This is a genomic window from Nocardiopsis sp. MT53 (genome assembly GCF_019598965.1).
GTDB classification, from domain to species: Bacteria; Actinomycetota; Actinomycetes; order Streptosporangiales; family Streptosporangiaceae; genus Nocardiopsis; species Nocardiopsis changdeensis.
Window position 1 is genome coordinate 1,495,841 of the sequence record NZ_CP080599.1, and the last position, 55,457, is coordinate 1,551,297.

At 74.8% G+C, this 55,457-nt stretch carries 51 protein-coding genes (2 of these 51 running past the window's edge); 26 read left to right on the top strand and 25 right to left on the bottom strand.

Annotated features, from left to right (window positions below; all coding sequences use genetic code 11):
- The 3 genes in view from galT to galK are tightly spaced (each overlapping or abutting the next) and all read left to right on the top strand, a layout consistent with a single transcriptional unit that may run on beyond the window.
- Positions 1-1,086 carry the 3' portion of a galactose-1-phosphate uridylyltransferase gene (gene galT, locus K1J57_RS06350; protein WP_220563537.1) on the top strand. It extends 24 nt beyond the left edge of the window, so only the last 1,086 of its 1,110 coding nucleotides appear in the window; its start codon lies beyond the left edge, outside the window; its stop codon occupies positions 1,084-1,086.
- Entirely contained in the window at positions 1,083-1,205 is a 123-nt protein-coding gene (locus tag K1J57_RS33340) for a hypothetical protein (protein ID WP_255646862.1), read from the top strand. The genes galT and K1J57_RS33340 overlap by 4 nt, the downstream gene beginning before the upstream one ends.
- Positions 1,202-2,329, top strand: coding sequence for a galactokinase (galK, locus tag K1J57_RS06355; RefSeq protein WP_220563538.1), 1,128 nt, complete (start codon positions 1,202-1,204; stop codon positions 2,327-2,329). The genes K1J57_RS33340 and galK overlap by 4 nt, the downstream gene beginning before the upstream one ends.
- Positions 2,330-2,407: 78 nt before the next feature.
- Here the strand turns inward: galK and K1J57_RS06360 are convergent, their stop codons facing one another.
- Positions 2,408-4,207 (bottom strand): serine/threonine-protein kinase, encoded by a 1,800-nt coding sequence (locus K1J57_RS06360; protein ID WP_220563539.1) that lies wholly within the window; start codon positions 4,205-4,207, stop codon positions 2,408-2,410.
- Between the two features lie 140 nt (positions 4,208-4,347).
- Here K1J57_RS06360 and K1J57_RS06365 point away from each other — a divergent pair, with 140 nt between their 5' ends.
- The gene (locus K1J57_RS06365; RefSeq protein ID WP_220563540.1) at positions 4,348-5,262 is read left to right on the top strand and encodes a Gfo/Idh/MocA family protein; all 915 of its coding nucleotides are present in this window, start codon (positions 4,348-4,350) and stop codon (positions 5,260-5,262) included.
- A gap of 41 nt (positions 5,263-5,303) precedes the next feature.
- Here the strand turns inward: K1J57_RS06365 and K1J57_RS06370 are convergent, their stop codons facing one another.
- Together K1J57_RS06370 and K1J57_RS06375 are read right to left on the bottom strand one after the other, a co-directional pair.
- Positions 5,304-5,570, bottom strand: coding sequence for a GlsB/YeaQ/YmgE family stress response membrane protein (locus K1J57_RS06370; RefSeq protein ID WP_220563541.1), 267 nt, complete (start codon positions 5,568-5,570; stop codon positions 5,304-5,306).
- 124 nt (positions 5,571-5,694) lie between these two features.
- Positions 5,695-6,327 (bottom strand): hypothetical protein, encoded by a 633-nt coding sequence (locus K1J57_RS06375; protein ID WP_220563542.1) that lies wholly within the window; start codon positions 6,325-6,327, stop codon positions 5,695-5,697.
- 211 nt (positions 6,328-6,538) lie between these two features.
- Between K1J57_RS06375 and K1J57_RS06380 the strand changes: the two genes are divergently transcribed.
- Complete coding sequence (locus K1J57_RS06380; protein ID WP_220563543.1) at positions 6,539-6,934, top strand: helix-turn-helix domain-containing protein; 396 nt, start codon at positions 6,539-6,541, stop codon at positions 6,932-6,934.
- A 48-nt stretch (positions 6,935-6,982) separates the two neighbouring features.
- Here K1J57_RS06380 and K1J57_RS06385 read toward each other — a convergent pair whose 3' ends face one another.
- The 3 genes from K1J57_RS06385 to K1J57_RS06395 all read right to left on the bottom strand — a co-directional run bounded on the left by K1J57_RS06385 (position 6,983) and on the right by K1J57_RS06395 (position 8,850).
- Positions 6,983-7,588 carry an ATP-dependent Clp protease proteolytic subunit gene (locus K1J57_RS06385; RefSeq protein WP_220563544.1) on the bottom strand — a complete coding sequence of 202 codons (606 nt, stop codon included), beginning with the start codon at positions 7,586-7,588 and terminating at the stop codon, positions 6,983-6,985.
- Positions 7,585-8,247, bottom strand: coding sequence for a ClpP family protease (locus K1J57_RS06390; RefSeq protein ID WP_220565369.1), 663 nt, complete (start codon positions 8,245-8,247; stop codon positions 7,585-7,587). The genes K1J57_RS06385 and K1J57_RS06390 overlap by 4 nt, the downstream gene beginning before the upstream one ends.
- Before the next feature lie 204 nt (positions 8,248-8,451).
- A complete protein-coding gene (locus tag K1J57_RS06395) occupies positions 8,452-8,850 on the bottom strand; it encodes a MarR family transcriptional regulator (RefSeq protein ID WP_370634670.1) in 399 nt (132 codons plus the stop codon).
- Positions 8,851-9,245: 395 nt separating this feature from the next.
- Here K1J57_RS06395 and K1J57_RS06400 point away from each other — a divergent pair, with 395 nt between their 5' ends.
- Genes K1J57_RS06400 through mnhG form a run of 6 tightly spaced genes read left to right on the top strand, consistent with a single transcriptional unit; the run spans position 9,246 to position 16,017 of the window.
- Positions 9,246-12,194 carry a Na+/H+ antiporter subunit A gene (locus tag K1J57_RS06400; protein WP_220565370.1) on the top strand — a complete coding sequence of 983 codons (2,949 nt, stop codon included), beginning with the start codon at positions 9,246-9,248 and terminating at the stop codon, positions 12,192-12,194.
- Positions 12,191-13,021, top strand: a complete 831-nt coding sequence (locus K1J57_RS06405; protein WP_220563546.1) for a Na(+)/H(+) antiporter subunit C — start codon at positions 12,191-12,193, stop codon at positions 13,019-13,021. Before K1J57_RS06400 ends, K1J57_RS06405 begins: the two co-directional genes overlap by 4 nt.
- A gap of 2 nt (positions 13,022-13,023) precedes the next feature.
- A complete protein-coding gene (locus tag K1J57_RS06410; RefSeq protein ID WP_220563547.1) occupies positions 13,024-14,682 on the top strand; it encodes a Na+/H+ antiporter subunit D in 1,659 nt (552 codons plus the stop codon).
- On the top strand, positions 14,679-15,287 hold the full coding sequence (locus tag K1J57_RS06415) for a Na+/H+ antiporter subunit E (protein ID WP_370634671.1): 609 nt from the start codon (positions 14,679-14,681) through the stop codon (positions 15,285-15,287). Before K1J57_RS06410 ends, K1J57_RS06415 begins: the two co-directional genes overlap by 4 nt.
- Positions 15,284-15,622, top strand: a complete 339-nt coding sequence (locus tag K1J57_RS06420; RefSeq protein WP_220563549.1) for a monovalent cation/H+ antiporter complex subunit F — start codon at positions 15,284-15,286, stop codon at positions 15,620-15,622. Before K1J57_RS06415 ends, K1J57_RS06420 begins: the two co-directional genes overlap by 4 nt.
- Entirely contained in the window at positions 15,619-16,017 is a 399-nt protein-coding gene (gene mnhG, locus K1J57_RS06425) for a monovalent cation/H(+) antiporter subunit G (protein ID WP_220563550.1), read from the top strand. Before K1J57_RS06420 ends, mnhG begins: the two co-directional genes overlap by 4 nt.
- 105 nt (positions 16,018-16,122) lie before the next feature.
- On the opposite strand, the gene K1J57_RS06430 is transcribed toward mnhG, so the two are convergent.
- The 4 genes from K1J57_RS06430 to K1J57_RS06445 form a co-directional block, all read right to left on the bottom strand.
- Positions 16,123-16,506 carry a DUF779 domain-containing protein gene (locus tag K1J57_RS06430; protein WP_220563551.1) on the bottom strand — a complete coding sequence of 128 codons (384 nt, stop codon included), beginning with the start codon at positions 16,504-16,506 and terminating at the stop codon, positions 16,123-16,125.
- Complete coding sequence (locus K1J57_RS06435; protein ID WP_220563552.1) at positions 16,506-18,029, bottom strand: aldehyde dehydrogenase family protein; 1,524 nt, start codon at positions 18,027-18,029, stop codon at positions 16,506-16,508. Before K1J57_RS06435 ends, K1J57_RS06430 begins: the two co-directional genes overlap by 1 nt.
- A 118-nt stretch (positions 18,030-18,147) precedes the next feature.
- Complete coding sequence (locus K1J57_RS06440; protein WP_220563553.1) at positions 18,148-19,434, bottom strand: GAF domain-containing protein; 1,287 nt, start codon at positions 19,432-19,434, stop codon at positions 18,148-18,150.
- 151 nt (positions 19,435-19,585) lie between these two features.
- Entirely contained in the window at positions 19,586-21,154 is a 1,569-nt protein-coding gene (locus K1J57_RS06445; RefSeq protein WP_220563554.1) for a CdaR family transcriptional regulator, read from the bottom strand.
- 187 nt (positions 21,155-21,341) lie between these two features.
- On the opposite strand from K1J57_RS06445, the gene K1J57_RS06450 reads away from it, so the two are divergent.
- From K1J57_RS06450 to K1J57_RS06465, 4 genes are all read left to right on the top strand, one after another.
- Positions 21,342-21,833 carry a GreA/GreB family elongation factor gene (locus tag K1J57_RS06450; RefSeq protein WP_220563555.1) on the top strand — a complete coding sequence of 164 codons (492 nt, stop codon included), beginning with the start codon at positions 21,342-21,344 and terminating at the stop codon, positions 21,831-21,833.
- 251 nt (positions 21,834-22,084) lie between these two features.
- The gene (locus tag K1J57_RS06455; RefSeq protein WP_220563556.1) at positions 22,085-23,140 is read left to right on the top strand and encodes a medium chain dehydrogenase/reductase family protein; all 1,056 of its coding nucleotides are present in this window, start codon (positions 22,085-22,087) and stop codon (positions 23,138-23,140) included.
- Positions 23,141-23,168: 28 nt separating this feature from the next.
- On the top strand, positions 23,169-24,260 hold the full coding sequence (locus tag K1J57_RS06460) for a sensor histidine kinase (protein ID WP_220563557.1): 1,092 nt from the start codon (positions 23,169-23,171) through the stop codon (positions 24,258-24,260).
- On the top strand, positions 24,257-24,865 hold the full coding sequence (locus K1J57_RS06465; protein WP_220563558.1) for a response regulator transcription factor: 609 nt from the start codon (positions 24,257-24,259) through the stop codon (positions 24,863-24,865). The genes K1J57_RS06460 and K1J57_RS06465 overlap by 4 nt, the downstream gene beginning before the upstream one ends.
- A 6-nt stretch (positions 24,866-24,871) precedes the next feature.
- Here the strand turns inward: K1J57_RS06465 and K1J57_RS06470 are convergent, their stop codons facing one another.
- From K1J57_RS06470 to K1J57_RS06485, 4 genes are all read right to left on the bottom strand, one after another.
- Entirely contained in the window at positions 24,872-25,594 is a 723-nt protein-coding gene (locus K1J57_RS06470) for a DUF6882 domain-containing protein (RefSeq protein WP_220563559.1), read from the bottom strand.
- 93 nt (positions 25,595-25,687) lie between these two features.
- A complete protein-coding gene (locus tag K1J57_RS06475; protein WP_220563560.1) occupies positions 25,688-26,482 on the bottom strand; it encodes an ABC transporter in 795 nt (264 codons plus the stop codon).
- Positions 26,479-27,417: an ABC transporter ATP-binding protein gene (locus K1J57_RS06480; RefSeq protein ID WP_220563561.1), complete on the bottom strand. Its 939-nt coding sequence runs from the start codon at positions 27,415-27,417 to the stop codon at positions 26,479-26,481. Before K1J57_RS06480 ends, K1J57_RS06475 begins: the two co-directional genes overlap by 4 nt.
- 158 nt (positions 27,418-27,575) lie before the next feature.
- Positions 27,576-29,168 (bottom strand): MFS transporter, encoded by a 1,593-nt coding sequence (locus tag K1J57_RS06485; protein ID WP_220563562.1) that lies wholly within the window; start codon positions 29,166-29,168, stop codon positions 27,576-27,578.
- Positions 29,169-29,571: 403 nt separating this feature from the next.
- On the opposite strand from K1J57_RS06485, the gene K1J57_RS06490 reads away from it, so the two are divergent.
- Positions 29,572-32,802 carry a BTAD domain-containing putative transcriptional regulator gene (locus tag K1J57_RS06490; protein WP_220563563.1) on the top strand — a complete coding sequence of 1,077 codons (3,231 nt, stop codon included), beginning with the start codon at positions 29,572-29,574 and terminating at the stop codon, positions 32,800-32,802.
- A 27-nt stretch (positions 32,803-32,829) separates the two neighbouring features.
- On the opposite strand, the gene K1J57_RS06495 is transcribed toward K1J57_RS06490, so the two are convergent.
- Entirely contained in the window at positions 32,830-33,564 is a 735-nt protein-coding gene (locus K1J57_RS06495; RefSeq protein ID WP_220563564.1) for a dienelactone hydrolase family protein, read from the bottom strand.
- A gap of 263 nt (positions 33,565-33,827) precedes the next feature.
- Between K1J57_RS06495 and K1J57_RS06500 the strand changes: the two genes are divergently transcribed.
- Positions 33,828-35,009 (top strand): beta-1,3-glucanase family protein, encoded by a 1,182-nt coding sequence (locus tag K1J57_RS06500; RefSeq protein WP_220563565.1) that lies wholly within the window; start codon positions 33,828-33,830, stop codon positions 35,007-35,009.
- Positions 35,010-35,094: 85 nt separating this feature from the next.
- Here the strand turns inward: K1J57_RS06500 and K1J57_RS06505 are convergent, their stop codons facing one another.
- The gene (locus tag K1J57_RS06505) at positions 35,095-36,180 is read right to left on the bottom strand and encodes an enoyl-CoA hydratase/isomerase family protein (protein WP_220563566.1); all 1,086 of its coding nucleotides are present in this window, start codon (positions 36,178-36,180) and stop codon (positions 35,095-35,097) included.
- Positions 36,181-36,374: 194 nt separating this feature from the next.
- Here K1J57_RS06505 and K1J57_RS06510 point away from each other — a divergent pair, with 194 nt between their 5' ends.
- Positions 36,375-36,770, top strand: a complete 396-nt coding sequence (locus K1J57_RS06510) for a nuclear transport factor 2 family protein (RefSeq protein WP_220563567.1) — start codon at positions 36,375-36,377, stop codon at positions 36,768-36,770.
- 76 nt (positions 36,771-36,846) lie between these two features.
- Positions 36,847-38,184, top strand: coding sequence for an MFS transporter (locus K1J57_RS06515; RefSeq protein WP_220563568.1), 1,338 nt, complete (start codon positions 36,847-36,849; stop codon positions 38,182-38,184).
- Positions 38,185-38,196: 12 nt separating this feature from the next.
- Here the strand turns inward: K1J57_RS06515 and K1J57_RS06520 are convergent, their stop codons facing one another.
- Positions 38,197-38,799 carry a TetR/AcrR family transcriptional regulator gene (locus K1J57_RS06520; protein WP_220563569.1) on the bottom strand — a complete coding sequence of 201 codons (603 nt, stop codon included), beginning with the start codon at positions 38,797-38,799 and terminating at the stop codon, positions 38,197-38,199.
- Between the two features lie 452 nt (positions 38,800-39,251).
- On the opposite strand from K1J57_RS06520, the gene K1J57_RS06525 reads away from it, so the two are divergent.
- Both K1J57_RS06525 and K1J57_RS06530 read left to right on the top strand, forming a co-directional pair.
- On the top strand, positions 39,252-40,352 hold the full coding sequence (locus tag K1J57_RS06525) for a sialidase family protein (protein WP_220563570.1): 1,101 nt from the start codon (positions 39,252-39,254) through the stop codon (positions 40,350-40,352).
- Between the two features lies 1 nt (position 40,353).
- Positions 40,354-40,638 (top strand): ubiquitin-like small modifier protein 1, encoded by a 285-nt coding sequence (locus K1J57_RS06530; protein WP_220563571.1) that lies wholly within the window; start codon positions 40,354-40,356, stop codon positions 40,636-40,638.
- Positions 40,639-40,764: 126 nt separating this feature from the next.
- Here the strand turns inward: K1J57_RS06530 and K1J57_RS06535 are convergent, their stop codons facing one another.
- Complete coding sequence (locus tag K1J57_RS06535; RefSeq protein ID WP_220563572.1) at positions 40,765-41,973, bottom strand: DUF418 domain-containing protein; 1,209 nt, start codon at positions 41,971-41,973, stop codon at positions 40,765-40,767.
- A 610-nt stretch (positions 41,974-42,583) separates the two neighbouring features.
- Here K1J57_RS06535 and K1J57_RS06540 point away from each other — a divergent pair.
- The 3 genes from K1J57_RS06540 to K1J57_RS06550 all read left to right on the top strand — a co-directional run bounded on the left by K1J57_RS06540 (position 42,584) and on the right by K1J57_RS06550 (position 45,629).
- Positions 42,584-43,756, top strand: a complete 1,173-nt coding sequence (locus K1J57_RS06540) for a sensor histidine kinase (protein WP_220563573.1) — start codon at positions 42,584-42,586, stop codon at positions 43,754-43,756.
- Positions 43,757-43,808: 52 nt separating this feature from the next.
- Positions 43,809-44,447 (top strand): response regulator transcription factor, encoded by a 639-nt coding sequence (locus tag K1J57_RS06545; protein WP_220563574.1) that lies wholly within the window; start codon positions 43,809-43,811, stop codon positions 44,445-44,447.
- A gap of 168 nt (positions 44,448-44,615) precedes the next feature.
- Complete coding sequence (locus tag K1J57_RS06550; RefSeq protein WP_220563575.1) at positions 44,616-45,629, top strand: zinc-binding dehydrogenase; 1,014 nt, start codon at positions 44,616-44,618, stop codon at positions 45,627-45,629.
- A gap of 255 nt (positions 45,630-45,884) precedes the next feature.
- Here the strand turns inward: K1J57_RS06550 and K1J57_RS06555 are convergent, their stop codons facing one another.
- Entirely contained in the window at positions 45,885-47,342 is a 1,458-nt protein-coding gene (locus K1J57_RS06555; protein ID WP_220563576.1) for an SDR family oxidoreductase, read from the bottom strand.
- A 136-nt stretch (positions 47,343-47,478) separates the two neighbouring features.
- Between K1J57_RS06555 and idi the strand changes: the two genes are divergently transcribed.
- Complete coding sequence (idi, locus tag K1J57_RS06560; protein WP_255646863.1) at positions 47,479-48,015, top strand: isopentenyl-diphosphate Delta-isomerase; 537 nt, start codon at positions 47,479-47,481, stop codon at positions 48,013-48,015.
- Positions 48,016-48,174: 159 nt separating this feature from the next.
- A complete protein-coding gene (locus K1J57_RS06565) occupies positions 48,175-48,870 on the top strand; it encodes an HAD family hydrolase (protein ID WP_220563578.1) in 696 nt (231 codons plus the stop codon).
- Positions 48,871-48,910: 40 nt separating this feature from the next.
- Here the strand turns inward: K1J57_RS06565 and K1J57_RS06570 are convergent, their stop codons facing one another.
- From K1J57_RS06570 to K1J57_RS33345, 6 genes are all read right to left on the bottom strand, one after another.
- Positions 48,911-49,225 (bottom strand): DUF6221 family protein, encoded by a 315-nt coding sequence (locus tag K1J57_RS06570; RefSeq protein ID WP_220563579.1) that lies wholly within the window; start codon positions 49,223-49,225, stop codon positions 48,911-48,913.
- A gap of 150 nt (positions 49,226-49,375) precedes the next feature.
- Entirely contained in the window at positions 49,376-50,221 is an 846-nt protein-coding gene (locus tag K1J57_RS06575; RefSeq protein WP_220563580.1) for a glutamate ABC transporter substrate-binding protein, read from the bottom strand.
- 26 nt (positions 50,222-50,247) lie between these two features.
- On the bottom strand, positions 50,248-51,846 hold the full coding sequence (locus K1J57_RS06580) for a hypothetical protein (RefSeq protein ID WP_370634604.1): 1,599 nt from the start codon (positions 51,844-51,846) through the stop codon (positions 50,248-50,250).
- Positions 51,806-52,528: an FHA domain-containing protein gene (locus tag K1J57_RS06585; RefSeq protein ID WP_220563581.1), complete on the bottom strand. Its 723-nt coding sequence runs from the start codon at positions 52,526-52,528 to the stop codon at positions 51,806-51,808. The genes K1J57_RS06580 and K1J57_RS06585 overlap by 41 nt, the downstream gene beginning before the upstream one ends.
- 9 nt (positions 52,529-52,537) lie before the next feature.
- A complete protein-coding gene (locus K1J57_RS06590; RefSeq protein ID WP_220563582.1) occupies positions 52,538-53,884 on the bottom strand; it encodes a VWA domain-containing protein in 1,347 nt (448 codons plus the stop codon).
- Positions 53,868-55,457, bottom strand: partial view of a PP2C family serine/threonine-protein phosphatase gene (locus K1J57_RS33345; protein WP_255646864.1) — the 3' portion only. 30 nt of this gene lie beyond the right edge of the window; only the last 1,590 of its 1,620 coding nucleotides appear in the window; its start codon lies off the right edge, out of view — the gene reads right to left on this strand; it ends in the stop codon at positions 53,868-53,870. Before K1J57_RS33345 ends, K1J57_RS06590 begins: the two co-directional genes overlap by 17 nt.

The window sequence follows — 55,457 nt, forward strand, 5'->3', positions numbered from 1 at the left end:
GTCCGCGTCACCCCGGCCAGGCTGGCCGACGGGCGCGAGATCGTGTACTTCGACGAGGACGGCGCCCCGCCCCGCGTCCCCGAGCCCGACCGGCGCGACCTGCCGCCCCTCTCCACGGCCTCGGAGCTGCGCTTCGACCCGCTGCTGCGCGAGTGGGTGGTCATCGCCTCCCACCGCCAGGGCCGCACCCACATGCCGGCCGCCGACGCCTGCCCGCTGTGCCCGTCCACCGCCGACCGCGCCACCGAGGTCCCCGCCGGCGACTACGACGTGGTGGTGTTCGAGAACCGCTTCCCCTCCCTGGCCGCGGATGGCGGCCGCGTCCTCGACGACGTCGGCGAGGTGGAGCGGTCCCGGCGTCCGGGCACCGGGCGCTGCGAGGTGGTGGTGTTCGGCCCCGACCACAACGCCTCCTTCGCCGACCTCACGCCCCGCCGGGTGCGCACCGTCCTGGAGGCGTGGACGCGGCGCACCCGCGCGCTGTCCGCCCTGCCCGGCACGGAGCAGGTGTACTGCTTCGAGAACCGGGGAGCGGAGATCGGGGTGACCCTGCCCCACCCGCACGGGCAGATCTACGCGCTCCCCTTCGTCACACCGCGCACGCGGCGGATCCTGGACTCGGCACGGGCCCACCGCGAACGCACCGGCCGCGACCTGTTCGCCGACGTCCTGCGCGCCGAACAGGAGGCGGGGCTGCGGGTGGTCGCCCGCGGCGAGCACTGGACGGCGTTCGTCCCGGCGGCCGCCCGCTGGCCGGTGGAGGTCCACTTCTACCCGCACCGCCCGGTGCCCGACCTGCCCGCACTCACCGACGCCGAACGCGACGGCTTCGGACCGCTGTACCTGGACGTGCTGCGCCGGCTGGACCGCCTGTTCGGCCTGCCGTTGCCCTACATCTCGGCCTGGCACCAGGCCCCCGTGCGCACCGGCCGCGACCTGTCCCGGCTGCGCCTGGAGGTGTTCTCCGTGCGCCGCGCGCCCGACAGGCTCAAGTACCTGGCGGGGACCGAATCCGGCATGGGGGTGTTCGTCAACGACGTCGCGCCTGAGACCGTCGCCCGCCGCCTCAGGGAGGCCGCGCCGTGAGACCGACCCCCACCGCGGGCTCCGGGACCTCGGGGAACGGGGCGGCCGCCGCGCCGTCCGGCTCCGCGCCCGGCGGCCCGGTCCCCGGCCGCCGCGACACCGTCCGGGAGCCGGCGTGAGCGCCGCGGCGCGGGGGTTCCGCGCGGCGTTCGGCTACGGCCCGGCCGGGGTGTGGCGGGCGCCGGGGCGCATCAACGTCATCGGCGAGCACACCGACTACAACGACGGGTTCGTGCTGCCCGTCGCCCTCCCCCACGCGGTGACGGTCGCGGCGGCGCCCCGCGCCGACGGGCGGCTGCGGTTCCGGTCCGCGCAGGCCCCGGAGGCCTTCGAGGCCGACGCCCTCCCGGAACCGGGGACCGTGGCGGGCTGGGCCGCGTACCCGGCGGGCGCGCTGTGGGCGCTGGCGGACACGGGGCGCCCCGCGGGCGGCCTGGACCTGTACGTGGACGGGGACGTCCCCTCCGGGGCGGGCCTGTCCTCCTCCGCCGCCCTGGTGTGCGCGACCCTGCTCGCCGCCGCCGGGGACGCGCCCCCTGCCCCGGAGGAGACGGCCCTGCTGGCCCAGCGGGCCGAGAACGGCTTCGTCGGCATGCCCTGCGGGATCATGGATCAGTCGGCGTCGATGCTGGCCCGCGGGGGGCACGCCCTGTTCCTGGACACCCGCACCCTGGCCGCCGAGCACGTGCCCTTCGACCCTGCCTCGCGTGGGCTGACCCTGCTGGTGGTGGACACCCGCGCCCCGCACCGGCTGGTGGACGGCGCCTACGCCGACCGCCGCCGCAGCTGCGAGGAGGCCGCCCGGCTGCTGGGGGTCAGCGCGCTGCGCGACGTCACCGACCTGCCCGCCGCGCTGGCCGCCCTGCCCGACGACCGCACCCGGCGCCGGGTGCGCCACGTGGTCACCGAGAACGCCCGGGTGCTGGAGGCCGTGGACCTGCTGCGGGCGGGCGCGGTGGCCGCGGTCGGACCGCTGCTGACCGCCTCGCACGCCTCCCTGCGCGACGACTACGAGGTGAGCGTCCCGGAGGTGGACACCGCCGTGGACGCCGCCCTGGCCGCGGGCGCGCTGGGCGCGCGCATCACCGGCGGCGGGTTCGGCGGCTGCGTGATCGCCCTGGTCGGGGCCGGGCGCGCCGACGCCTGCGCCGAGGCGGTCCGCGGCGCCTACAAGGAGCGCGGCTTCGCCGAGCCGGCGTTCTTCGCCACCGTCCCCTCCCCCGGCGCCCGACGCCTCGCCTGAACCGGGTCCCTCCGGACCCGCCGGCGCTCACCGGTTCCGACGGCTCGGGGGGCGAGCGGGGGACGGGCCCCGGCCGGCTCAGGCGGGGAGGTCGGCCCCGGCCAGGATCTCCTCCAGCCCCTCGTGCGTGTAGTCGTCCACGATGAGGATCTCCGACTCCGGCAGCAGCCAGTAACGCTGCTCGAACCAGCGGAGGTCCTCCTCCGCCGTGCCCGCGCCCTCCGGGAAGCAGGGGACCGCCCACACCCGGTAGTGGGCCGTCCGCTCCCCCACCGGCGCCAGGCCGTCGGTCACCTCCTCGATCTCCCCCTCCCCGCGCGGCTCCGCCCCCGCCGGGCAGGTGTCGAGGCCGCCGCCCATGAAGGGCATCGTCCCGTCCACGGGGGCCTGCCCCTGCCGGTAGGTGACGGCCTCGGGCCCCAGCAGGCGGACCGACGGGCAGTGGAGCGTCTCCCCCTGCTCGTCGGCCGTGCAGTCGGCGTCGGCCTCGGGGGTCCGCAGGCTCACGTTCTCCGCTTCGATGGTCTCCCCGGTGGGGACGTACTCGAAGGAGTACGTCCGACGCTCCACCCCCCAGTCCTCGGGGAGCTCCAGGGTCATCCCCCGGTAGGCCACCTCCTGGACCGGCTCCCCGCTCGGCTCGGGCTCGGAGGCCGCGGCCTCGACCACCGGCCCCTCCTCCTCGCGGTCCGCGTACCACTGGCCCGCGACCCAGGCGCCGGCCCCGACGAGCACCGTGATGGCGGCTCCGGCCGCCACCGTCTTGCCGACGCCGGTCACCCCGCCGGCCGCGGCGCTCGCCGTGGCGGTCGCCGTCGTGGCCCCGCCGGTCGCCGTGCCCCCGGCCCCGGTGGCCGTTCCGGCCGCGGCGCCGCCGCCCGCCGCTCCGGTCGCCCCTGCCCCGGCCGCCGCCGATCCGGTGGCCGCGCCCAGCGCCCCGGCCACCGCGGCCCACCGGCCGAGCCCGCGCACGGCCTCGAACCCGGTCCAGGACGCGGCGAGCAGAACGCGCAGCCGGGTCCGCGGGTCCTGTTCCGGCGCGGTCCGGCCGAGCGCCAGCAGCTCCTCGAAGGCCTCGAACGCCGTCGGCCGCGCGTCCGGGTCGGGGGACAGCGCCCGCAGGACCAGCGGCAGCAGCTCGTCCGGCACCCCCTCCGCGTCCACCTCCCCGCGGCGGGTCCGGGCGAGCAGCGTCGCCGTGTCGCCCCGTCCGAACGGGCCGTGCCCGGTCGCCGCGTGGACCACCAGGCCGCCCCAGGCGAACACGTCCGCCTTGGGGGTGCCGACCTCCCCGGCCAGGCGCTCGGGCGCGATCCAGCCGGGACTGCCGAACACCCCCTCCTCCGGGGAGGGGTCCTCGGTGAGGCGGGCGATGCCGAAGTCGAGCAGCTTCGGCCCGTCCGGCGACAGGATGACGTTGGCGGGCTTGACGTCCCGGTGCGTGATCCCGGCGGCGTGCACCGCGGCCAGCGCCTCCGCGGTACCGGCGGCGAAGGCGAGCAGCCGTTCCCCCGATAGCGGTCCGAGCTGCGCCAGGTGGTCGGTGAGGGTGCGCCCGGTGACGAACTCGGTGGCCATCCACGGCCGCTCGGCCCCCGGGTCGGCGCCCAGGAACCGGGGCGCGCACTCGGCCGACACCCGGGCCAGTACCGCGGCCTCCCGGGCGAACTGCTCCCGGTAGACGGGGTCGGCGGCGTGGCGGTCGCGCACCACCTTCAGCGCCACGTGCTCCCCGTCCCCGCCCAGGGCCCCGTAGACGGTGCCCATGCCGCCCTCGCCGAGCAGGCCGACCAGGTGGAACGGGCCCACGACCAGGGGGTCCCCGGGCCGCAGGGGGTGGAAGCCGGTGGGCAGGGGAGGCTGCTGTCCGGGGTTCATCCGCTCGTCCTCCGGGGGTGAGGGGGTACCGGCCACCCATTATCCGCCGATCCGGCGGCCGGGACCCCGCCTCCGCACCATGGGAGCGCTTCCAGGAAGAATGGGCCGGACGGCCACGAGACGGACGAAGGAGCGAGCACATGGGTCTGAGGTTCGGGCTGCTGGGTACCGGCCACTGGGCGGCCGAGACACAGGCGGCGGCGCTGGCCGCCCACCCGGGGGCGGAGCTGGTGGGGGTCTGGGGCCGGGCCCCGGAGAAGGCGGAGAAGGTCGCCGCCCGGTACGGCGCGCGGGCCTACGCCGACCTCGACGCGCTGCTGGAGGACGTGGACGCCGTGGCCGTGGCGCTGCCGCCGGACGTGCAGGCGGACGTGGCGCTGCGGGCGGCCCGCGCCGGAAAGCACCTGCTGCTGGACAAGCCGCTGGCGCTCACCACGGAGGCCGCCGACGCGGTCGTCGCCGAGGTCGAGGCGCGCGGGCTGGCCTCAATGGTGTTCTTCACCAACCGCTTCTCCGACGGGATCGACGCCTTCGTGCGCGAATCCGCGGAGCGGGGCGGCTGGCAGGGGGTGCGGGCGACGCTGTTCGCGTCGATCTTCCGCCCGGGGAACCCCTACGGCGCCTCCCCGTGGCGCCGGGAGAAGGGGGGCCTGTGGGACGTGGGCCCGCACGTGCTGTCGGTGGTGCTGCCGGTGCTGGGGCCGGTGGAGGCCGTGGCCGCGATGGCCGGCCCCAGTGACACCGTCCACCTGCTCACCCGCCACCGGGGCGGTGCCGTGGGCACGTTCTCGGTCACCCTGGACGCCCCGGAGAAGGCGCAGGGCTTCGAGGTGGTCCTGTTCGGCGAGGCGGGCCGGGCCGGGGTGCCGAATGGCGACAGGTCCGCGGTGGAGGCCTTCCAGGTGGCGGTCGACCGGCTGGCCGCCCAAGTGGAGGGGACCCCCGGCGACCCTCTGGACGTGCGGTTCGGCCGCGAGGTGGTCGCGGTCCTGGAGGCCGCCGAGACCGCCCTGCGCGAGGGCCGGACGGTGGACGTGCCGAGGGCCGCCGGGTAGCCCCGGCGGCCCGAGCGGAAAAGATCGGGGTCGCCCTCCGGCTAGGGGGCGGCCCCCCTGGCGTTCTTGGCGTACATCCCGTCGGCGAGGTAGATGATCCCGGCCGCGACCAGGATCTGGACGATCAGGACGATGAGCCACATGGTCGTGAAGAAGCTGGCGATCCAACCGCCGATGAAGGCCGCCACGATGCCCAGGATCAGCGTCAGCCAGATGGGCAGGTGCTGCTTGCCCGGGACGATGAGTCTGCCGAGGGCTCCGATGATCAGGCCCACGACGATCGCGCTGATGATTCCGGTGATCTCCAATGTCCCTCCCAAGGGTCGGACACCCCCACCGTTCCCTCTCTCAGAGCGACGAATCCGTCACAAGCCCGAAGGAAAAGAACCTTTTATGCCTGGTTGGCGGTAATCCTTCTTCCCCGAGGGGGAATCAGCCCCAGCGCGGCGGCGGCCGGTCGGGGTCGAACCGGGCGTCCCGGAGGTTCCCGTTCCAGTCGAGGTCGGACCGCCGGTGCGTGGGCTCGATCCCGCCCCTGCCCCACAGGTCGCCCAGCCCGGTGAACGCCAGCAGGGCCGCCAGCAGCCACTTGCCCACCGGCGAGCGGCGCACCGGGCCGGCCGGGCGCAGGGCGGCGTAGACGACGGAGAACGGTGCCAGCGTGAGCGTTCCGAGCACCGCGGCCCCCACGACGGCGTCCGTCCCCCGGCCGGCGCCGATGCCCCAGGCCAGGGCGGCCGTCGCGAGCACACTCAGGAGCAGCGCCCACAGCACCCGGTGCCCGCCGACCCGCGCGGACAGCCCGCGGCCCAGCGCGCACAGCGGCTTGACCGCGGCCCACAGCAGCAGCGGCCCCAGCGCCAGGCACAGCAGTACGAAGCCCAGTACCTCGCCGGGGCCCATGTCCAGGCCGCCCGCCAGCGAGCCCGCGAGCATGAAGAGCGCGGCCGCGCCCCAGGCGAGGCCGTACACGGACAGGGCGATCCACCCCCGCAGCCGGGTGCCGAGACCGCCGGCGTACCCGGGTTCGGACGGCTCCCGCCGGCCACCGTCGTCCGCGCCCATCCGACCCCCTCTTCCCGCGCCCGCCGACCGGGCCGCACCAGGCTAACGACCCCGGCGGCGGCCGGAGAAGACCGCGTCCGTGACGGTCCGACCCCGGAGCGCCGTTCTGCCGTCCGCAGAAGGCGGGGGACGTCCCTCCCCCGCCCGCGGCGGCGGGCGTAGGCTGCGGGGAGGACCAGTGCGCATCCCGAGCACGAGACCGGAGGCCCCGATGACCGATGTCCTGCGCTCCCTGGACGAGGCCCGCAGGGGCACCGACCGGGCCCCCGGGCCCGAGCCCCTGATGCGCGACCTCATCGGCGGCCTGCTGCGCCGGACCCGTGTCGAGCAGGGCCGGACCCTGCGTGAGGTGGCCGAGGACGCCCAGGTCTCGCTCCCGTACCTGTCCGAGATCGAACGCGGCCGCAAGGAGGCGTCCTCGGAGGTCCTGGCCGCGGTCTACCGCTCCCTGGGGCTGTCCCTCACCGACGTGCTGGCCGAACTCCACCGCGAGACGGTCATGGCGATACCGCGGCCGCTCGGCGGCCGGACCGGTTCCTACGCCCCGGCCGCCGCGCCCCGGGCGACGGCCTCCGTCTCCGTACTGTCGGTGTCCCTGGCCGCCTGATCCCGCGCCGCCCGGTCGGGGCCGCGGCGCGGCCCCGACCGGCCCGGCTCACGCCGGGACCGCCTCCCGGGTGCTGATGACCGCGTCCACCAGCCCGTACTCCTTCGCCTGGTGGGCGGTGAAGATCTTGTCCCGGTCCGTGTCGGCCCGCAGCCGCTCCTGCGTCTGCCCGGTGTGCCGGGCCAGGATCTCCTCCACCTGGGAGCGGACCCGCAGGATCTCCGCCGCCTGGATCTCCAGGTCGGCGGCCACCCCCTGACCCTCCCCCGAGGGCTGGTGCAGCAGCACCCGCGCGTGCTCCAGGGCCCGGCGCTTGCCGGGCGCCCCCGCGGCGAGCAGCACCGCGGCGGCCGACGCGGCCTGCCCCATGCACACCGTGGCGACGTCGGCGCGGACGAACCGCATGGTGTCGTAGATGGCCGTGAGGGCGGTGTTGGAGCCGCCCGGCGAGTTGATGTAGAGCTGGATGTCGGTGTCCGCGGACTCGTGGTCCAGGTGCAGCATCTGCGCCATCACCACGTTGGCGACGTCGTCGTCGATGGGCGTGCCCAGGAAGATGATCCGCTCCGACAGCAGCCGGCTGAACACGTCGAAGGACCGCTCGCCCCGGGGCGTGCGCTCGACGACCATGGGGACCGTGTAGCGCCCGCTCATCGCACGGCCTCCGCTTCGCTCCGGACGAACCCGGGGGCGCCCGCGCCCAGCCGGATGCCGGTGCCGTTGATCTCCGACAGGGACGTGACCACGTGGTCGACGAACCCGTACTCCTTGGCCTCCTGCGCGGTGAACCAGGCGTCCCGGTGCTGGTCGCGGGAGATGGTCTCCTCGCTCTGCCCGGTGTGCTCGGCGATGAGCCGGATCATCGTCTGCTTGGTGTGCGCCAGGTTCTCGGCCTGGATCGCGATGTCGGCGGCGGTGCCGCCGAGCCCGCCGGAGGGCTGGTGCATCATGATGCGGGCGTGCGGCAGGCTGTACCGCTTGCCGTGGGTCCCGGTGCAGGCCAGGAACTGCCCCATGCTCGCCGCGAACCCCATGACCAGGGTGGACACGTCGTTGGGCACGAAGTTCATGGTGTCGTAGATGGCCAGTCCGGCGGAGACGACGCCGCCGGGGCTGTTGATGGCCAGGGTGATGTCCTTGTGCGGGTCCTCGTCGGCGAGCAGCAGGATCTGCGCGCAGACCCGGTTGGCGCTGGTCTCGTCGACCTGGGTGCCCAGCAGCACGATGCGGCTGCGCAGCAGGCGGGCGGACAGCTGGTCGTCGAACGCCCCGCCCTCGCCCTCGTGCGAGGCCGCGGCCCTGGTTCGGGTCATCGGCATGGAGTGGCCCCTTCCCTTCCCGGCCACTGGCGCGGATCCCTCGCCCGCACCGGCCGTGTCTCCACACTGCGCGGCGGGCCGCAACGGCCGCCACTGTTTCGGCCTGTGGCAGATCTGCCGACGGCAGACCGTAAGGGCAGGTGAATGGGAACGGAAGGAGAAGCCGGAAAGGAACGCCCGGATATCCCGGGCCGCCCCTCAGGCGTCGTCCACGGCCTCGCGCAGATCGCGCAGCAGCTCCAGGACGACGGGGCGCAGGGAGGGCCGGATCGCCTCGAACACGCGCCGCTGTTTGGCCTCCATGTTGCGGCGGCGGTGGGCGAGCACTTTCTCACCCTCCTCGGTGATGGCCACCACCGTGCTCCGTTCGTCCCGCTCCGACCTGCGGCGCGCCATCATGCCCTTGCGTTCGAGCTGTTGGATCATGCGAGTGGCGGAGGGGGAGGAGACCCCCACCACCTGGGCCACCGCACCTACGCTGGGGTTGTCCAGCCCGCGGACGGCTTCCATGAGGAGGGCCTGGGTGAGGGTGAGGTCGTCGGCCCCCCGGGGCCCGTGTCCGCTGCGGGAACGGGCGTGGATCGCCGCGTTGATCAGCTCCGTCCAGGCGCGCTGGAACTCCTCGAGCCCGACATGGCGCTCGGGACCGACACCTTCGGACTCGCGGGTGCGCTCGGCCGCGGCGCCGCTGTCGGAGGCACAGAGCCGCTCGGCGCCGGACTCAAGGGTCTCGTCGGACACGAAACGTTCCTCGCAGGCTGGACGGGCACCGCGGGGCCGGTCCGGTCCGCGCGGTGGTTTGACGTTTGTGTAGTCTAGCTATTAAATAGCCTGTGCACACAAGTTACGTAGATCCTTGCCCCCTCACACCGTAGTGACACCCCGTCCACGCATCCGGTTGTGGGCGAATCGGTCTGCTGCTGGGGGCAGCGGACGTCCGCCCGAAACACCGGGCGGGCCCGGACCAATCCGGGAGGGGCGCATTGACAACAGTGCTGATCGCGCATTTCATCGCAGCGGCGATCGCGCCCTTACTGGTCCGGCTGTGGGGCCGTAACGCGTTCCTCGCCCTGGCCGTCGTGCCCGGTGCCGCCACCGTCTGGGCCCTCTTCCAGCTCCCCACCATCCTCGGCGGCGGGGCGCTCTCCGGCTCCGTCGAATGGGCCCCCGCGTTCTCCCTGCGCCTGGGCCTGCACATGGACGTCCTCGGCCTGGTGATGACCCTCATCGCCGCCGGCGTGGGCACCCTGATCCTGGTCTACTGCGCGCGCTACTTCAGCGACTCCGAGCCCGGCCTGGGCCGGTTCGCGGGCGTGTTCGTCGCCTTCGCCGGGGCCATGCTCGGCCTCGTCCTGGCCGACGACCTCATCCAGCTGTTCGTGTACTGGGAGCTGACCACGGTCTTCTCCTACCTGCTCATCGGGCACAGCACGGAGCTGAAGGAGAGCCGCCGCTCGGCCATGACGGCCCTGACCGTCACCACCTTCGGCGGGCTCACCATGCTCGTCGGCATGATCATGCTCGGCGAGACCGCCGGGACCTACGTCATCTCCGAGATCGTCGCCGCTCCCCCCGAGGGCGTCCTCATCGAGGTGGCCCTGGGCCTGATCATGGTCGGCGCGATGTCCAAGTCCGCCCTGTTCCCCTTCAGCCTGTGGCTCCCCGCCGCCATGCGCGCGCCCACGCCGGTCTCCGGCTACCTGCACGCGGCGGCGATGGTCAAGGCGGGCGTCTACCTGGTCGCCCGCCTCACCCCGGCGTTCCCCGACTCCGCCGTGTGGACCTCGATGGCCCTGGGCTTCGGCGTGCTCACCATGGTCCTGGGCGGCTGGAAGGCGCTGCGCCAGTACGACCTCAAGCTGGTCCTGGCCTACGGCACCATCAGCCAGCTCGGCTTCCTCATCGCCCTGCTGGGCACCGGCACCCGGGCCGCGGCCCTGGCCGGCATCTCCATGCTCATCGCGCACTCGCTGTTCAAGGCCCCCCTGTTCCTCGTGGTCGGCATCATCGACCACGGCACCGGGACCCGCGACCTGCGCGAGCTCTCGGGGCTGCGCAAGTCCATGCCGGGCACCTTCTGGACGTCGGTGCTAGCCCTGGCCTCCATGGCCGGCCTGCCGCCCATGCTGGGCTTCGCCGCCAAGGAGCTGGCCTTCGGCGCCTACGAGGGCGGTGTCGCCGACACCGTCGTGCTCGTCGGCATGGTCGTCGGCTCCACCCTCACGGTCGCCTACACCCTGCGTTTCCTGTGGGGCGCGTTCTTCGACAAGCCGGACGTGGCACCCACCCCGGTGCACGGCCCCGGGCCGCTGTTCCTGGCCCCGGCGGCGCTGATGGCGGGCCTGAGCCTGCTCGGCGGACCGCTCTCGTCCTGGATCGACCCGCTGCTCGCGCTGTACGCCGACTCCGTTCCGCTCGCGCCCGGCGCCTACGAGACGCACCTGGCCCTGTGGCACGGCTTCGAGCTGCCGCTGCTGCTGTCCGCGGTCTGCCTCGCCGGCGGCTTCCTGCTGTTCCGGGTCCGCAGCACGGTCGTCTGGATCGGCACCCGCGCCTCGGTGGTCGACCCCGACCGGGTCTACCGGCGGATGCTCGCCGGGCTGGAGAACCTGGCCCTCCAGGTCACCGGTAGCACCCAGCGCGGTTCGCTGCCGGTCTACCTCGGCACCATCCTGGTCAGCCTGGTCGTCGTGGCCGGGTACTGGGTCATCTCCGAGCCCATCTGGGACGGCGACTACCCGCCGGTCCGCCTGTGGGACACGCCGATCCAGATCATCCCGGCCGTGATCATCGCCGCCACCGCCCTGCTGACCCTGTTCATGCGGCGGCGCCTGTTCGCGGTGATCCTCGTCGGCACCGGCGGCTACGGCATGGCGGCCATGTTCTACCTGCTGGGCGCCCCGGACCTCGCGCTCACCCAGTTCCTGGTCGAGACCGTCAGCCTGGTGGTCTTCGTCCTGGTGCTGCGCCGCTTCCCCAGCCACTTCTCGGCGCCCGCGCTCAAGGGCCGCCGGGTGTGGAACCTGGCCATCGGCGTCTCCACCGGCACCCTGGTCGCCGCCATGACCTGGTTCGCCCTGGCGGGCCGCCAGGAGACGTCGATCTCCGAGCTGTACCCGGAGGCCGCCAAGGAGGCCGGCGGCTACAACATCATCTCCGTGCTGCTGGTGGACGTCCGATCCTGGGACACCATGGGCGAGATCTCCGTGCTCGTCGCCGCGGCCGCCGGTGTGGCCAGCCTGATGTTCGTCCGCCGCACCCAGCCGCGCAAGGCGCCCGGCGGCGTGATGGCCGTGTCGGTCACGTCCGCGGGCCAGGAGCCCGCCGAGGGCCGGACCCGGATCGACCTGGGCGGGCTGCGGATGGCCCCGGAGAGCCTGCACGTCAAGCCCCAGTGGAACCACACCTGGCTCCCGGGCGCGGACGCGCTGCCCACCGAGCGCCGGTCGGTCATCTTCGAGGTGGTCTCGCGCTTCCTGTTCCCGGTGATCATGGTGATCTCCGTGTACCTGCTGCTGACCGGGCACGGCGCGGTCGGCGGCGGCTTCGCGGGCGGCATCGTCGCCGGCCTGGCGTTCATCGTCCGGTACCTGGCGGGCGGCCGGTACGAGCTGTACAACACCGCGTGGGTGCAGCCCGGCGTGCTGATCGGCCTGGGCCTGGCCATCTCCACGGGCGTCGCGATCGGCGGCGCGATCTTCGGCGACGAGGTCCTCGCGGGCGGGGACTTCTACGTGAACCTGTGGATCCTGGGCGAACCGCACATCACCGTGTCCCTCTTCTTCGACATCGGGGTGTACCTGCTGGTCATCGGCCTGATCCTGGACATCCTGCGCAGTCTCGGCGCCCGCATCGACGAGCAGATCGAGCGGGACGCGGCCCGGGCCCGGGCGACCGCCCGGCCCGGCGCCCCCGAGCCCGCCGAGGAGGTCACCTCGTGAACGATTCGCCCAGCCTCACCCTCGTCCTGCTGATCGGCGTGCTCGTCGCGGTCGGGGTGGTGCTCCTGCTGGAGCGCAGCCTCAGCCGGGTGCTGCTCGGCTTCATCGTGCTCAGCAACGGCGTCAACCTGATGATCCTGGCCATGGCCGGGACCATGGGCGGGCCCCCGGTGCTGTGGTTCAGCGAACCGCACGAGATGACCGACCCGCTGCCGCAGGCGATGATCCTGACGGCCATCGTCATCACCCTGGGTGTGACGGCGTTCCTGCTCGCCATGGCCTACCGGAGCTGGCAGCTGGAGGGCAACGACGAGGTCCAGGACGACGCCGAGGACCTCCGGATCGTCCAGGGCGAGGGCCGCCGCGCGCTGCGCCGGCGCTTCGTGCGCGAACGCCGCCGCCTCAAGGCCGACATCCGGCGCCAGCGGGCGGAGCTCCAGGCGACCATCGCCGCGGCCGACGCCCAGGAGCTGGCCGAGCAGGCCCGCATCAAGGCCGAGATCGCCCGCGCCCAGGCCGAGCTGGCCCGCTACGAGGTCGAGGTCGAGGAGAGCGGGATCGATGAGCAGTCCCAGGAGACCATGCGCCGTCTCAGCGACCGGGCGGAGACCATGACCGCCCAGGTGCAGGAGCTGCGCGGACGCATCCGCCTGGGCCGCAGGCGGCTGCGCGAGCACCGCCGGGCCGACCGGGCCGCCGAACGCGAGCTGTGGCGCGAGCTGCGCCGCCGCGTGCGGGCCCAGCGCCGCCAGGCCGCCCAGACCATGCGGGCCGAGCGCGAGCGCCTGGCCCGCGCCGAGGACAGCGACCTGCAGGGGAGTGACTGAGCATGAGCTGGGACTACTTCGCGGGTCTCATCCACTACCTCATCCCGCTCCCGGTGGTGGTGCCGCTGTTCGCGGCCGGCGTCAAGCTGGCCATGGGCAGCCGCTGGCCCAAGGTCCAGCAGTGGCTGAGCATCATCGCGCTGACGTTCGTGCTGTTCGTCGGGTTCGTCCTGATGCTCGGCGCGGACGCCCTGGGACCGCAGGTCGTGCAGGTGGGCGGCTGGGACGCGCCGATCGGCATCACCCTGGTGGCGGACCGGCTGTCCGCGCTCATGGTGACGGTGTCGTCGGCGATCACCCTGGCCGTGCTGGTGTACTCCATCGGTCAGGGAATGGCCAGCCGGGCCGAGGTGGCGCCGCTGTCGGTGTACCAGCCCACGTACCTGATCCTGGTCGCCGGCGTCTCCAACGCCTTCCTCGCCGGCGACCTGTTCAACCTGTACGTCGGCTTCGAGATCCTGCTGACCGCCAGCTACGTGCTGCTGACCCTGGGCGGGACGCAGTCGCGCATCCGGGCGGGCGCCATCTACGTGGTGGTGTCCCTGCTGTCGTCGGTGCTGTTCCTCATCGCGATCGCGCTGACCTTCGGCGCGACCGGCACCGTCAACATGGCCCAGCTCGCCGAGCGGCTGCCGGAGCTGGACGGGCACCTCAAGATCGTGCTCCAGGTGATGCTGCTCTTCGCGTTCGGCATCAAGGCCGCGGTGTTCCCGCTGGCCGCCTGGCTCCCCGACTCCTACCCGACGGCCCCGGCCCCGGTCACCGCGGTGTTCGCGGGCCTGCTCACCAAGGTCGGCGTGTACGCCATCATCCGCGCGCACACGCTCTTCTTCCCGGGCGAGGACCTGAACAACCTGCTCATGTGGGTGGCGCTGGCGACCATGATCATGGGCATCCTGGGCGCCGTGGCGCAGACGGACATCAAGCGTCTGCTGTCGTTCACACTGATCAGCCATATCGGGTACATGGTGTTCGGTGTGGGGCTGGGCAGCCAGCTGGGCCTGGCGGGCGCGGTGTTCTACATCGCCCACCACATCACGGTGCAGACCACGCTGTTCCTGACCACCGGTCTGATCGAGCGCCGAGGGGGGTCCACGAACCTGGACGACCTGGGCGGCCTGATCCGGATCGCGCCGCTGCTGGCCGTGCTGTTCTTCGTCCCGGCGATGAACCTGGGCGGCATCCCGCCGCTGTCGGGCTTCCTGGGCAAGATCGGCCTGCTCCAGGCCGGTGTGCAGGCGGGCACCCCGCTGGCCTACCTGCTGGTGGGCGCGTCGGTGCTGACCAGCCTGCTGACCCTGTACGTGATCGCCCGGGTGTGGAACTACGCGTTCTGGCGGGCGCCCTCCGAGGGCAAGGTCGCCGACCCCGGGACCGTGCTGGAGGACACCGAGGCGGACGACTCCTCGACCGCGGCCCTGGGCCCGGGCGAGGCCGTGGGCCCGTCCTCCCGCATCGGCGGCACGACCACGGTGTCCACCCCCCTGGTGACCTCGGTGGCCCTGCCCAAGACCATGGTCGGCGCCACGATCGGCCTGGTGGTGTTCGGCCTGGCCCTGACGGTGTTCGCGGGTCCGCTGATCACCTACTCCGCGGAGGCGGCCACGGAGCTGCTGGCCCGCACCCCCTACATCGAGGCCGTCCTGGGAGGTGACCGCTGATGGACCGGCGCACCGCGAAGAAGGTCGGGGCGATGGCGCTGCGGCGGCGCCTGGGCAAGGTCCAGGTCCCCGTGGCGCTGGGCATGACCCTGGTCTGGCTGCTGCTGTTCAACGGGTTCCAGTGGCGCTGGGAGTCGCTGGGCCTGTTCGTGCTGGGCTTCCTGGTGTCGGTGGCGATCATGCTGGTGTTCCCGCTGCCGCCGATCGTCCCGGGGTTCCGCTTCCGCCCGCTCCCCCTGGCGCACCTGGTCCTGCACGTCGTGGGGAAGATGTTCACGGCGAGCCTGCAGGTGACCCGCCAGGTGTTCGCACCCGGCGAGGTGCGCAGCTCGGTGGTGGCCGTGCCGATGCGCACGCAGTCGGACCTGATGCTGGTGTGCACCGCCATCGCGAGTTCGATCATCCCGGGCACGGTCATCGTCGAGGTCTCGCGCGACGAGTGGATCCTGTACGTCCACGTGCTGGGCGCGGCCGACGAGGAGGGCATGGAGACGGGGATCCGGGACGTCTTGGTCCTGGAACGGCTCCTCGTCCGGGCCCTCGGCACCCGTGAGGACATCCAGGCCCTGGAGGCGGCGTCGCCCTCCGGGAAGGAGAGCGCATGAACACCCTGTGGACCGTCATCGCCGTCCTGCTCGCCCTCGCGTCCCTGCTGAGCATGGTGCGCCTGCTGCTGGGCCCGAGCATCCTGGACCGGGCGCTCTCGGTGGACGTGCTGCTCGCCTCGGCGCTGGTCGGCCTGGGCGCCTACGCCGCGTTCCACCGCGACCCCACGGTCCTGCCGACCCTGATGGTGCTGTCGCTGGTGGGCTTCGTGGCGACGATCAGCATCGCGAAGTTCGTCGCCCGCCGCCCGGAGGAGCACGTGTCCACCCCGACCGACGTCGTCCACCCGGTCCCGGGTGCCCCGTCGGCCGACGAGGAAGGAGGGCGCCCGTGAGCGAGGAAATCGTCACGGTCCTCGACTGGATCGCGATCCTGTGCCTGCTGGCGGGGGCCCTGCTGTCGGTCGTGGCCGCGGTGGGCCTGATCCGCTTCCCCGACCTGCTGTCCCGGATGCACACCGCGGCCAAGCCGCAGGTGCTGGGGATGCTGCTGGTGCTGGTGGGGATCGGGCTGCGCCTGGTGCCGGTGGAGGAGACCAACGTGTTCAACGTCGGGACCCTGCTGCTGGTGGGCCTGTTCCAGATCGTCACGATCCCGGTGGCCGGGCACATCGCCGCCCGGGTGGGCTACCGTACCGGGCGCATCCGCGAGGACCTGCTGGTCCACGACGAACTCGGCGAGCGCCTGGCCCGCAAGCGCGAGGAGGACGCCGCCCGGTCGGCGGAGTGAGGGACCGCACGCGGACGGGCCCGGGGGTGGTCCCCCGGGCCCGCCGCTCCCTCCCCTCGGGGAACGGGCCGTCCCGGACGGCGGTCCGGGCGGCGCCGTGGTCGGTCACGGGAGGCGCTCGGCCTCCGCGTCGGTCATCAGCCGGGAGCGGATGAGGAACCGGTTCCCGGTCGGCGCCTCCAGCGAGAACCCCGCCCCGCGCCCGGGGACGACGTCGATGGTCAGGTGGGTGTGCCTCCACAGTTCGAACTGGGAGCGGGACATCCACACCGGCACCGGCTCGGGCGTCCCCGGGTCCAGGTCGCCCAGGTGCACGTCCGAGGCCCCGGTGCGGAACTCCCCGGCCGGGTAGCACATGGGCGAGCTGCCGTCGCAGCACCCGCCGGACTGGTGGAACATCAGCGGCCCGTGCTCGGCCCGCAGCTCGCGGAGCAGGGCGGCGGCCGCGTCGGTGACGGCCACCCGCTCCACGTCGGCCCCGGCGTCCATCAGAAGAACCCCAGCGCCTCGTCGGAGTAGCTGACCAGCAGGTTCTTGGTCTGCTGGTAGTGGTCGAGCATCATCTTGTGGTTCTCGCGCCCGATCCCGGACTGCTTGTAGCCGCCGAACGCGGCGTGCGCCGGGTAGGCGTGGTAGTTGTTCACCCACACCCGGCCCGCCTGGATGTCGCGGCCCGCCCGGTAGGCGGTGTTGCCGTCGCGGGACCACACGCCCGCGCCGAGGCCGTACAGGGTGTCGTTGGCGGTCTTGATCGCGTCGGCGTAGCCCTCGAACCGGGTCACCGACACCACCGGCCCGAAGATCTCCTCCTGGAAGATGCGCATGGTGTTGTCGCCCTCGAACACGGTCGGGGCCACGTAGTACCCGCCGGACAGGGACCCGCCCGGGTCGACGCGCTCGCCCCCGGCGAGGACCTTGGCGCCCTCCTGCCGGCCGATGTCGATGTAGGACAGGATCTTCTCCAGCTGGTCGTTGCTGGCCTGGGCGCCGACCATGGTCTCGGTGTCCAGCGGGTCGCCCTGCTTGATGCGGCCGACCCGCTCCAGGGCGTCGCCCAGGAAGGAGTCGTAGATGGACGACTGGATCAGCGCCCGGGAGGGGCAGGTGCACACCTCGCCCTGGTTGAGCGCGAAGAGCGTGAAGCCCTCCTGGGCCTTGTCGTAGTAGGAGTCGCGGGCCGCGGCCACGTCCTCGAAGAAGATGTTGGGGCTCTTGCCGCCCAGCTCCAGGGTGACCGGGATGAGGTTCTCCGAGGCGTACTGCATGATCAGGCGCCCGGTGGTGGTCTCGCCGGTGAAGGCGACCTTGCGCACCCGCGGGCTGCTCGCCAACGGCTTGCCCGCCTCCACGCCGAACCCGTTGACGATGTTGAGCACGCCGGGCGGCAGCAGGTCGCCGATGAGCTCGGCCAGGAGCAGGATCGACGCCGGGGTCTGCTCGGCGGGCTTGAGCACGACGGCGTTGCCCGCGGCCAGCGCGGGCGCCAGCTTCCAGGTGGCCATGAGCAGCGGGAAGTTCCACGGGATGATCTGGCCGACCACGCCCAGCGGCTCCTGGAAGTGGTAGGCGACGGTGTCCCCGTCGATCTGGGAGGTGTGGCCCTCCTGGGCGCGCACGGCCCCGGCGAAGTAACGGAAGTGGTCGACGGCCAGCGGCAGGTCCGCGGCCAGGCACTCGCGGACCGGCTTGCCGTTCTCCCAGGATTCGGCGACGGCGAGGCGCTCCAGGTTCTCCTCGATGCGGTCGGCGATCCGGTTGAGGACCACGGCGCGCTCGGCCGCGGAGGTGCGGCCCCAGGCGGGGGCGGCCCCGTGGGCGGCGTCGAGGGCGAGCTCGATGTCCTCGGCGGTGCCGCGCGCCACCTCGGTGAAGACCTGGCCGGTGGCGGGGGCGGGGTTCTCGAAGTAGCGGCCCTTGACGGGCTTGACCCACTCGCCGCCGATCCAGTTCTCGTAGCGGGGGGCGTACTCCACGACGCTGCCGGGCTGTCCGGGGGGAGCGTACACGACCATGGTGAGCCTCCTTCTGCGCCGGGCGTGGGCCCGGCGTCCGTCAACGGGGTTCAACGGTCGTGACGCTAGTCACACCTACGTTGCGAGCACGTTGCAGTCGTGTCGCCGCGGGGAGTGCTCAGGCGCCCAGGCGGCGCAGCCGTCCGCGCAGTGCGGCGTGGCCGGGCGATCCGGGGTCCAGGGAGCGCAGCACCGCGCCCAGCACGCGGGGGTCGTCGCGCCACTCCGGGTGTTCGGCCCAGGCCAGCAGGGCGCGGGGGTCCCTCTCCCCGTCGAGCGCGCCGATCAGCTCGGCGTCCAGGACCTCGCGGATCTCGACCACGCCCGGCGCCTCCGAGCCGGGCAGCACCGGCCCCCGGTAGGCGTGCAGGGCTCCGGTCCGGTCGCCGCGGGACAGCCGCTCGCGCACGGCGTCGGCGTCGGTGGGCAGCGGGCGCAGCAGCCGGTAGGGGCGCGAGGCCAGCAGGCCGTGGCCGATCAGGCGGCGCAGCCGGGACATCTCGGCGCGGACCGTCACCGGGGCGCCGTCGCGCTCGTGCAGCCGGGCGCCCAGGGCCGCGCCGCTCAGCCCGCGCGGGGCGGACGACAGCAGCAGGAGGATCTCGGAGTGGCGGGCGCTCAGCTCCGTGGCGCGCCCGTCCACGGTGAGCCGGGCGCCGTCGCGGCCCAGGACCTCCAGCAGGAGGTGGTCGGGCGGCCGTACCGGGGTGTCCGGGGACGGGCGCGGGCCGGGCAGCGCCCCGGAGATGCGCAGGGCCCTCAGCTCCATCTCGGCCGCGGTGGCCGCGGCCCGTACCAGGGCCAGCGCCTGGGGCGAGGCCACCTGGTCCTCGCCGGTGATGTCGAGGACGCCCAGCAGCGCCCCGGTGTCGGGGTCGTGCAGGGGCGCCGCCGAGCAGCTCCACGGCTGGACGCTGCGGGCGAAGTGCTCGCTGGCGAACACCTGGACCTCGTGGTCCAGGGCGAGCGCGACGCCGGGGGCGTTGGTGCCGGCCGACCGTTCGTGCCAGTTGGCGCCCTCGACGAAGCGCATCTCCTCCGCCCTGCTGCGCAGCCGGTGGTCGCCCTCCACCCACAGCAGCCGGCCCGCGGCGTCGCCGACGGCGACGATCTGCGGTCCCGGCGCGGTGTCCAGCAGCAGCCTTCGCAGCAGCGGCAGGGTGGCGGCCAGCGGGTGGGCCTCGCGGTAGTCGGCCAGGGCGGGTCCGGACAGCTCGATGCGCGGGGAGATGCCGTCCGGGTCGATGCCTAGGCGGGCACTGCGCCGCCAGGACTCGCCGACGACCGTGCGCACGGTGCCGTGCAGCAGGCCGGAGCCGGTGAAGTCCTCGTGGGCGCGCGCGACGTCCCTGCGCACGGCGTCGGGATCGGCGTCCCACGGCCAGGCGTTCCACGTCCGGGACATGTGCGACCTCCCCTGCGCGCGAGGCGGTGCCGGGCCACGGCGCGGCCCGGCCCGGCTCACCCCCGTTGAGGTGGGGATCCCACGATTCAAACCGGCCGCGGGGCCCGTGACAAGGGGTTCCGCGGAACGGGCGACGGATCGTCCCCCTATGTCACCCCTTGTCGCCGATGTGCGCGCGGCTGGGAACCGGTCGGGGATCGGCGGGCAGGGCGGCGAGGGCGACGGTGAGCGCGACGCGCGCTTGGGGCTCGTGCAGGCGCAGGTCGGCGACGCCGCGCAGGCGCCGCAGCCGGTAGCGGACCGTGTTGGGGTGCACGCCCAGCATCTCGGCGGCGACGGCCGGGTCGCCGTGCGCGTACAGCCAGGCCCGCAGCGTCCGTGTGTACTCGGTCCCCTGGTCCGCGTCGTGGCGGGCCAGCACCGCCACCGGGTTGCGGCCGGGCAGCCGCCCGGCCTCGGCGGACAGCCGCAGGCGGCGGAGCAGGACCTCGTCCCAGGCGTCGTCGTACACCACCGGGGCGGCGCCGTCCCCCGCCAGGATCAGGCACTCGTCGGCCTCCTGGCGGCTGGCGGGCAGGTCCCCCGCGCGGGCCGCGCCGCCCACCCCGGCGGACACGCCCGGGCGGGCGGGCAGGCCGCGCACCGTGGCGCGGACCCACTCCAGGGCCGGGGCGATCTCCCCGGCGCAGGGCAGCACCGTGTAGACGGTGGTCCCCAGCAGGGTGCTGCGCCCCGGGCGCGACCAGCCGAACCCGGTGGTGACCTGCTCGAACAGGTGCAGGACGGCGTCGTCGGGCGGTGCGGCCCGGGCGTGCAGCGCGATGACCCGCAGCCCGTCGGCGGGCAGGCCGATCCGGTCGACGGCCCGCTCGGGGTCCTCCGACCCCTCCAGCAGGTCGATGACCGACTCCGACTCCACCTGGCGCTCCAGGTCGCTGCTCACCCGGGCGCGCAGCATGTGCAGGCCCACCGTGCGGGCGCCCTCGCTGAGCGCCCGGGCCCGCTCCGCGTCCAGGGGCGTGTCCCCGGCCGCCCACAGCGAGCCGAGGAGCTCGCGGCCCACCCGGATCGGCACGGCGGTGCGACCGCCCATCCCGAACTCCGGCAGGGCGGGCACGTACAGCGGTCCGTCGGCGGCGGCCAGCCGGGCGGCCGTCCCGTCGGACTCCAGGCGGTCGCGGATCCCGGCGGGGGCGCGCCGGGCGATGACGGTGTCACGGCGGGCCCGGTCGGTGTCGGCCTGCTCGGCGGAGTAGGCGACCACCCGCCAGGCCCGGTCCTCGATGACGACGGGCGAGCCGACCTCCGCGGCGACGGTGTCGGCCAGGGCGAAGAGGTCGCTGGGACCGCGCCCGGACTCCGTCTCGCGGCCCTCCAGCACCAGCCCGTAGACGATGCCCGAGATCTGGCTCCAGGACACGGCGGGCTCGACCACGACCATGGCAATGCCGCGTTCGTGCAGCTCGGCGCGGATCTCGGCGCCGGGCCCGGTGGCGGAGCGGACGATGACGACGACGGCGCGGGCCTGCTCGGCCAGCCGCAGGGCGGTGGCGGAGGCGTCGATCCCCACCGCGAGGAAGGCGTCGCCCAGGGGCGGCGCGTCGTCCGTGGGGTCGTGCATGGCGACGCTGCGCAGCTCGCGGCGGCGCAGGCGGCCGTCGCCCACCAGGTGGGCTCCGTAGCCGCCCAGGACGTTGACGAGCCGGTCGAGGTTGATCACCGCACCGCCTCCCCCGTTGTCGGAGCACGACAAGAACCCGCACCGTGATTGTCCTCCCACGATAACGGGTCGCCCGCCGCCGCTGGACACACTCAAGTCGAGGGACAGCGCCCCCGACCCTCGCGTACTCCCATCCGCGCCACGGACAGCGTCCGTGGCGCTTGTTCGTGAAGACAAGGAACGTCCCATGCACAAGACCACCGACACCTGGATGACCCGGGAGGCGTACGAGCGGCTCAAGGAGGAGCTGCGGGTGCTGAGCACACTCCCCGAGGACGACATCGGAACGGGTTCCGGATCGGACGACGGGGGCGCGGGGGGCATCATCCCCGCGCCCCGCTACATTCACGACCCGGCCGTGCGCCTGGCCCGGGTGCAGACGATCGAGCGGCTGCTGCGCGAGGCCGTGGTCGAGGAGGCGGCGCCCGACGACGGGGTGGCCGCGCCCGGCAAGGTGCTGACGATCCGCTACGACGACGAGGAGGACACCGAGGAGTTCCTGCTCGGCGTCCGGGACGCCTCGGTGGCGGACGCGGTGACGGTGTACTCGCCGCAGTCGCCGCTGGGGGAGGCCCTGCTGGGGGCCGTGCGCGGCGAGCGGCGGACCTTCACCTCCCCGCGCGGGGCGGTGATCGGGGTGACGCTGGTGGACGCCGCCCCCTACCGCTCGGCACGCTGACCCCGCCCCGGGGCGGCCGTCCCGGCCGCCCCGCCCCCTTTTTTCCGCCTCCCTCCTTGACATCCTCCGATTGTGAGTGTGTACTCACATACATAAGCGGAACCGAAGCGGCCCGAAGTGCCGCGGACGCCTCTCCGCACTCACGGCCGAACCCGGCCGGACCGTACTGTTGCCCGACCCCGGTCGGGCTCTTTTCGGCCCCGGCAAGTGAGTGAGCACTCACAAACTAACCCCCGAAGAAGGAGCCACCGATGACCGCCACCGGACACACCGCCCGCACCACCCTCGAAGCCGTCCTGCACGGCCCCGGCGCGGCCGAGGAGATCACCCTGCGCCGCCGCACCCTGGAGCCCCTCGCACCCGGCGGCGCCCTGGTCCGGGTGGAGGCCACCGGCGTCTCCTTCGCCGAGCAGCAGATGCGCCGCGGCAAGTACTACGACCAGCCGCCCTTCCCGTTCGTGCCCGGCTACGACCTGGTCGGCCGGGTGGAGGAGGTCGGACCGGGCGCCGACCCGGCCCTGGTCGGGCGCCGGGTGGCCGCCCTCACCAAGACCGGCGGCTGGGCCGACCGGGTCGCCCTGCCCGCCGCCGACCTGGTCCCCGTCCCTGACGGGGTGGACCCGGCCGACGCCGAGGCCGCCGTGGTCAACGGGGTCACCGCGTACCGCATGCTGCACCGGCTCGCCCGGGTGCGGCGGGGCGACACCGTGGTCGTGCTGGGCGCCAACGGCGGGGTCGGCTCGCTGCTCGTCCAGATGGCCCGCCGCGCCGGGGCCACCGTCGTCGGCACCGCCTCGGCCCGGCACCTGGAGGCGGTCCGTGTCCTGGGCGCGCTGCCCGTCGACCGCCGGGACCCGGACATGTACGCGCGCATCCGTGAACTGGCCCCCGACGGCGCGGACGCCGTGTTCGACCACGTGGGCGGGCCCGCCATCACCGACTCCTTCCAGCTGCTGGCCCCCGGCGGGACCCTGGTGTCCTACGGCACCGCCGCCACCCGCGACGAGCAGGGCAACGCGCGGATGCCCGTGCTGGCCCTGTTCGGCCGGCTGCTGCTGTGGAACGCGCTCCCCAACCGGCGCGGCGCGCACTTCTTCAACCTCTGGCAGGGGCACCGCTCCCCCGAGCGCTACCGCCGCCTGCTGGCCGAGGACCTGGGCGCGGTGTTCGCCCTGCTGGCCGAGGGGGCCGTCGCCCCGCCGGTCGCCGCCCGGGTCCCGCTGGAGGAGATCGACCGCGCGATCGCGCTGGCCGAGTCCGGCACCGTCGTCGGCAAGGTCGTCGTCGTGCCCGCGGGACGGGACTGACCGGGCCCGGGCCCGTAGGATGCTCGGCATGGGGCAGGAGCAGGGGACGGCGCGTACCGCGCTGCTCTCGTACGGGATGACCGCCCTGTTCACCGCGCTGCTGTGGCGGGAGTGGGAGCGGGCCGCGGCCGACTCCGCCCTGTCCCAGGGCGCCACCGTCGCGGCCCTGGGCGTGTACCTGCTGGGGTGCGCGTCCCTGCCCGCGGCCGCGCCGCTGCTCGGCCGCACCGCGCGGACGGCCGCCTGCGCCCTGCTCCTCCTGCTCGGCTGCGGCCTGGTCGCCGCGGTGGGGCCCCAGCACTCCTGGATCACGATGTTCGCGCTGGCCGCCTGCGCGACCGCCCTGCCGCTGGCCCTGTCCCTGGGCGCGACCGCCCTGGTGCTGGCCGGGGTCGGCACCGCCGCGCTGGCCACCGGCCGGACCGAGGGGCAGCTGGGCGGCCTCGTGGTCATCGCCTCGGTGTCGGTGGCCGTGGCACTGGCCGTCCGCCTGGTGGAGGCCAACGCCGAACTGCGGCGCGGCCGCGACCAGGCGGCCCAGCTCGCGGTCCTGCGCGAGCGCGAGCGGTTCTCCCGCGACCTGCACGACCTGCTCGGCCACAGCCTCACCACGATCGTGGTCAAGGCCGGCGCGGGCCGCCGCATCCTGGAGGCCACCGGGGACACCGCACGGGCCGCGGCCGAACTGCGCGACCTGGAGGACCTGGGCCGCCGCTCGCTGGCGGAGGTCCGCGAGGCCGTCGCCGGGACGCGGCGGGTCACCCTGGCCGGGGAGCTGCTGCGCGCCGGGGCCGCGCTGGCCGCCGCCGACGTGGAGCTGCGCGTCCCCGGGGAGGTCCCCTCCGGCGGCGACGAGGTGCTCGGGTACGCGGTGCGCGAGGCCGTCACCAACGTGGTCCGCCACGCGGGCGCCGGCCGTGTGGAGATCTCCACCGGCCCCGGCTGGGTGGAGGTCCGCGACGACGGGCGCGCCGGCCGGGTCGTCCCCGGCAACGGGCTGGCCGGGCTGGAGCGCAGGCTGGCCGAGCGCGGCGGTACGCTCACCCTCTCCCCCACGCCCGACGGAGGGCTCACCCTCCGCGCCGAGGTTCCCGTCGAAGAGAGCGGAGGACGCCCGTGATCCGGGTACTGGTCGCCGACGACCAGGCGATGGTGCGCGGGGCCCTGGCCACCGTGCTCGACCTGGAGCCCGACATCGAGGTGGTGGCCCGTGCCGAGACCGGCGCGCGGGCGCTGGAGCTGGCCCGCGAGGTCCGGCCCGACGTCGCCCTGCTGGACGTGCGGATGCCCGGGGGCGACGGCATCGAGGTGTGCGCCGAGCTGACCCGTGTCCTGCCGGACTGCCGGGTGCTGATGTGCACCACGTTCGGCCGCCCCGGCTACCTGACCCGGGCGCTGCGGGCGGGGGCGGGCGGGTTCGTGGTCAAGGACGCCTCACCCGAGGACCTGGTGGACGCCGTCCGCCGGGTGCACCGCGGGCTGCGGGTGGTCGACCCCGACCTGGCCGTGGCCTCGCTGACCCACGGCACCAGCCCGCTGACGCCGCGCGAGCGCGAGGTGCTGGCCGCGGTGCTGAACGGCGGCGACGACGTGGCGGCGCTGGCCCGTTCCCTGGGGATGAGCCAGGGCACCCTGCGCAACCACCTGTCGTCGGCCATCGGCAAGACCGGGACCCGGACCCGCGCCGAGGCGGCCAGGGTCGCCGAGGAGCACGGCTGGCTCTGACGGGGTTCAGGCGTCGGGCTTGGACAGCGAGGCGTTGATGTTGCCGACCCGGCCGAGGTGGTCGAAGGTGACACGGGCCTCCAGCCCGGGCACGGACAGGAGCAGCGTGCCCCGCTCCTCGTCGGTGAACCTCGGGGACAGGCCCCGCAGGCGGCCGTACGTGTACAGGGCCCGCTTGTGGTCGGTCAGCCGCAGATCCATCAGCCCCTGCTGGATGACCCGCATGACCCTGGTGGGCTCGGGCTCGGGCAGCCGCAGCTCGGGGTGCTCGATGATGAACGCCACCCGGGTGCCGCCGCCCACCTCGCCGTTGTAGGAGAACCAGCGGCCGGTGAGGAGCTTGGCCGCGTCGGTCAGCTGGCCGACCACCAGGGGCACCTCCCGGGGGGCGCCGGGCAGGGCGTCGAAGGGCACCTCGGCGGCGGCCAGCTCGGGGACGTCGTGCTCCCGGCCGAAGTCGCGGACGGCGGCGCTCAGCGCGGTCAGGTCCGAACGGAAGCCGGAGGGGTTGGCCCAGCCCCACATCCAGGAGCCCGGCCCGGGTGCCGCGCTGCCCAGCAGGTGGAAGCGGTCGCAGACCAGGGGGCGCTCGCCGGAGAACTCGAACCGGCCCTCCTGGAGGTCCACGTTCCAGCTGTGCTCGCCGATGAACTCCTGGAAGTGCAGCTGGTGCTCGAAGGACATCAGGGCGGCGTCGTCGAGCATGTCGGGGAGAGTGTGCTTGCTCATGCCCGCGATGCTATGCACCGTGTCCGACACGACCGGAAGCCGGGGCCGGGCGGTGCCCGGCCCCGGCGTGTCGTCCCACCTCGCGGGCCCGCCTCAGACGTCTTGGCGGCGGACGGCCCGGTCCGCGGCGAACAGGACCAGGGCGCTCCAGGCGACCAGGACGAGCGCGGCGGCCGCCGGGTGGGGCCCGTCGGGGCCGGCGATCCCGGCCAGGGAGTGCAGGGCCTCCCCCGGCAGCACCGGCAGCAGAAGGCTCCCGCCGGGGATCCATCCGGCCAGGGTCGGGGCCACCAGCAGCGCCAGGGCGGCGACCACACCGCCCGCCGTGGAACGGGTCCACAGCGCCCCGGCGGTGGCCACCAGCGCGTGGAACGGCGCCATCAGCGCGGCCCCCGCGACCGCCCGCCACACCGCCGGGTCGGCGGCGTCCCAGACGGGCAGTCCGGCGCCGGACAGGACCAGCAGTGAGACCAGGGCCGCCCCGACCGCCGCGACCAGGGCCACGGCCCCGGCGGCCGCGGCCACGGTGACGGCGCGGGCGAGGAGCACCCGGCCCCGGTCCGGGGTGACGGTGAAGGTCGTGCGGATCATGCCGGTGGCGTACTCGCCGCCCACCGCGGCGGCCGCCAGCACGGTCAGCACCAGCGCGGCGGCGTCCGCCCCCAGCAGGGAGGCGGTCAGCACGTCGAAGGCGGGCTGGTCGGCCAGAGGCACGCCGGTGGTCGGCTCCAGGGTCAGGCAGAACACGGCGGCGACCGCGAGCGCCAGCCCGACGGCGGCCGCGGCGGCGCGCCGGTCGCGCGCCGAACCGGTCAGCTTCGTCCACTCCGCGGCCACGGCCGCGCCGGTCCCCGCACGCCGCGCGGACCGCTTCGTCGTCTTCGTCATCGCACCCACTCCCCTTCGGCCTCCCCTTCGCCGGCCGCCCCGTCGGCGGCCCGCCCGTTCTGTCCGGTGAGGCGGATGAAGGCGTCCTCCAGGCGGGCCCTCACCGGTACCAGCGCGTGCAGCACGATCCCGTGCGCGGCGGCCAGCTCGCCCACCCGGGCGGCGTCCATGCCGGTGACCTCCAGCCGGCCGTCCCCGGCGGGCGCCGGCGCGGCGCCCGCGCGGGCCAGCAGGGCGGACAGGCCGCCCGGGTCCGGGGTGGCCACCTCGACGCGCTCGCGCGCACCGGCGGCCAGTTCGGCGATGCCGACGTCGGCGACCAGCCGTCCCCGGGAGATCACCAGCACGTGGTCGGCGGTGGCCTCCATCTCGTTCATCAGGTGGCTGGACACCAGCACGGTGCGGCCCTCGTCGGCGAAACCGCGCAGCAGGCGGCGCACCCACACGATGCCCTCCGGGTCGAGCCCGTTGAGGGGCTCGTCCAGGATGAGCACGCCGGGGTCGCCGAGCAGCGCCCCCGCGATGCCCAGCCGTTGGCGCATCCCCAGGGACAGGTGCCGGATGCGGTGCCCGCCCCGGTCCGCCAGGCCGACCAGGCCCAGCACCTCGTCCACCCGGGCCCGGCCGATGCCCGCGCCGCGGGCCTGCCAGAGCAGGTGGCCGCGGGCGGTGCGCCCGGGCTCCACCGCGCCGGGGTCGAGCAGCGCGCCGACCCGCCGGGTGGGCGAGGGCAGGTCGCGGTAGGGCATCCCGCCGACGGTGGCGCTGCCGGAGGTCGGGGCGTCCAGTCCCAGGACCATGCGCAGGGTGGTGCTCTTGCCCGCCCCGTTGGGCCCCAGGAACCCGGTCACCCTGCCGGGCTCCACCGTGAAGGTCAGCCCGTCCACGGCGACGGTCCCCCCGTAGCGCTTGACCAGTTCCCGTACGGCGATCATCGGTCCCCCTGTTGTCGGCCGGTCCCCTCCAGCCTGTCGCGCGGGGGCGCCCCGGACCCGGTCCGTCCGTCAGGACCCGTCCATGACACCTGTCACGGGTGCCGCGGGCGCCGAGGGGCCGGGGGGCCGGGGCGGCACCGGCTCGGACGGCACCGGGGTCAGCCGGCGACGGGCTCCCCTGTCGAGGGCTCCCCGGCCGGGGCGCCCTCCTCCGCCGCGGCGGCCCCCGTGGGCGGGATCCGGCGCAGGGCCACCGCCGCCAGGACCGCGATCCCGACGGCGAGCGCGGCGCTGATCCAGGCCACGGTGGTGAGGGAGGACGTGAAGGCGGCGGCCGCGGTGTCCAGGAGGTCCCGCGCCACCGGGGCGGGCAGGTCGGCGGCGGCCCGCCCCGCGCCCTCCAGTCCGTCGGACGCGTCGGCCGCGGTGTCCGCGGAGACGCCCGCGGGCATCGCCCCGGCCATCGACAGCCGGTAGGCCGCCGTGCCCACGCTGCCGAAGGCCGCGATGCCCAGGGCCACGCCCACCTCCATCGCGGTCTCGCTGATGGCGGCGGAGGCCCCGGCCTTCTCCGGCGGGGCCGAGCCCACGATGAGGTCCGTGCCCAGCGCCATGATGGGGCTGATCCCGGCGTAGACCAGGGTGAACCCGACCACCACCGTGACGAGCCCGTCCTCGGGGCCCACCCTGGTGAGCAGCAGGAACCCGAGGGTGGCCAGGGCCAGCGAACCGGCCAGGACGTGGGCGGGGCGCACCCGCCGGGCGAGGACGGGGGCCAGGGTGGAGGCGACGACCAGCCCGGCCGCCGACGGGAGCAGCCACAGGCCGGCCACCAGCGGGGACAGTCCGGCGACGGACTGAAGGTACTGCGTGACGAACAGGTAGACGCCGCCGATGAGCAGCAGGCCCAGGAGCATCACGGCCAGAGCGCTGGAGAAGGCGGCCCCGGAGAACAGGCGCAGGTCCAGGAGGGGGTCGCTCGACCGGCGCTGCCGGCGGACGAACAGCAGGCCGAGCACGACGCCGGCGGCGATCGCCGCCAGGGCCGTCGGCTCCGGGCCGTACCCGGCCAGCCGCTTGAGGCCGAAGACCACGGACAGGACGGCGGCCATCGAGAGCAGGACGCCGGGCAGGTCCAGGCGGCCGGGCTCAGGGTCGCGGTACTCCGGGAGCAGGAACGGAGCGGTGGCGAGCAACAGCGCCATCACAGGAACCGCGAGCAGGAACACCGACCCCCACCAGAAGAACTCCAGCATGAGGCCGCCCAGGATCGGCCCGAGGGCGACGCCCGCGGAGAAGCTCGTGGCCCACACGCCGAAGGCCAGCCCCCGCTGCCGCGGGTCGGTGAACATCGTGCTGATCAGTGCGAGCGTGGAGGGCATCAGGGTGGCTCCGGCGATGCCCAGCAGCACCCGGGCGGCGATGAGCATCTCCGGTGTCGTGGAGTAGGCGGCCAGCACGGAGGCGGCCCCGAACGCGGTGGCGCCCAGGAGGAGCAGGCGTCTGCGGCCGATCCGGTCGCCGAGGGTGCCCATGAGGACCAGCAGGCCGGCGACCATGAAGCCGTAGACGTCGATGATCCACAGCCGCTCGGTGGCGGTGGCCCCCAGGTCGGTGCTCAGGTGCGGCAGCGCGAGGTACAGGACGGTGACGTCGAGGGCCTGGAGGGTGGTGGGCAGGCTGAGGACGGCCAGGCCCGCCCAGGCCCGCCACCCCGGCCTCGCGGCGGGGGCGGTGGAGTTCGCTGACATGTTCGTGCCTTTCACGGGGTTCGGGGCCGACGGGGCCGGAGCACCCGCCGGAGGAGGTGGTCGAGCAGCCGGTCTGCGGTGTCCTCGCACCACCGGTCGGTGCCGGTCCCTCCGCGCAGGGAGGCGGTCATCACCACCGGCCCGACCGGGAGGGACCGGAGGAGGGCGCCGGCGCGAACGGCGTCGGTGCGGCCGCCCGGCCCTCCTCCCCTCCGGCGCCGTCGAAGACGATCGCGACGCGCGGCGGTCCGTCGTCCACCGGCAAGCCCCCTCACCGGTCGGGCGGACGCCTCGTCCGCCCGCTGTGGGTCCACTCCACCGGTCGGCGCGCACGGTTCTCCGACGGTTCTCCGACGGTGGACCGGAGGCGGGCCGTGCGCGGCCGCCCGGCTAGGTTGATCCCATGCGTTTCGGGGTGTTGGGGCCGCTGGCCGTGTGGACCGACGAGGGGACCCCCGTCCGCGTTCCCGAGGTCAAGGTGCGGACCCTGCTGACCGCGCTGCTGATGGAGCCGGGGCGGGTGGTCTCCACCGACCGCCTCGCCCACCACCTGTGGGGCGAAGCCCCTCCGGCCGACCCGACGAACACCCTCCAGACCAAGGTGTCGCAGCTGCGCCGGGCCCTGGAGCGGGCCGAACCCGGCGGCCGGGGCCTGGTGGTCCGGCGCCCGCCCGGGTACGCGCTGGAGGTGGCCGCCGACGGGGTGGACGCCGGGCGGTTCTCGGCGCTGGTCGAACGGGCCCGCGCGACCGCCGACCCCCGGGCGCGCGCGGCGCTGCTGTCGGAGGCCCTGGACCTGTGGCGGGGGCCGGCGTTCGCGGACCTCCCCGACACCGGTTCGGCCGACGCGGCGGCCGTGCGCTGGGAGGAGCTCCGGCTCACCGCCGTGGAGGACCTGGCCCGGGCCCGGCTGGAGGTGGGCGAGCACGCGCCGGCGGCGGAGGGGCTCGCCGAACAGGTGCGGGAACACCCGCTGCGCGAACGGCTGCGAGCCCTCCACATGCTCGCCCTGTACCGGTCCGGACGCCCGGCCGAGGCCCTGTCCTCCTACGCCGACCTGCGGGAACGGCTGGCCGGGGAACTGGGGGCGGACCCGGGACCGGAGGTGGCGGAGCTGCACCTGAGGATCCTGGACCAGGACCCCGGACTGGCCGGGCCCGCCGCCGCGCTCCCCCCGGGCAGGGGCGGAGACCTGCCGGTGCCGCCGACCGCCCTGGTGGGCCGGGCGGCGGAGCTCGGCCGTGTCACCGGGCTGGTGGACCGCCACCGGCTGGTCACCCTCACCGGGCCGGGCGGAGTGGGCAAGACCCGGCTCGCCCTGGCGGTGGCCGAAGCACGCTCCGCGGACCACCCCGACGGGGTGTGGCTGGTGGAGCTGGCCGGGCTGCGCCCGGAGCGGGAGTCCGGGGCCGGACCGGACGCGGTGGCCGAGGAGGTGGGCGCCGTGCTGGGGCTGCGCGGCCGCGGTACCTCCGAGACCGACCCGGTGGCGCGGCTGTGCGACGCCCTCTCCGCCCGGCGGGCCCTGCTGTTGCTGGACAACTGCGAGCACGTGGTGGAGTCCGCCGCCGGTACGGTCGCCGCGCTGCTGCGGGCGGCGCCCGGACTGCGGATCCTCGCCACCACGCGGGAGCCCCTCTCGGTGGACGGGGAGGTGCTGGAGTCGGTGGACCCCCTGGACCTGCCCGGCACCGGCGACGGCCCCGACGCGGCGCTGGAGTCGGACGCGGTCCGGCTGTTCGCGGAACGCGCCGCCGCGGCCGCCCCCGGGTTCCGGCTGACGGACGACAACGCGGCCGCCGTGGTGACGCTCTGCCGCAGGCTGGACGGCATCCCCCTGGCACTGGAGCTGGCCGCGGCGCGCATCCGGACCCTGGGCGCTCACGGCCTGCTGGAGCGGATCGACGACCGGTTCCGGCTGCTGGCCGGGCGGCGGCGGGACGCCCCGGCCCGGCAGCGCACCCTGCGGGCGGTGATCGACTGGAGCTGGGATCTGGCCTCGGAGGCCGAACGGGCCGTGCTGCGCCGTCTGTCGGTGCACGCCGAGGGGTGCACCCTGGAGGCGGCGGAGGCAGTGTGCGCCGGCCCCGGGGTGGCCGCCGAGGATGTTCTCGACCTGCTGGAACGCCTGGTGGAGCGGTCGTTGGTGGTGGCCGTCCCCGACCCGGACCGCCCGCGCTTCCGGCTGCTGGAGACGGTGGGCGACTACGCGGCCGAGCGGCTGGTGGAGGCGGGTGAACGGGACGCGGCCCGGCGCGCGCACGCCGCCTACTACACCGCCCTGGCGGAGCGGGCGGACCCGCACCTGACCGGGCGGGGGCAGGGCCGCCGGCTGCTCCTGTTGGACGCGGAGACCGCCAACCTGCGCGCCGCGCTGCACCACTCCCTGGAGCTCGGGGACACGGAGACGGCCCTGCGGCTGGCGCTGGCGGACACCTGGCACCTGTTCCTGCGCGGCCGGTTCGGGGAGGCGCTGCAGAGGTTCGCCGCGGTCGGGGCGCGGACCCCGGGTACGCGGACCGGGTCCCCGTCGGCGCGGGAGGTCCGGGCGGCCTTCTCCCGGGCCGCCCTGGAGCTGTACGTGCACGGGACCGCCGCCTCCGGGCCCGTCCCCTCCCTCCCGGCCGCGGCGGTGCCCGACGACCCGACCGGGCGGGCGGCCCTGGCCCGGGCCGTCTGGTTCCTGGGCTCCGCCCACATGGGGTTCGGCGACCTGGGCGTCGCCGAGGATCTGGTGGGCCGCGCGCTGCGCGACGCCCGCGCCCTCGGCGACACGTGGGTGGAGGCGGCCGCGCTCGCGACCCGGGCGAACATCGCGCACTTCCGCGGCGACCTGCCCGGGCTGCTCAATGACGGCGAACGGAGCCTGGCCCTGTTCGACGGGCTCGGCGACGGCTGGGGGAGGCTCCAGGCCCTGGACGCCCTCGCCGTCCACGCCGAGATCAGGGGCGACCTGGAGCGGACCGCGGCCGTGCGCCGGGAGGCGGTCGGCGTCGCAGAAGGCCTGATGCTGTGGAGCGAGCTCGCGCGCCACCTGGCCGGGCTGGGCCGCGTCGCCCTGCTGGAGCGGGACTTCGACCGGGCGGACGACTTCCACGGGCGCTCCCTGCGGGTCGCCGTGGAGCACGGCGACCCGGCTGGGCAGGAGTTCGCCGCCATCGGCCTGGGCATGGCCGCGCGGCGCCGCGGGGATCCGGCCGGGGCCGAGGGGCACCTGGGCCCCTGGCTGGCGTGGAACCTGCGGCTGGGAGCCGAACCCGGGGCGGCGTTCGTCCTGGCCGAGCTGGGGTTCTGCGCCGAGCAGCGCGGGGACGCCGCGCAGGCGCTGGACCTGCACCGGCGGGGTCTGGCCTCGGCGCTGCGCGTCGGCGACCCGCGGGCGGTCGCCCTCGCCCTGGAGGGGACGGCCGGGGCACTGGCCCTCGGCGGGGACGCGGAACGGGCCGCGTCCCTGCTGGGCACCGCGGCGGCCGCCCGGGAGTCGCTGGGAGCGCCCCTGCCGGAGGCCGAGCGGGGGGACGTGGACCGGATCGCCCGGCGCGCGGCCGGTGCGCTGGGCGAGGACGCGTACGAGGCCGCTTTCGCGCGGGGGAGGGCCGTCCCGCTCCCCTCCCGGGTGGAGGAGGTCGGCTGACCGGGCGGGGCCCCGGGAGTCGGGACCTCAGGAGTCCGCGGGAAGCGCCAGGTGCTCGGTGAGGAAGGCGTCGATCCGCTCCCAGGCGTCGGCCGCCGACTCCGGGTGCGGCCCGGTGTGCATCGCCCGGAACACCGGGCGCAGGGCCTTCGGCCCGTTGGGCGCTTCGTTGAGGAAGGAGTGCCCCGCCTCCGGGTACTCCTTGACGTCGTTGGCGACCCCCGCGGCGTCCAGGGCGGCACGCAGCTCGCCGGCGGCTCCGCGCAGGCCGCCGTCCCGCGCGCCGAAGCTGCCGACGACGGGGCAGGCCCGGTCCAGGGCGCCCTCCAGGTTCCGGGGGATGAACCCGTAGTTGACGGCGGAGGCGTCGAAGTCGGCGACGGTGGCCAGGGCGAACCCGCCGCCCATGCAGAACCCGACCACGCCGACCCGGCCGGTGCAGTCGTCCCGGTCCAGGAGCCACCGCTTGGCGGCGGCGATGTCGGCGATGGCCCGCCCGCGCCCGGAGCGCATGGCCAGGAGCACCCTGACCACGCAGCGGGCCATGCCGCCCTCGCTGTACAGGTCCGGGACGACGGTGAGGTAGCCGAGGCGGGCCAGCCGGTCGGCGTGGGCGCGCATCTGCTCGTCGACGCCCCAGGCCTCGTGGGTGATGACGACGCCGGGCCAGGGGCCCTCGCCCGCGGGAACGGCGAGGTGGGCGCGCAGGCGGGGCGACCCCTCCCCGTTCCGGGTGTACTCGCCAAGGTCGATGTCCGCCACGGTTCCTCCTGGTCCCGGCCCTCCGGATCGCCTACACCCTAGGGCGTCCGTGCCCGGGGGGACCAGGTGCGGACGGCGCCGGGCGGAGCCTGCGGACGCCGCACCCCACCAGGGATGGTGATCTGGGTCACATGACCACTCCCTCACCACGGACAACGCCGGCCCCAGGCGAACACCTTCGGTTACCGGGGTTGACCGGTGCGTTGCCTAATGGTCGTTTAGTTCCCGGTCCTCCACACCCGCTACCTCTGGGGAGACTCACCATGATCGACCGCAGACTGTTCCTCGGCGGCCTCGGGGCCGCCGCCACCGTCCCGCTCCTGGGCACGCTCGGCTGTGCCCCCCGGGAGGCCACGGCCGACCTCACCGCCTCTTCCGAAGCGGCCAATCCGGGAGCGCTCCCGGTGGGCTTCCGGAACGAGACCGGGCGGTTCTCCGACGACGAGATCCTCGTCTACGTGATCGGCACCGACCTCACCACCGGGCGGCACAGCCGGGTGGACGCCGACGGCGTCTCCCACCCCGTGAGCCTGGACGACAACGGCCCGGACGGGTACACCGACTACTCGATCCCGTTCGCCGACCTGGCCGGGCTGACCCTGCCGTACATGTCCGGGCGGATCTACCTCTCCCTGGGCGGCCCCCTGCACATCCGCATCGTCACCGACGGCAACGGCGCCCCGGCCCCGCAGCTGCCCGCCGGATGGGTGGAGGGCTCCCCCGGGTTCGACGTGCTGCACGACACCGTCGAGTTCACCCACAACGACGCGGGGATGTTCTGCAACACCAGCATGGTCGACCAGTTCAGCGTGCCCATCGGCATCCGGCTGATCGGCGACGCCGACCAGAGCACCGGGTTCTTCCGCCCCGGCGGACGCGAGGCGGTCTTCCGGACCCTGGCGGCCGACCCCGTGTTCTCGTCCCTGGTCTACGACGACCTGCGGGTCATCGCCCCCGGCCACGCGCTGGACGCCGGCCTCTTCCCGGCCGACTACTTCGACCCCTACATCGACCGCGTGTGGTCGCACTACGCGGGCAACGACCTGACCGTCACCACCAACGCCGGGACCTTCACCGGCCGGGTGCAGGGCGGGCGGTTCGCGTTCGACGGCGGGGTGCGCGCCTTCGACCGGCCCTCCACCCGGGACGTGCTGTTCTGCGACGGCGCGCTGGCCGCCCCCAACGACGGGATCAGCGGCCCGGTCGCCGCGATCCTGGGGGCCGCGCTCAACCGGTCCACCCTGCTCACCCAGCCGGCCCAGCCCACCGACGACCCCGCCGGCTTCTACCTGGACGAGGTCACCAACCGGTACGCGGCGGTCTTCCACGAGAACACCGTGGACGGCAAGGCCTACGGGTTCGCGTTCGACGACGTGGCGGACTTCGCCTCCTACGTCCAGGACCACGGCGCGCAGCGGCTGGAGGTCACCCTCACGGCCTTCTGAGGGCCGCGGCCCGGGGCGCCGACGCAGGTCGGCGCCCCTGGGCGGGTCCGGCGGGTCCGGCGGGTCCGGGCAGGTCCGGCCCCGGTCAGCGGCCGCCTCCCGCGGCGGGCGCGCCGGGACCGGCCAGGCCCAGCGGGCCGTCGGGGGCCGGGCGGAAGTGCCGGGCCACGTCCTGTGCGTCGACCCCGGCCAGGGTGTCGGGCACCCACTTGGGGGCGCGGTCCTTGTCGATGATCTGCGCGCGGACCCCCTCGACGAAGTCGGGCGAGTCCAGGGCCGCGCAGGAGACCCGGTACTCCTGCTCCAGGACCTCCGCCAGGCCGGGCAGGTCCCGCGCCCGGCGCAGCGCCTCCAGGGTGACCTTCACCGAGGTCGGCGACTTGGACAGGATCGTGTCGGCGGCCGCGGCCGCCGCCGGGTCGCCGTGGCCGCGCAGCCGCTCCACGATCTCCTCCGCGGTGCCGGCGGAGTAGCAGGCGTCGATCCAGCGCTCGCCGGTCAGGGTCGGGGCGGGAGCGGTCCCCGTGTACCGGCCCACCGCCTCGGCCACGTCCCCGGCCCCGGCCGCGCCGGCCAGGGCCCCGGCCAGGTCGGCCAGCCGCGCGGAGGGCACGTAATGGTCGGCCAGTCCCAGGGCGATGGCGTCGCCCGCGCCCACCGATCCGGCGGTGAGCGCCAGATGGGTGCCGGTCTCCCCGGGCGCCCGGGACAGCAGGTGGGTGCCGCCCACGTCGGGCACGAACCCGATGGTGGCCTCCGGCATGCCCACGGTCGAGCGCTCGGTGACGATCCGGACCGATCCGTGGGCGGAAACGCCGACGCCTCCGCCCATGACCACGCCGTCCATGAACGCGACGTAGGGCTTGGGGTAGCGGGAGATGTACTCGTTGAGCAGGTACTCGTCCCGCCAGAACGCGGCGGCCGCCCCGTCGCGGTCCCGGGCGCTGGCGGCCATGGCGCGGATGTCGCCGCCCGCGCACAGGCCCCGCTCGCCCGCCCCGTCGATGAGCACCGCGGCGACCGCGTCGTCGTGCTCCCAGGCGGACAGCGCCCCCCGCAGCGCGGTGACCATGTCGTGGTCCAGGGCGTTGATGGCGCGCGGCCGGTTCAGGGTGAGCCGCCCCAGGCGGCCCTCCACGCGGACCAGCACCTTCTCTCCGTCGGTGGACATCAGGCGGCCCCCTCCGGTACGCGCGCGGTGTTCGGGTTCATGACCTCGTCGGCCCCTTCCAGGATTCGGTGCACCCTCGGATCGCGCACGATCTTCTCAGTGCCGTGCCCGGCGGGGTGCCGGTAGCCCCCGCACAGGGTCTTCGTGTGCGGGCGCCGGGCGGGCCGTCACGGTCGGGCCGTGCCCCGCCGGCGGTGGTCGCGCTCGACGGCCGGCACCGGGCGGTCGACGCCCGCGACCCCGACGCGGTCCGCGCCGTCACCTCCGAGGACGTGGAGGTCGGCGGCCCCCGGGGCACGGCCCGGGGCATCGCCGCCCTCCTGGACTGGGTGCGCTCCTCCGGCATCCGGCTGGAGCCGACCGCGGTGTTCCCCGTGGACGGGCGGCGCACGGTGGTCGCCCAGAACGCCACCTGGCCCGGCCGTTCCGACCATGTGCCGGGGACCGCCCCGGCCGCCACCGCCACCCTCTTCGAGGTCCGCGACGGGCGGGTGTCCCGGGTTCTGCGCTTCGACGAGGGCGTAGAGGCCGCGCTGTCCGCCGCCTGGCAGACCGGTACCGGTCACGGGGTGTCCGGGACGGGGACTTAGAGTGGCCGCGAGGCCCGGCCCGCACCCCCGCGGAACCCCCGCCGCAGCCGGGCCGGAAAGGTCCGGTGATCCTCCCGTGCCCGACGACCACTCCCCCGCTCCGCGACCGAAGCCCGCCGATCGCTCGCTCGGCGGGCGCTTCTGGGCGTTCTGGTCGGCCGCGCTGGCCGCGAACCTGAGCGACGGCGTCGCCATGATCGCGATGCCGTGGCTGGCCTCCTCCCTCACCTCCGACCCCGTGCTGGTCGCCGCCGTGGCCACCGCCGGGCGGCTGCCCTGGCTGCTGCTGGCGCTGCCCGCCGGGGTGCTCATCGACCGGCTGCCCCGCATCCCCGTGATGGCCGGGGCCGGGACCGTCCGGCTGGCCCTGTGGGCGGCGCTGGCCGCCGTGGTGTTCTCCGGGGCGGCGTCGGTGCCGCTGCTGGTGGTGTTCGCGTTCTGTTTCGGGGCGCTGGAGGTCTGCTACGACACCGCGGCGGAGACGGTCGTCGCCTCGGTGGTCCCCCGGGACCGGCTGGAGCGCGCCAACGGGCACCTGCGCACCGGGGCCCTGGTCGTCCAGGAGTTCGGCGGGCGGCCCGTCGGCGGCCTGCTCATCTCCCTCGGGCTGTTCGCGCCGTTCGTGCTCAACGCCGCCGCGCTGGTGGTGTCGGTGCTGGCCCTGCTCCGGGTGCGCGGTGTGGACACGGGCGGACACGCCGGTACGGCCGGGCTCGGCGACGCGACCGCCGCCGGCCACGCCGGTACGGCCGGGCCCGCCCCGGAGCGGCGCGGGCTGCGGGGTGTCGGCGCGGACCTGGCCGAGGGGGTGCGGGCGATCCGGGAACAGCCGCTGCTGCGGCTGGTCGCGGGGATCGCCCTGTTCGTCAACGGGTGTTACGCCACCGCCCTGTCCACCCAGGTGCTGTTCGTGCGGGACGTGCTCGGCCTGGGGCCGGTCGGGTTCGGCCTGCTCATGGCGTTCGCCGCGGTCGGCGGGGTCGTCGGCGGCCAGTCGGTGGCCCGGCTGCGGGCGGCGCTCCCGCACGGCACGCTGCCGGTCGCCTGCCTGGCCGCCACGGGCATCGTCTACTGCGTGATCGCGGCGCTGCCGGTCCTCCCCGTGGTCGCCGTCGGGTACCTGCTGGCCGGCGGGCTCGTGCTCGGCTACGCGGTGGCGATGACCTCCATCCGCCAGCGCATCACACCCGACCGGCTGTTGGGCAGGGTCAACGCCGCCATGCGCACGGTGAGCTGGGGTGTCAGCGCCCTGGGCATGGCGGCGGGCGGGGTGATGGTCTCCGCCCTCACCCCGCTGACGGGGCACGAGGGCGCCCTGCGCGCCCCCTATGCCCTCATCGGTGCGGTCGGACTGGCCGTCGCGGTGTTCTTCGGCCGCAGGCTCGCACGCCTGGTGCGCGAATACGACGTCTGAGTCCCCTCCGCCTCAGTCGGCTCTGCCGCTCAGCGACCCCAGCAGTGTGTAGGCCTCGTCCATGCGGTCCGGGAAAACATCCGGACCCGGGGCCAGGCGCATGGCCGTCAGTTCGCAGGCCATCGAGATGTGCGAGGCCAGGACGGCGACGTTCTCCGGGGCACCGACCTCCACCAGTGCCCCGGCGAGCCGGATCGCCCGCTGCTGGCGGGTGAGCAGGTAGCGGGACCGCAGGTCGGTGCTCTCCCGGAGCAGCCGCACCAGGACGACCGAGTGCGCCGGGGAGAGCGCGGCGTGCGGACGGGCCGCGACACCGGCCTCCCTCAGCAGCTCCACGGCGGCGCCCAGATCGGCGCCCAGGGGTCTGGGGGCCTTGTCGCGCACGTAGGCGCACAGGCGCTCGACCTCGGCTCCCTCGTCGGCGAACAGCACCTGCTGCTTGTCGCCGAAGTAGCGGAAGAAGGTCGTACGGCCCACCTCCGCGCGCTCGGCGATGGCGGCGACCGTGACGTTGTCGAAACCGTGCTCGGCGAAGAGCTGGAAGGCGGCGGACACGATCATGGCTCTGGCCTTGCGGCGTTTGCGGGCGTGAAGTGTGTCGGGGGGGTGGTGCATGAGGCGGACCCTATCGAGTGGACCCGGTTCTACCTGGGGCGTGGGACCATTGGGACGGTAGTCCCGAAACGCCCCTTGAGGGCCGGGAGAGCGGGAAGTCGTCTGGACCTGATGGGGGTTTTGGAACGCATCCGCACGGGCTCAGGCCCCGTCCCGTACGGTGACGCCGGTTGGGGCGGAATTTTATTGCAGAGCGCCCCTGGTCTGACAACCGCAGTACCTCTGATTGGCGAATCCCCTCGCCCATATGGTTTCCGGCCGGGTGGAGGTTATGGCCTCCCAGGGTCCGCATTTCCCGGCGGCACCAATTCTGCACCCACAGGAAATCGTTCGGGTTCCTAACTATTGAAGGCTCATAGAAGACCGGAACCCGACCCGCTACCGGTGGTGCCCCCGTTTGTCGTGAGGACGTGCGAGAGTGTTGTGACCTGCTTCACGATACGGAGCCGAACATGACGTACTTGCTGGTCATCGGCACGCGCAAAGGTCTCTTCACCGCCACGGGCGAGGATCGGCGCACCTGGGAGGTGCGCGGCCCGCACCGGCTCGACAGCGCCGACTACGCGAGTATGAGCGCCGTGTACGCGGTCGGGATCGACCCGCACAGTGGGCGCATCCTGGCCGGCGCGGAGAGCTCCCACTTCGGCCCGAGCGTCTGGTACAGCGACGACGCCGGGGAGCACTGGCGGGAGCCCGAGACGGCTCCGCTGGTCTTTCCCGAGGACACCGACGCCTCGCTCACCCGGGTCTGGCAGTTCGCGTTCGGGGAGACTCCCGGTGTCGTCCACGCCGGGGTGGAGCCGCACGCCCTGTTCCGGTCCGCCGACGGCGGGGAGAGCTTCGAGCTGGTCCGCGCCCTGTGGGACCACCCGCACCGGGCCGACTGGTTCCCCGGCGCGGGCGGCGGCGCGGTGCACACGATCCTGCCCGGCGTACTGGGCCGGGGCGACCGCTCTCCCGAGGCGATGACCGTGGCCATGTCCACCGGCGGCGTCTACCAGACCGGGGACGGCGGGGCGAGCTGGGCGCCCGCCAACCGGGGCATCTCCGCGGTCTTCCTGCCCGAGGACGAACCCGAGTACGGGCAGTGCGTGCACAAGGTGGCGCTGGCCCCCGACGGTTCGATGTACGCCCAGAACCACCACGGGGTCTACCGGTCCGAGCACCCCGCCCGGGAGGGCTGGCGCCCGGTGGAGGAGGGGCTGCCCACGGACTTCGGGTTCGCGGTGGTGGCGCACCCCCACCTGCCCGGGACGGCGCTGAACTTCCCGGTGGTCAGCCAGGAGGTGCACCTCCCTCCGGAGAACCGGCTGGGCGTGTACCGGACCGACGACGGCGGCGGGCGGTGGGTCCCGGCCACCGAGGGGCTCCCGGAGGAGCCGTACTTCGGCATCGTGCTGCGCGACGCCGCCTGCACCGACGGGGCCGACTCCCCGGGCTTCTACTTCGGCACCCGGGGCGGGGACGTGTACGCGGCCGACGACGGCGGCCCCTGGCACCGGGTGGCCGCGCACCTGCCCGACGTCCTGTGCGTGCGGGCGACGGAGGTGTGAGATGAGCGTGACGGTCCACCTTCCCGGTCTGCTGCGGGCGGACGCCGGGGGCGCCGCCCACCTGCCCGTGGACGTCGGCCCGTCGGCGGTGCTGCGCGACGTGCTGGACCGGCTGGTGTCGGAGCACCCCGGCCTGGACCGGCGCATCCGCGACGAGCAGGGACGCCTGCGCCGGTACGTCAACGTGTTCGTGGACGCCGAGGAGTGCCGGGCCCTCGACGGCCTGGACACCCCGGTGCCCGAGGGCACCGACGTCCGCATCCTCCCCTCGGTCGCCGGCGGCTGACCCCGCCCCGGCGGCGGGTCGGCCCCTCCCGGCCGACCCGCCGGCCTGGCGGGGCGGTGCCGCCCGGAGGCCGGAGCGACGCGTTGCACACCGGCCGGGCCCGCCGCCGGGCGCCGCCCCGGGGCGCTACCCGGCCTGCACGGGCCGCGGACGTGGTCGGCGGCGCAGCGGCAGGACGCGCAGGTGGGTGATCATGCGCCACACCCACTCCAGCGGCCCGTAGCGGAACCGGGCCGACCACAGGCGGGCGAACACCAGCATGGCCGCGAAGTACCCGGCGGCCAGCACGTACTGGGCGAGCATGGGGATCTGCGTCTCCCAGGGTCCCATCGCGAGCAGGAAGACCGCCGTACTGCCCAGGTAGACGGTGAGCGTCATGCGCCCCAGCGGGGCCAGCGCGCCCAGGGCGCGCGCCGCACCGCGCCGCCTGCGCATCAGCCACCACACCAGCCCCAGGTAGAAGAGGGCGCCGCCCAGGCCCATCAGGGTGCCGGCGGCCGAGGTGAACAGGTGCGAGGCCGGGTGCACCAGCGGCATCCCGTCCGGTCCGAGCACCGGCACCCCGTCGGCGCCGAACTCCATGGGGAACAGCAGGTCGGAGCCGAACATCAGGGCCATGCCCAGGACCTGTCCGGCCAGGCCGGTCCACACCATGGCCGCGGGCAGCCGGGAGGGCTCCCCCGAGTGCTCGGGGTCCAGCTCGGGCCGCCGGGCCAGCCAGATCCCGACGCAGAAGAAGCCGAGGGTCTGCGGGACCAGGAGCAGCAGCAGCGCCCATTCGCCCGATAGCGGTACGAGGTTCTCGACGAACGGCGCGACCGCAAAGGCGACCGCCGCGGCGACCAGCGGCCGGCTCCGCCCGCCGGCCAGCAGCACCGGCATCAGCGGCGCCAGCACCAGGGCGGTGACGGAGTAGTGGGTGAGGATGTCGCCGGAGAACACCAGCAGGTGCGGCAGGCCGAACAGCAGGCCCAGCGAGACGTAGCGGCGCAGCATCAGCGCGAACGGCCGCTCCCCCCGCCCGTCCGCCGCCTTCCAGGCGAGCACCGCGCCGACGCCGAGCAGCACCATGAGCATGGACCGGGCCTTGCCCGACATGAGCAGGGTCAGCGCCGTGTCCACGGCCGAGGCGAGGGTGTCCGGTGCCCGTTCGCCCGCCCTCTCGGCGGAGAAGACGACGACGGTCACGTTCATCAGGACCACGCCGATCATCGCCAGCGCCCGCGCGACGTCGAGGAACTCGACCCGCCGCGCCGCGGCGGGCGGTCCCCCCGCCGCGGGCCGCCCCGCCTCCGCGGGCGGCCGCACCTCCCCGGTGCCCACCGTCTCCGTCATCCGCTCTCCCGCCATCGGGCTCCCCTTCGTCGTCTCCCCGGCCCACCACACCCCCGCCAGCCGTTCCGTAAGGCCGCGGGCACCCGCCCCCACGGGGCACGGACGTCCCGCCGCACGAGCGGCCTCTACAGGCCGCGCACGCGGACATCCGCACCCGTACTGGGCGAACCGCCGTGACGCCGCGGGCACCCGCACGTACGGGCACCCACGGGGCACGGCCGTCCCACCACACACGGCCGTTCCGCGAGCCGAGCGCACAGGCGCCCACTCCGCACGAACGGCCCCGCCACACGGGCGGCCGCTGTCAGCCGCCACACGCGGGAGCGCCTGCCGTGAACAGGCGCCCGCGAGGTGCGGACGCCCGGGCGCACAGGCGCCCATGCCGTGCGGGGGCTGCGCGGTACGGGTGTCCGTGCCGCGCGAACGGCCCCTTGCGGGGCTGTGCGGTGCGGTGACCGCACGGTGTCGGTGGTGTTCGTCGGCGCGGGGTGCGCCGACCTTTCCAAGGGTGGCGGGCGGGGCAGGTCGGCCACATCGGCTGAAAGAGCGGTCCCCCGCCTCGTCCTTTCGGCCGAGGGCCGGGAAGGGGCCGCGGCCTAGGCTGAGGGACATGGGGCTGAACAGGATCGTCGAGGTGCTCGGCGGACCCCTGGGGGAGAGGATCCTCTGGGGCGGCGCGGGCGCCGTGCTCGCGCTGGCCGTCGTCGCGGACCTGCTGACCGTGCGCAGCGGGCTGGCCGCGGTCCCGTGGCCGGGGCCGCCGCACGGGCCGTGGGACTGGCTGCCCGCGGCCTCGGGCGCGGCCGCCGGCGGGCTGGTGCTGCTCGCCCTGCGGCCGCGGGCCGGAGCGGCCGCCACCGGGGCGGCGGCGCTGGCCGCGCCCCTGGTGGTGGCGGCCTCCTCGCTGGCGCTGTGGCCGCTGCCCAAGGGGATGTTCGGCTACCCCGTCGCGATCTCCGAGGCGTGCGCCCTCCTGCTGGCCCTGGCCGTCACGGCGCTGCGCTGCGACGCGCGGTGGATCGCGGCGGTGTCGGCCGCCGCCTTCCTTGCCGCCGCCTCCGACCGGCTCCGGGAGGGGGCGGGCGACTTCCTCACCCCGGCCCTGCTGCTGGTCGCGGTGGGCCTGGCGCCGGGGCTGTACCTGCGGTGGCGCCGGTACCAGCGGGAGTACCACGTGGAGCGGGCGCGGGCCCAGGAGCGGCTGGCGGTCGCCCGCGACCTGCACGACGTGGTGGCCCACGAGGTCACCGGGATCGTCGTCCAGGCGCAGGCGCTGCGCCGGATCGCCGACACCAGGCCCGAGGCCGCGGTGCGGGCGCTGCCGGAGATCGAGGCGGCCGGGGCGCGCGCCCTGGAGGCGATGCGCTCCCTGGTGTCACGGCTGCGCGAGCCCGACGAGGCGCCACCGGTGCCGGACGCGTGGGAGGGCCTGAACCGCCTCGCCGGCGGCGCGGGCGGCCTGGAGGTGGCGGTGCGCGTGGAGGGCTCCCTGGCCGGGCTGGCGCCCGAGGTGGGCACCGCGCTGGTGCGGATCGCCCAGGAGGCGGTCACCAACGCCCGGCGCCACGCGCGCGGCGCCTCCCGGGTGTCCGTCGAGGTGGAGGCCGGCGACGGCGTGCGCATGGCGGTGCGCGACGACGGCCGCGGCTCGGGCGGTGCGGGCGGGTTCGGGCTGGTCGGCATGGCGGAGCGGGCACGGCTGCTGGGCGGCGAGCTGACCGCGGGCCCCGGCGCCGACGGCTGGGAGGTGCACGTCCGCCTCCCCGAGAAGCCCTGTGGATAACCTCCGGGGCGGCCCCGGACCGGGCACAGTGAAGGTGGAACGGGGGTGCCGGATGGCGATCAGGGTCCTGCTGGCCGACGACCAGCAGATGGTGCGGACGGGGTTCCGCTACATGTTGGAGGCCGAGGGCGACATCGAGGTGGTCGGCGAGACCGGGGATGGCCTGGAGGCGGTCCGGCTCGCCCGGGAGAGGCTTCCCGACGTGGTCCTCATGGACATCCGCATGCCGGGGATCGACGGCCTGGAGGCCACCCGGCGGCTGGCGGCCGACCCGGTCAAGGTGGTCGTGGTGACCACGTTCGACCTGGACGAGTACGTCAACGAGGCGCTCTCCTCGGGCGCCGTCGGCTTCCTGCTCAAGGACGCCGGCGCCGGGCTGCTGGTGGAGGCGGTGCGCGCCGCGGTGCGGGGCGACGCGCTGATCTCGCCGGAGATCACCGTCCGGCTGATCCGGCACTTCGCCACCGGGGGCCGCCCGGTGCGGGCCCGCGACGACGGCGGGCTCACCCCGCGCGAGCTGGAGATCGCCCGGACGGTGGCGCTGGGCCGGACCAACACCGAGATCGCCGCGCTGCTGCACGTCACGGTGAGCACCGTCAAGACCCACCTGGCGAGCATCCAGGCCAAGCTGGGCACCCGCAACCGGACCGAGCTGGTCGCCTGGGCCTTCCGCAACGGGCACGCGCGGTGAGCGCGGGCCCGGACGCGGGCGGGGCCCGGCCTTTGACGAAACCCTGACCCGCCACACGGCCACCCCTGGATCCGGCTCGACCCGTCGCGCAGGATCGTGGTGGCACGCCCCCGGCTCGGGGTAAAGGAACCGGGGAGACCGACGACCACTACCTCTGCGAGGCTCTGCATGGCGACGATGCGCGCTGCCCGGCTCAACGTTCGGACCAACACCCTGGAGGTCAAGGAGGTCCCCCGGCCGGTGCCCGGGCGCGGACAGGTCCTGGTGCGGGTGAAGGCCGCCGGGGTGTGCCTGTCCGACGTGCACCTCATCGACGGCACCCTCAGACCGCTGTACCTGGAGGGCGACGAGGTCACCCTGGGCCACGAGGTGGCGGGGGTGGTCGAGGAGCTCGGCCCGGAGGTGGCCGACACCGAGGTGGGCGAGCGGGTGGCGCTCCAGGCGGGCCAGATCGACCACCACGGCCGGGTGCTCACCCGGGGCGTGGACTACGACGGCGGCTGGGCGGAGTACGCCCTCGCCGACGAGGAGACCCTCGTCCCCCTCCCGGACGACCTGCCCTTCGAGCAGGCGGCGATCATCCCGGACGCGGTGTCCACCCCCTGGGCCGCGGTCACCACCACCGGTGACGTCGGCCCGGCCGAGGCGGTCGCCGTGTGGGGTGTGGGCGGTCTGGGCGCCCACGCGGTGAAGCTGCTGCGCCTGGTGGGCGCGGCGCCGATCATCGCCGCCGACCCGGACCCCCAGGCCCGGCAGCGGGCCCTGGACTTCGGCGCCGACGCGGCCCTGGACTCCACCGCCCCGGACTTCCTGACCAGGATCGGCGAGCTCACCGACGGCCACGGGCTGGCGGTGGCGTTCGACTTCGCCGGGGTCCCGGTGGTGCGCGAGCAGGCGCTCCAGGTGCTGGGCGAGCACGGCCGCCTGGTCCTGGTGGGGCTCACCGACAAACCCCTGGAGGTCAAGGACGGCACCCGGTTCAGCTATCTCAAGCAGCAGATCCTGGGCCACTACGGCTCGGAGCCCGAGCACGTGATCCAGCTCGTCCAGCTGGTCCGGGCGGGCCGCCTGGACTTCTCCACGTCGATCAGCGGCACCTTCCCCCTGGAGGAGGCCCCGGCGGCGGTGGAGCAGCTGGAGAAGCGGGTCGGCTCGCCGGTCCGCCTCGTGCTACAGCCGTGACCACCGGCCGGACCGGCCCCCGGTCCGGTCGGTCGGCCCTCGACTCCATGCAGACCCCGTCGTCCCGGCCGGACCCGGCCGGGACGCCCCAAACGAACCGACCTCATCCGGCCGGGCTCGGTCCGGGCGGACCCGGCTCTACCCTCGGGTCGTCCGCTGCGCCCGGGCCGCCCGGCCAGGGCCCACCCGGCCCCGGGGCGCGCCGCGCCCCGGTCCGCCCCTGGTCCGCCCCGGGTCCCGGCGGCACGGACGCGGTCACCAGGCGGCGGGGGCGTAGTCCTTGAGGAAGCAGCCGTGCACGTCCTCGCCGCGCTCGCCCCGGACGATGGGGTCGTACACGCGCGCGGCCCCGTCCTCCAGGTCCAGGGGGGCGTGGAACCCGGCCTCGGCCATCCGCTCCTTGTCGGGGTGGGGCCGCTCGTCGGTGATCCACCCGGTGTCGACGCTGGTCATCAGGATGCCGTCGGTCTCCAGCATCTCCTGGGCGCTGGTGCGGGTGAGCATGTTGAGCGCGGCCTTGGCCATGTTGGTGTGCGGGTGGCCGGGGCCCTTGTAGCCGCGGCCGAACACCCCCTCCATGGCGGACACGTTGACGATGTAGGTGCGCCGCGCGGTCGAGGCGGCCAGCGCCGGGCGCAGCCGGTCCACCAGCAGGAACGGCGCGGTCACGTTGCACAGCTGGACCTCGAGCATCTCGACGGGCTCGATGTCGCCGATCCGGTCGGTCCAGCTGTTGTCGGCGGCCAGGTCGGGCAGCAGGCCCCCGGCGTCGACGGCGGTGCCCGCGCGGACCCGCTCCAGCGACGCCGACCCGGTGGTGAGCGCCAGCGAGGTGAGCATCTCGGGGGTGAGCGCGTTGCCGTCGAGGGCGTCGGAGGACTCCAGGGCCTGCCGTCCCACACCGCCCAGCACGAGCGGGCGCGGCAGGTGGTCGCCGGTCAGGGGGTGGGACTCGGCCTCGATGAGCGGCCCGTAGGACGCCGGGGAGCGGCGCACCGTCTGGGCGGCGTTGTTGATGAGGATGTCGAGCGGCCCCCGGGCGGCCACCTCGTCGGCCAGGCGCAGCACCTGGGCCGGGTCGCGCAGGTCGATGCCGACGACGTCCAGCCGGTGCAGCCACCGGTCGCTGTCGGGCATCGCGGCGAACCGGCGGACGGCGTCGTTGGGGAACCGGGTGGTGACGGTGGTGTGCGCCCCGTCGCGCAGCAGCCGCAGCGCGATGTACATGCCGATCTTGGCGCGGCCGCCGGTGAGCAGGGCCCGCCGCCCGGTCAGGTCGGTGCGGGCGTGGCGGCGCTCCCTGTTGAAGGCGGCGCAGGCCGGGCACAGCTGGTGGTAGAAGGCGTCGACCTCGCGGTACTTCTCCTTGCAGATGTAGCACCCGCGCGCCTTGCGCAGCACCCCGGCGAGCTCGCCGGCGGCGCCGCTGCTGAGGGCCCGCCCGTTGGTCTCGTCGTCGATGCGGTCGGGGGCGGCGGTGGCGGTGGCGGCCAGCACGGCGTCGTCGTGGGCCCTGCGGGCCTCGCGTCGCTCCCTGCGGCGGGTCTCCTTCACCGTCTTGAACAGCTTGGCGCTGGCCCTCTGGAGGGCGAGGGAGTCGGGGTGGTCGCTGGGCAGCTCTCCGACCCGGGCGATCACGTCCAGGCACACCCGCATCCGCTCGGGGTCGATGCTCCCGGTCCCCTCGGCGGCCACCGTGTTCGTCTCCGTCATCCGCTCACTCCACATGGACGTCCTGCCGGGCGCGACTCTTCGCCCAGAGGAACCTTATGCGCACGAAACGGTGTCCGGGACGGGCGACCATGGAAGGACGAGACGACGCGGGTGCCCCGCGGGTTGGGAGAGACCAGTGACCAGACCGACGACCGGCGAGCGCGAGCTCGTCGTGCTGCTCGACGAGGGCCTCGAACCGGTGGGGACGGCGGACAAGGCCGCGGTGCACACCGCCGACACCCCGCTGCACCTGGCGTTCTCCTGCTATGTCAGGGACGGTTCGGGCCGGGTCCTGCTGACCCGCCGCGCCCTGGGCAAGACCACCTGGCCGGGGGTGTGGACGAACAGCTGCTGCGGCCACCCGGCGCCGGGCGAGGACCTGGAGGCCGCGGTGCGCCGCCGGGTGGGCCAGGAATTGGGGCTGTCCCTGACCGAGGTGCGCCCCGCGCTGCCGGACTTCCGCTACCGGGCGGTGTCGGCGGAGGGGATCGTCGAGAACGAGTTCTGCCCGGTGTTCTGGGCGCTGACCGACGACGCCCCGTCCCCGGACCCGGCCGAGGTGGCCGAGTTCTCCTGGGCGCGCTGGGAGGACCTGGTGACGGTGGCCGAACGCACCCCGTGGCTGCTCAGCCCGTGGGCGGTGGAGCAGATCCCCCTCCTGGACCGCCTCTGACCCCGGGCTCCGTCCGGCTCCGCCCGCCGCGCCGCCCGCCTCCTGCGCTGCCGCCGCCGACGCGGGCGGCGGCCGCTCCCGGCCGGGCGGCGCGGCGGGGCTCCGGATCGGGGTAGGACTCCGGTCGGCACGTCCCTCCTCCCCCCTGGAGCCGCACCGATGTCCCCTGTCCCCCCGGGCCGGGCCGCGCGCCCGGCCGTGGTCGCCTTCGACGTCCTCGACACCCTGTTCCCGCTGGCCCCGCTGGAGTGGCGGTTCCGCGAGGCGGGCATCCCCCGGGTCCTGATGGCCCGCTGGTCCGACCACCTGGCGCGGGACGTGTTCGCGCTGGCGCTGGTGGGCGGCGGGCGGTCCTTCGAGGACGTGGTGCGCACCGCGCTGCGCGACGTCACGGGCCACCAGATCGCCCCTGCCGCGGAGGACGCGATCGTGGACGGGCTGTCGGAGCTGGAGCCGCGCCGGGAGGCGGCCGCCGCCCTGGCCGCGGTGCGCGACGCGGGCCTGCGGGCGGTGGTCTTCGGCAACACGGGTCCGGCCACGGCCCTGGAGCTGGTGGAGCGGGCCGGCCTGGAGGGGCTGGTGGAGGGGGTCATGGGCGGCGGCCCGGGCCGGGCCTGGAAGCCCTCTCCGGAGGCCTACCGGGCGGCGGCGCGCTCCCTGGGCGTGGTGCCGGGGCGGCTGGCGCTGGTGACGGCGCACGGCTGGGACGTGGCGGGGGCGGCCCGCGCGGGGCTGGTCACGGGCTGGTCGGCGCACCTGGAAAGGCGGTTCCCCGCGGTCTTCGGCGCTCCGGACGCGACGGGCGCCGACCTGGTGGAGACGGTGGAGGCGCTGCCGGGCCTGGCCGCGCCGTGAGCGTCCCCCGTTCCGTCCGCCGCTCCTCCCGGGTCCCCGGTCAGTCCTCCCAGGAGGCGTCGTACTGCGGGTGCCCCCGGTAGACGGCGGCCAGGTACTTCACGGCCAGCCGCCAGGCCAGCAGCTCGGACCAGGGGTCCTCGCCCTGCCGTGCGGGGACGGGGGGCGCCCCGGCCATGGTCGGCTGGAGGCTGCGCATGCTGGCGTGGTGCGCGCGCGTGTACCCCTGCACGATCTTGCGCTTGGCGGCGACTTCGGCCAACGCCCGGTCCCGGCCGCGTGCTCCCACGGGTACGGCCTTCGACGCGCGCTCGTCCTCGTCCAAACGCGCGTTGAGGAACTCGACGATGGTCAACGGACAACTCCTATCCTGAGCCCCCAATGCCTTACATAAGGGTCAGTATCTGCCATAACCCCCGAGTGGGCCACCACCGGCGGACCGCCCGCGGCGTGCCCCGGCACACCCGCGGGAGCGGCGCCGCCGCTCCCGCCGGAGTCCCGCGGATCAGTCGCAGCCCTCGAACTGGGGAACGCTGTACACCATCTCCAGGTCGGTCTCCCCGAACCAGCGGTCCAGCATCTCGGCGGCGTCGCCCTCCTGGTACATCCGGCTGATCGCCTTGTTCACGGCCTCGCAGGCCTCGATGTCGCCGTACGGCAGCCCCACACCGTACTTCTCGTCGGTGAACGGGTTGTTGACGAACCGGAAGGCGTCGGGGGTCTGGGCGAAGAACCCGGCCAGGATCAGGTTGTCGGTGGAGACCGCGTCCACGTCCCCCGCCCTCAGCTCCTCGATGCAGTCGCTGTAGGTGTCCTCCTCCCTCCTCTCCACCGACACGCCCAGGCCCTCGGTGATGCGGTCCACCGAGTTGGAGCCCTCGCTCTGGCAGACGGTCATGTCCTCCAGGTCGCGCACCCCCTCGATGCCGGTGGCGTCGGCTCTCACCAGCACGTCCTGCTTGGCCACGTAGTAGGGGCCGCCGAAGGTCACCTCGTTCCTGCGCGCCGGGGTGATGGAGTAGGTCGCCACGACCATGTCCACCTCGCCGCTGTCCAGCTTCTCCTCGCGCTCGGCGGAGTTGAGCCCCACGAACTCGACGTTCTCCCGGGGGATCCCGAGCTGGCCGGCGATGTACAGGGCCACGTCGACGTCGAAGCCCTCGTACTCGCCGCTGCCCTCCTCGGTCTCCAGGCCCAGCCCGGGCTGGTCGTACTTGACGCCCACCACCAGCGAGTCCGCGTCGACCAGCGACTCCTCCCCGCCCAGCACCGCGGAGCAGGCGGGCAGCCCGAGCACCGCCGTGGCGGCCAGTGCGGCCGCGGCGGCGACGCGGCGGTGTCGAAACCTCATCGGCCTTGTCCTTGTCTCTCGGGGGGTCAGCGGTACTCGGCCAGCCGGGGGCGCACGCCCAGGGCGACGAGCAGGAGCAGCACCAGGGCTCCGGCCGGCAGCAGCCACGCCCAGGGGGCCAGCGCCGCGTCGCCCTGCCGGATGCCCCGGGCGAACTCCTCCCGGTGCGCCTCGGTGAGGCCGTCCAGCGCCTCCTCGTAGGCCGCGAAGGTGCCGTTCTCCGAGTCCGCGACGCCCATCCGGATGCCGATGGCCTCCCCGAGGTCGTCGTTGCGGACCGCCTCCCGCATGAGCCGGTCCTGTGTCTGGATCTCGTTGTAGGCGCCCAGCACGTCGGCCAGCCGGTCCTGCTGGCCGGGCAGCAGGGCGTCGTGCGCCCGTTGGCCCAGGTATCCCAGGGTGCCGGGGTCGTCGGGATCGGAGCCGTCCGAGCCGGGCAGTTCGGGGTAGGAGGCGGCCACCTCGTCGACGGCCGTGTAGTAGTCGGCCAGGTTGTCCACCGGCCGGGACAGCACCTGCTGGGACCGCTCCAGGTACACCTGCTGGTAGTTGTCGGCCTGCTCCGGGTCCAGCAGGTAGCGGCTCTGGTCGGCCTGCATGTCCGTGGCGATCGCCCCGCCCCGGGCCAGCGACATCGCCGCGTCCAGGCCCTCCTCCTTGGCGTCCCTCTGGTGCCCGCCGCTGCCGACCAGGGCCTGGATCACCCCCGCGGTGAGGACCACGGTGAGCACGGAGGCGGCGATCAGCGGCAGGTTGAACCGGCGGCGGAACTTCAGCCGCAGGTACACCTGGAGGCCGAGCAGGGACAGCAGCACCGCCACGCCGACGCCGCCGACCCACAGCAGGCCCAGGGTGACCGCGGCCTGCCCGTCCTCGTGGTTGGCGCGCACGATCGCCGAGGAGTCCAGCCCGAGGTTGAACGCCTTGGGCAGCAGCTCGGTGTGCATCAGCCGGGTGGCCGCCCGGTACGACTCCAGCGCCTCGGCGTTCACCTCGCCGGGGGCGGCCCCGGCCTCGTCGTTGCGCAGCAGGGCCTGGGTGACGAGCCGTTCGTAGGCGCCCAGGCCGTCCAGGACCTCCTGGACGTTGCGCTCCTCCACGGTGTCGCCCTCGGTGAGCGACGCGGCCTCGAGCAGCGACTTGTTGGCCTGCTCCCGGCCGGCCTCGTACTGTTCGAGGGCGTCCTCGCGCCCGGAGCCGAGGCCGTGGTCGGTGCCCATGAGCAGCACGTCGGCGATACGGGCGTCCATGTCGGCCAGCGACAGGTACAGGTCGGTGGTGGCCATGGCCTGCGGTCCGGCGCCGCGGCCGAGCACGTCCAGGCCGGCGCGGGCCTGGCCGAGCGTGTGGGAGGCGGACGCGAACAGGCCGATGATCGCGGCGGCGCTCACCAGGGTCAGCAGCCACACCCGGGCGGGGGTGGTGGCCAGCCACCGCCGGAAGCGGGACCACCCGTCACGGGCGTAGGTCCCGGTGCGGGCGGCCCTGGTGCGGGCGGTCCCGCCCGCTGGGGGTCCGGGTTCCGGGGGGCCGCCGGAGCGGGTCGGCTCCGACGGGGCGGTGGGGGAGGGAATCAACGGGGGCTCACCCCTTCTGGAGGATGATGACGGTCCATGCGCCGACATAGATCCGGTCGTTGTCGTTCAGGGGGACCTCCACGTTGGGGGCGACGGGGTTGTCGGTCCCATTGATCGTGGTCCCGTTGGTGGAACCCGGGTCGACCAGGGCCCAGGTGCCGCCGGGGCGGGCGATCAGGATCGCGTGGATGTGGGAGATCGCGGGGTCCCCGCCGGGGCCGCCCAGGTCGATCTCCGGGGTGAAGCCGCGGGTGGCGCTGGCCCGCCCGATGTGCACCCGCTCCCCGGTCAGGTCCACCCTGCGCGGCTGGACGGCGGCCGGGAAGGCGATGCGGGCGGGGTCGAGCATGCCCTGGTTCACCATGTACTGGTAGTAGGCGGGGTCGGCCGTGACGGTGGCCCGCCAGCCCACCCGCATCCCCGGCGTCCCCCCGCCGGGGTCCCGGCGCTGGTGGGAGGCGAAGTCGTATCCGCACTCCTCGCAGAACCTCCCGGTCCTGGGGGTCGAGCACTCCGGGCAGGGCCCGCCCCGGGGCGCGCCGGAGGACCGCCGCGGCGGCGGGGCCTGCGGCGGCCGGTTCGGCCGGGGCACGTGGGCCGTCGGCGGCGTGTGCGCCGACGGGCCCTGCGACCAAGCGGGCGGTGCGGGCTCGTACGCCTGGAGGCGCAGCCCGCAGATGTCGCAGAAGTCGGTCGCCGTGGAGTGGTGCCCGGATGGGCAACTCGGCATGGGTCCCTCCTACCCGGGTCCGGGGGCACCGTCGTCCGGCCCCGGGGGGCGGGGCCGGGTCCGAACGGTCCGGGTCGAGTTGGTGTCCAGTGTCATCTCGTCGATCTTCTCGACGGTGGGGCGGAGCCGAACGGTTCCGGTGACCGGGTCCAGGACGTCGACCACCTTTCCGAGGAGTCTGGCGGTCTCCTCGTCGCCCGTCTCGTTCGCGAGCGCGACGGCTCGGCCCAGCCGCGTCGTCGCGGTGTCCTCGTCCCCTGATCGCCGGGCCTCCAGCCCGTCCTGAATGGCCTGGGCCAGCTCCACCTGGCCCGTGTAGTGGGCCACCCGGGGGTTGATCTCGGTGGCCCTGTCCTCGTCCGTCGTCCACTCCGCGAGGATGTTCCCCGAGGCCAGGACCCTGTCCTGGGCGCCGTCGAGACCGGGGAGGACCACGCGCACCCACCCGGCGCGCAACTGGCGCCCGGGATCGCCCGGGGGGACCTCCACGCAGATGTGGTAGTCGCGGTTCTCCGTACCCCAGGAACCGGTGGGGTAGTCCTTGGCCTGTGCCGCCCGCTCCACGCCGCGGTCGCTGAGGTCCTGGACGGTGGGGGCGACCTGTTTGACGTAGCGCACCACGGCGTGCCGGGGCGTCCACAGGCGCAGCGCCACGTCGGCGACGGCCTTGCCCATGGAGGCCCGCGCCATCGCCCGGAAGTCGGCGGCCATGTCGGCGGGGTCGGCGATGATCCCGGGGCCGCCGCCGAGCAGGGCGGCGTCGATCCTGCGGAGCTCCTCGACCTTCCAGTCGGTGCCCACGCCGCGGCAGTCGCAGACGAAGCTCCCCGCGATCCGGCTCAGGGTCCGCTCGAAGTCCTGCGAGACCTCGTTGTTCTGGCCGTCGGTGAGCAGGATGGCGTGCTTGACCCCGCCGTCGACGGTGGCGAACAGCTCGGCCGCCCGGGTGAGCCAGGCGCCCATCCGGGTGCCCCCGTCGGCGCGCAGGCGGCCGACGGCCTCCAGCGCCTCGGCCCGGGTGGAGGGGTCGACGGTGGCCAGGGTGTTCCCGGCGGGGTAGATCATCTCGGCCTGCCGGTGCCCGGCGATCACCGCGAAGCGCACCCCGTCGCGGAGCGTCTCGACGGCGGCGCGGGCGGCCTGCTTGGCGGCGTTGATCTTCTCCCCGTACATGGAGCCGGAGGTGTCGACGATGATCAGCTCCGTCGCCCGGACGTCCGCTCCGACGAGCACCGGCCCGGTGGAGGTGATGCCGACGACCGCGTGCACCTCCCGCCCGCCCAGGGGCAGGAACCGGTTCTGGTCGACCTCGACCCGGAACTCCGGCTCGGCGGTGGGTTCAGCCCTGTTCGGCACGGGAGCCCCCTGTGGGTACGGGAATGACGACGACGGTGATGTTGTCCTTGCCGCCCCCTTCGAGGGCGAGCCGGACGTAGGTGCGGGCCGCGTCCAGAGGACGGGTCCCCGCCCCGGGCACCGCTTCGGTCAGGGCCTGCGCCTCGGGGTAGTAGTTCCACAGGCCGTCGCTGCACAGCAGGACGGTCCCGGGGCCGGTGGGGGTGACGGTGGAGATGTGCGCGTCGATCTCGCCGGAGTCGGCGCCCATCCACGCGATGAGGGCGTGCGCGTTGGCCGAGCGCATCGCCTCCTCCCGGGACAGCGCGCCCATCTGCACCATCGCCTCGCTCCAGGAGTCGTCCCGGGTCAGCAGGGCCGAACCGCTGGAGGAGGGGCCGCCGGAGAGCCAGTAGGCGCGGCTGTCGCCGACCCAGCCGATGGTGACGGTGCCCGCGGCGGGGTCCACCACGGCGGAGACGAAGGTGCAGGCCGGCGCCGAACTCGGGGAGTCGGCGATGGCGGCGACGGCCTCGGCCGCCCTGGTCATGGCCACGCCGGTGGCCTCGCGGGCGTCGACGCCGCGCCGCACCTGCTCGGCCAGGACGGTCGCGCCGGTCTCGGCGGTGATCCTGGAGGCCTCGTCGGAGCGGGGCGAGCTGGAGACGCCGTCGCAGACCACCGCGCACACCACGCCGGCGGCGTGCGGGGAGTCGTCGGGGACGACCCGGATGGCCATGGCGTCCTCGTTGCGCCGGTGTCTGAGCCCGCGGTCGCTGACGCCGACGGCGGCGCGGGCGCGCACCTCGACGTGGTCGCGGCCGGTGGGCTGGAGGAACCCACACCGTTCGCAGTAGCCGTCCACGACCCGGCCGGAGCACCACACGCACAGGTCGGGGCCCGCGGGCCGGACGGCCCCGGAGCCGCCGGGCGGGGGCCAGTCGGGGACGACCGGCTCGGGGGCCGGCCTGGGCGGCCGCGGGTCGCGGCGGACGGGCTGGGTGGCCAGCGAGTCGATGGCGTCCCAGTCGTCGTCCACGGCGAGGCTGTCCGTGAGGGAGCGGCCGGGCCCCCGCGGGGTCGTCTCCGCGGGCGGCGCGCCCGGCACCGGGGGCCCCGAGGGCCCCGCGGGGGGACCGCCGTGGGCCGCGGGCGGGGGGCCCGCGGGCCGCGGCCCCTGGGGCGCTGTGGGGCCCGCAGGGGCCGCGCCGGCGGGCCGGGTGCTCCCGGAGGGCGTCGCGTCCGAGGGGATGACCCCCGCGACCGTGACGTCGGCCGGGTTGACGGTGCGGTAGACGCCCTGCGGATGGGGCTCCTCGCGGGCGGTCCGGCCCGACGGCGTGGCCCCCGAGGGGGTCGATCCGGACGGGGTCGGCTCCGAGTGCCCCTCCCCCCGGCCCTCGTACCGTTCGGCGCCGTACAGGCTCACCTGTGGAGCTGTGGGCCCGCCGTCCGCCGGGACCAGCCCGGGCGCGGCCGGGTTCGGACCGGTCTGTACCGTGTCCGGGTTCTCCGCCGGGGCCTGCCGCACGTCCTCGGGCAGGGGGTGGCCGCAACGCTCGCAGAAGGCGTCGCCGGCGGACACCCTGTCGGC

Excerpts from the sequence above, each read along its gene's own strand:
- K1J57_RS06480 (WP_220563561.1), bottom strand. The coding sequence starts at position 27,417 with ATGATCGCCGTACGGGAACTGGTCAAGCGCTACGGGGGGACCGTCGCC.
- K1J57_RS06520 (WP_220563569.1), bottom strand. The coding sequence starts at position 38,799 with ATGCACCACCCCCCCGACACACTTCACGCCCGCAAACGCCGCAAGGCC.
- K1J57_RS06385 (WP_220563544.1), bottom strand. The coding sequence starts at position 7,588 with ATGAGCGGGCGCTACACGGTCCCCATGGTCGTCGAGCGCACGCCCCGG.
- K1J57_RS06525 (WP_220563570.1), top strand. The coding sequence starts at position 39,252 with ATGACGTACTTGCTGGTCATCGGCACGCGCAAAGGTCTCTTCACCGCC.
- K1J57_RS06545 (WP_220563574.1), top strand. The coding sequence starts at position 43,809 with ATGGCGATCAGGGTCCTGCTGGCCGACGACCAGCAGATGGTGCGGACG.
- K1J57_RS06365 (WP_220563540.1), top strand. The coding sequence starts at position 4,348 with ATGGGTCTGAGGTTCGGGCTGCTGGGTACCGGCCACTGGGCGGCCGAG.
- K1J57_RS06450 (WP_220563555.1), top strand. The coding sequence starts at position 21,342 with ATGCACAAGACCACCGACACCTGGATGACCCGGGAGGCGTACGAGCGG.
- K1J57_RS06490 (WP_220563563.1), top strand. The coding sequence starts at position 29,572 with ATGCGTTTCGGGGTGTTGGGGCCGCTGGCCGTGTGGACCGACGAGGGG.
- K1J57_RS06550 (WP_220563575.1), top strand. The coding sequence starts at position 44,616 with ATGGCGACGATGCGCGCTGCCCGGCTCAACGTTCGGACCAACACCCTG.
- K1J57_RS06565 (WP_220563578.1), top strand. The coding sequence starts at position 48,175 with ATGTCCCCTGTCCCCCCGGGCCGGGCCGCGCGCCCGGCCGTGGTCGCC.
- K1J57_RS06530 (WP_220563571.1), top strand. The coding sequence starts at position 40,354 with ATGAGCGTGACGGTCCACCTTCCCGGTCTGCTGCGGGCGGACGCCGGG.
- K1J57_RS06575 (WP_220563580.1), bottom strand. The coding sequence starts at position 50,221 with ATGAGGTTTCGACACCGCCGCGTCGCCGCCGCGGCCGCACTGGCCGCC.
- K1J57_RS06435 (WP_220563552.1), bottom strand. The coding sequence starts at position 18,029 with ATGGTCGTGTACGCTCCCCCCGGACAGCCCGGCAGCGTCGTGGAGTAC.
- K1J57_RS06505 (WP_220563566.1), bottom strand. The coding sequence starts at position 36,180 with ATGTCCACCGACGGAGAGAAGGTGCTGGTCCGCGTGGAGGGCCGCCTG.
- K1J57_RS06430 (WP_220563551.1), bottom strand. The coding sequence starts at position 16,506 with ATGGACGCCGGGGCCGACGTGGAGCGGGTGGCCGTCACCGACGCGGCC.
- K1J57_RS06585 (WP_220563581.1), bottom strand. The coding sequence starts at position 52,528 with ATGCCGAGTTGCCCATCCGGGCACCACTCCACGGCGACCGACTTCTGC.
- K1J57_RS06440 (WP_220563553.1), bottom strand. The coding sequence starts at position 19,434 with ATGTCCCGGACGTGGAACGCCTGGCCGTGGGACGCCGATCCCGACGCC.
- K1J57_RS06410 (WP_220563547.1), top strand. The coding sequence starts at position 13,024 with ATGAGCTGGGACTACTTCGCGGGTCTCATCCACTACCTCATCCCGCTC.
- K1J57_RS06555 (WP_220563576.1), bottom strand. The coding sequence starts at position 47,342 with ATGACGGAGACGAACACGGTGGCCGCCGAGGGGACCGGGAGCATCGAC.
- K1J57_RS06485 (WP_220563562.1), bottom strand. The coding sequence starts at position 29,168 with ATGTCAGCGAACTCCACCGCCCCCGCCGCGAGGCCGGGGTGGCGGGCC.
- K1J57_RS06500 (WP_220563565.1), top strand. The coding sequence starts at position 33,828 with ATGATCGACCGCAGACTGTTCCTCGGCGGCCTCGGGGCCGCCGCCACC.
- K1J57_RS06380 (WP_220563543.1), top strand. The coding sequence starts at position 6,539 with ATGACCGATGTCCTGCGCTCCCTGGACGAGGCCCGCAGGGGCACCGAC.
- K1J57_RS06360 (WP_220563539.1), bottom strand. The coding sequence starts at position 4,207 with ATGAACCCCGGACAGCAGCCTCCCCTGCCCACCGGCTTCCACCCCCTG.
- K1J57_RS06540 (WP_220563573.1), top strand. The coding sequence starts at position 42,584 with ATGGGGCTGAACAGGATCGTCGAGGTGCTCGGCGGACCCCTGGGGGAG.
- K1J57_RS06375 (WP_220563542.1), bottom strand. The coding sequence starts at position 6,327 with ATGGGCGCGGACGACGGTGGCCGGCGGGAGCCGTCCGAACCCGGGTAC.
- K1J57_RS06535 (WP_220563572.1), bottom strand. The coding sequence starts at position 41,973 with ATGACGGAGACGGTGGGCACCGGGGAGGTGCGGCCGCCCGCGGAGGCG.
- K1J57_RS06390 (WP_220565369.1), bottom strand. The coding sequence starts at position 8,247 with ATGACCCGAACCAGGGCCGCGGCCTCGCACGAGGGCGAGGGCGGGGCG.
- K1J57_RS06580 (WP_370634604.1), bottom strand. The coding sequence starts at position 51,846 with ATGTCGGCGCATGGACCGTCATCATCCTCCAGAAGGGGTGAGCCCCCG.
- K1J57_RS06420 (WP_220563549.1), top strand. The coding sequence starts at position 15,284 with ATGAACACCCTGTGGACCGTCATCGCCGTCCTGCTCGCCCTCGCGTCC.
- K1J57_RS06475 (WP_220563560.1), bottom strand. The coding sequence starts at position 26,482 with ATGACGAAGACGACGAAGCGGTCCGCGCGGCGTGCGGGGACCGGCGCG.
- K1J57_RS06470 (WP_220563559.1), bottom strand. The coding sequence starts at position 25,594 with ATGAGCAAGCACACTCTCCCCGACATGCTCGACGACGCCGCCCTGATG.
- K1J57_RS06460 (WP_220563557.1), top strand. The coding sequence starts at position 23,169 with ATGGGGCAGGAGCAGGGGACGGCGCGTACCGCGCTGCTCTCGTACGGG.
- K1J57_RS06455 (WP_220563556.1), top strand. The coding sequence starts at position 22,085 with ATGACCGCCACCGGACACACCGCCCGCACCACCCTCGAAGCCGTCCTG.